Source organism: Microbispora sp. NPDC049633, assembly GCF_040675265.1.
GTDB classification, from domain to species: Bacteria; Actinomycetota; Actinomycetes; order Streptosporangiales; family Streptosporangiaceae; genus Microbispora; species Microbispora maris.
Genome location: NZ_JBFAOO010000008.1, coordinates 1 through 56,355 on the forward strand (window position 1 = coordinate 1; position 56,355 = coordinate 56,355).

At 72.3% G+C, this 56,355-nt stretch carries 57 protein-coding genes (1 of these 57 only partly in view); 26 read left to right on the plus strand and 31 right to left on the minus strand.

All coding sequences use genetic code 11. The annotated features are described in order from the left end of the window. On the minus strand, positions 1-400 hold a 400-nt coding region (locus tag AB0J39_RS03850), incomplete at its 3' end, for a nucleoside deaminase (RefSeq protein WP_363461512.1). Between the two features lie 43 nt (positions 401-443). On the opposite strand from AB0J39_RS03850, the gene AB0J39_RS03855 reads away from it, so the two are divergent. Beyond that, positions 444-1,199 carry a DNA-formamidopyrimidine glycosylase family protein gene (locus tag AB0J39_RS03855; RefSeq protein WP_363461514.1) on the plus strand — a complete coding sequence of 252 codons (756 nt, stop codon included), beginning with the start codon at positions 444-446 and terminating at the stop codon, positions 1,197-1,199. A gap of 38 nt (positions 1,200-1,237) precedes the next feature. After that, complete coding sequence (locus AB0J39_RS03860) at positions 1,238-2,305, plus strand: spore photoproduct lyase family protein (RefSeq protein WP_363461516.1); 1,068 nt, start codon at positions 1,238-1,240, stop codon at positions 2,303-2,305. On the opposite strand, the gene AB0J39_RS03865 is transcribed toward AB0J39_RS03860, so the two are convergent. Then, complete coding sequence (locus tag AB0J39_RS03865; RefSeq protein WP_363461518.1) at positions 2,293-2,865, minus strand: helix-turn-helix domain-containing protein; 573 nt, start codon at positions 2,863-2,865, stop codon at positions 2,293-2,295. The two genes, AB0J39_RS03860 and AB0J39_RS03865, sit on opposite strands and share 13 nt — an antisense overlap. 20 nt (positions 2,866-2,885) lie before the next feature. On the opposite strand from AB0J39_RS03865, the gene AB0J39_RS03870 reads away from it, so the two are divergent. After that, complete coding sequence (locus AB0J39_RS03870; protein WP_363461520.1) at positions 2,886-3,524, plus strand: hypothetical protein; 639 nt, start codon at positions 2,886-2,888, stop codon at positions 3,522-3,524. On the opposite strand, the gene AB0J39_RS03875 is transcribed toward AB0J39_RS03870, so the two are convergent. Beyond that, entirely contained in the window at positions 3,470-4,288 is an 819-nt protein-coding gene (locus AB0J39_RS03875) for a class I SAM-dependent methyltransferase (RefSeq protein WP_363461522.1), read from the minus strand. The genes AB0J39_RS03870 and AB0J39_RS03875 overlap by 55 nt on opposite strands. Before the next feature lie 75 nt (positions 4,289-4,363). On the opposite strand from AB0J39_RS03875, the gene AB0J39_RS03880 reads away from it, so the two are divergent. Continuing rightward, entirely contained in the window at positions 4,364-4,957 is a 594-nt protein-coding gene (locus tag AB0J39_RS03880) for a TetR family transcriptional regulator (RefSeq protein ID WP_363461524.1), read from the plus strand. Between the two features lie 231 nt (positions 4,958-5,188). Here the strand turns inward: AB0J39_RS03880 and AB0J39_RS03885 are convergent, their stop codons facing one another. Together AB0J39_RS03885 and AB0J39_RS03890 are read right to left on the minus strand one after the other, a co-directional pair. Continuing rightward, positions 5,189-5,806: an HAD-IA family hydrolase gene (locus AB0J39_RS03885; RefSeq protein ID WP_363461526.1), complete on the minus strand. Its 618-nt coding sequence runs from the start codon at positions 5,804-5,806 to the stop codon at positions 5,189-5,191. A 36-nt stretch (positions 5,807-5,842) separates the two neighbouring features. Further along, positions 5,843-6,796 (minus strand): Gfo/Idh/MocA family oxidoreductase, encoded by a 954-nt coding sequence (locus AB0J39_RS03890; protein WP_363461528.1) that lies wholly within the window; start codon positions 6,794-6,796, stop codon positions 5,843-5,845. Positions 6,797-6,979: 183 nt separating this feature from the next. On the opposite strand from AB0J39_RS03890, the gene AB0J39_RS03895 reads away from it, so the two are divergent. Further along, positions 6,980-7,549 (plus strand): Ohr family peroxiredoxin, encoded by a 570-nt coding sequence (locus AB0J39_RS03895; protein ID WP_363461530.1) that lies wholly within the window; start codon positions 6,980-6,982, stop codon positions 7,547-7,549. A gap of 112 nt (positions 7,550-7,661) precedes the next feature. Here the strand turns inward: AB0J39_RS03895 and AB0J39_RS03900 are convergent, their stop codons facing one another. Together AB0J39_RS03900 and AB0J39_RS03905 are read right to left on the minus strand one after the other, a co-directional pair. Continuing rightward, positions 7,662-8,420 carry a lytic polysaccharide monooxygenase gene (locus AB0J39_RS03900; RefSeq protein ID WP_363461532.1) on the minus strand — a complete coding sequence of 253 codons (759 nt, stop codon included), beginning with the start codon at positions 8,418-8,420 and terminating at the stop codon, positions 7,662-7,664. 164 nt (positions 8,421-8,584) lie between these two features. Continuing rightward, positions 8,585-9,025: a hypothetical protein gene (locus AB0J39_RS03905; protein ID WP_363461534.1), complete on the minus strand. Its 441-nt coding sequence runs from the start codon at positions 9,023-9,025 to the stop codon at positions 8,585-8,587. A 91-nt stretch (positions 9,026-9,116) separates the two neighbouring features. On the opposite strand from AB0J39_RS03905, the gene AB0J39_RS03910 reads away from it, so the two are divergent. The 8 genes from AB0J39_RS03910 to AB0J39_RS03945 all read left to right on the plus strand — a co-directional run bounded on the left by AB0J39_RS03910 (position 9,117) and on the right by AB0J39_RS03945 (position 17,089). After that, entirely contained in the window at positions 9,117-9,524 is a 408-nt protein-coding gene (locus tag AB0J39_RS03910; RefSeq protein WP_363461536.1) for a metalloregulator ArsR/SmtB family transcription factor, read from the plus strand. Next, positions 9,517-10,662 (plus strand): cation diffusion facilitator family transporter, encoded by a 1,146-nt coding sequence (locus tag AB0J39_RS03915; protein WP_363461538.1) that lies wholly within the window; start codon positions 9,517-9,519, stop codon positions 10,660-10,662. Before AB0J39_RS03910 ends, AB0J39_RS03915 begins: the two co-directional genes overlap by 8 nt. 133 nt (positions 10,663-10,795) lie before the next feature. Further along, positions 10,796-11,629: a glycosyltransferase gene (locus AB0J39_RS03920; protein ID WP_363461540.1), complete on the plus strand. Its 834-nt coding sequence runs from the start codon at positions 10,796-10,798 to the stop codon at positions 11,627-11,629. Next, complete coding sequence (locus tag AB0J39_RS03925; RefSeq protein WP_363461542.1) at positions 11,617-12,663, plus strand: glycosyltransferase family 9 protein; 1,047 nt, start codon at positions 11,617-11,619, stop codon at positions 12,661-12,663. Before AB0J39_RS03920 ends, AB0J39_RS03925 begins: the two co-directional genes overlap by 13 nt. A 63-nt stretch (positions 12,664-12,726) precedes the next feature. Continuing rightward, entirely contained in the window at positions 12,727-13,251 is a 525-nt protein-coding gene (locus AB0J39_RS03930; RefSeq protein WP_363461544.1) for a hypothetical protein, read from the plus strand. Between the two features lie 263 nt (positions 13,252-13,514). After that, positions 13,515-13,973 (plus strand): DUF6220 domain-containing protein, encoded by a 459-nt coding sequence (locus tag AB0J39_RS03935; protein WP_363461546.1) that lies wholly within the window; start codon positions 13,515-13,517, stop codon positions 13,971-13,973. Continuing rightward, on the plus strand, positions 13,970-16,075 hold the full coding sequence (locus AB0J39_RS03940) for a multicopper oxidase family protein (protein WP_363461548.1): 2,106 nt from the start codon (positions 13,970-13,972) through the stop codon (positions 16,073-16,075). The genes AB0J39_RS03935 and AB0J39_RS03940 overlap by 4 nt, the downstream gene beginning before the upstream one ends. 198 nt (positions 16,076-16,273) lie before the next feature. Next, on the plus strand, positions 16,274-17,089 hold the full coding sequence (locus AB0J39_RS03945) for a hypothetical protein (RefSeq protein ID WP_363461550.1): 816 nt from the start codon (positions 16,274-16,276) through the stop codon (positions 17,087-17,089). 89 nt (positions 17,090-17,178) lie between these two features. Here AB0J39_RS03945 and AB0J39_RS03950 read toward each other — a convergent pair whose 3' ends face one another. From AB0J39_RS03950 to AB0J39_RS04000, 11 genes are all read right to left on the minus strand, one after another. Next, entirely contained in the window at positions 17,179-18,033 is an 855-nt protein-coding gene (locus AB0J39_RS03950) for a GNAT family N-acetyltransferase (protein ID WP_363461552.1), read from the minus strand. A gap of 125 nt (positions 18,034-18,158) precedes the next feature. Further along, positions 18,159-19,016 (minus strand): carbohydrate ABC transporter permease, encoded by an 858-nt coding sequence (locus tag AB0J39_RS03955; protein ID WP_363461554.1) that lies wholly within the window; start codon positions 19,014-19,016, stop codon positions 18,159-18,161. Continuing rightward, positions 19,013-19,939, minus strand: coding sequence for a sugar ABC transporter permease (locus AB0J39_RS03960; protein WP_363461556.1), 927 nt, complete (start codon positions 19,937-19,939; stop codon positions 19,013-19,015). The genes AB0J39_RS03955 and AB0J39_RS03960 overlap by 4 nt, the downstream gene beginning before the upstream one ends. 7 nt (positions 19,940-19,946) lie before the next feature. After that, positions 19,947-21,233: an extracellular solute-binding protein gene (locus AB0J39_RS03965; protein ID WP_363461558.1), complete on the minus strand. Its 1,287-nt coding sequence runs from the start codon at positions 21,231-21,233 to the stop codon at positions 19,947-19,949. Positions 21,234-21,592: 359 nt separating this feature from the next. Beyond that, positions 21,593-22,150, minus strand: a complete 558-nt coding sequence (locus AB0J39_RS03970) for an ATP/GTP-binding protein (protein WP_363461560.1) — start codon at positions 22,148-22,150, stop codon at positions 21,593-21,595. A gap of 22 nt (positions 22,151-22,172) precedes the next feature. Then, positions 22,173-22,547: a DUF742 domain-containing protein gene (locus AB0J39_RS03975; RefSeq protein WP_346226345.1), complete on the minus strand. Its 375-nt coding sequence runs from the start codon at positions 22,545-22,547 to the stop codon at positions 22,173-22,175. Continuing rightward, positions 22,544-22,966 carry a roadblock/LC7 domain-containing protein gene (locus AB0J39_RS03980; RefSeq protein WP_363461562.1) on the minus strand — a complete coding sequence of 141 codons (423 nt, stop codon included), beginning with the start codon at positions 22,964-22,966 and terminating at the stop codon, positions 22,544-22,546. The genes AB0J39_RS03975 and AB0J39_RS03980 overlap by 4 nt, the downstream gene beginning before the upstream one ends. Next, the gene (locus tag AB0J39_RS03985) at positions 22,963-25,266 is read right to left on the minus strand and encodes a nitrate- and nitrite sensing domain-containing protein (protein WP_363461564.1); all 2,304 of its coding nucleotides are present in this window, start codon (positions 25,264-25,266) and stop codon (positions 22,963-22,965) included. Before AB0J39_RS03985 ends, AB0J39_RS03980 begins: the two co-directional genes overlap by 4 nt. Positions 25,267-25,469: 203 nt before the next feature. Further along, positions 25,470-27,035, minus strand: coding sequence for a prenyltransferase/squalene oxidase repeat-containing protein (locus AB0J39_RS03990; protein ID WP_363461566.1), 1,566 nt, complete (start codon positions 27,033-27,035; stop codon positions 25,470-25,472). Positions 27,036-27,037: 2 nt separating this feature from the next. Next, complete coding sequence (locus tag AB0J39_RS03995; RefSeq protein ID WP_363461568.1) at positions 27,038-27,934, minus strand: terpene synthase family protein; 897 nt, start codon at positions 27,932-27,934, stop codon at positions 27,038-27,040. Continuing rightward, the gene (locus tag AB0J39_RS04000) at positions 27,931-29,277 is read right to left on the minus strand and encodes a cytochrome P450 (protein ID WP_363461570.1); all 1,347 of its coding nucleotides are present in this window, start codon (positions 29,275-29,277) and stop codon (positions 27,931-27,933) included. The genes AB0J39_RS03995 and AB0J39_RS04000 overlap by 4 nt, the downstream gene beginning before the upstream one ends. A gap of 669 nt (positions 29,278-29,946) precedes the next feature. On the opposite strand from AB0J39_RS04000, the gene AB0J39_RS04005 reads away from it, so the two are divergent. Beyond that, entirely contained in the window at positions 29,947-31,062 is a 1,116-nt protein-coding gene (locus AB0J39_RS04005; RefSeq protein WP_363461572.1) for a cellulose binding domain-containing protein, read from the plus strand. A gap of 138 nt (positions 31,063-31,200) precedes the next feature. On the opposite strand, the gene AB0J39_RS04010 is transcribed toward AB0J39_RS04005, so the two are convergent. Then, the gene (locus AB0J39_RS04010; RefSeq protein WP_363461574.1) at positions 31,201-32,115 is read right to left on the minus strand and encodes an SDR family oxidoreductase; all 915 of its coding nucleotides are present in this window, start codon (positions 32,113-32,115) and stop codon (positions 31,201-31,203) included. A gap of 87 nt (positions 32,116-32,202) precedes the next feature. Here AB0J39_RS04010 and AB0J39_RS04015 point away from each other — a divergent pair, with 87 nt between their 5' ends. Together AB0J39_RS04015 and AB0J39_RS04020 are read left to right on the plus strand one after the other, a co-directional pair. Then, complete coding sequence (locus tag AB0J39_RS04015) at positions 32,203-32,445, plus strand: EF-hand domain-containing protein (RefSeq protein ID WP_363461576.1); 243 nt, start codon at positions 32,203-32,205, stop codon at positions 32,443-32,445. A gap of 116 nt (positions 32,446-32,561) precedes the next feature. Next, positions 32,562-33,680, plus strand: a complete 1,119-nt coding sequence (locus AB0J39_RS04020; RefSeq protein WP_363461578.1) for a helix-turn-helix domain-containing protein — start codon at positions 32,562-32,564, stop codon at positions 33,678-33,680. Between the two features lie 15 nt (positions 33,681-33,695). On the opposite strand, the gene AB0J39_RS04025 is transcribed toward AB0J39_RS04020, so the two are convergent. Further along, the gene (locus AB0J39_RS04025; protein ID WP_363461580.1) at positions 33,696-34,820 is read right to left on the minus strand and encodes an FAD-dependent oxidoreductase; all 1,125 of its coding nucleotides are present in this window, start codon (positions 34,818-34,820) and stop codon (positions 33,696-33,698) included. Positions 34,821-34,919: 99 nt separating this feature from the next. Between AB0J39_RS04025 and AB0J39_RS04030 the strand changes: the two genes are divergently transcribed. Next, positions 34,920-35,573, plus strand: a complete 654-nt coding sequence (locus tag AB0J39_RS04030) for a helix-turn-helix domain-containing protein (RefSeq protein ID WP_363461582.1) — start codon at positions 34,920-34,922, stop codon at positions 35,571-35,573. Between the two features lie 3 nt (positions 35,574-35,576). On the opposite strand, the gene AB0J39_RS04035 is transcribed toward AB0J39_RS04030, so the two are convergent. Next, positions 35,577-36,296, minus strand: coding sequence for a uridine kinase (locus AB0J39_RS04035; protein ID WP_363461584.1), 720 nt, complete (start codon positions 36,294-36,296; stop codon positions 35,577-35,579). Between the two features lie 90 nt (positions 36,297-36,386). On the opposite strand from AB0J39_RS04035, the gene AB0J39_RS04040 reads away from it, so the two are divergent. The 6 genes from AB0J39_RS04040 (at position 36,387) to AB0J39_RS04065 (ending at position 41,979) form a co-directional block, all read left to right on the plus strand. Beyond that, the gene (locus AB0J39_RS04040) at positions 36,387-37,553 is read left to right on the plus strand and encodes a homogentisate 1,2-dioxygenase domain-containing protein (protein ID WP_363461586.1); all 1,167 of its coding nucleotides are present in this window, start codon (positions 36,387-36,389) and stop codon (positions 37,551-37,553) included. Then, complete coding sequence (gene fahA, locus AB0J39_RS04045) at positions 37,550-38,641, plus strand: fumarylacetoacetase (RefSeq protein ID WP_363461664.1); 1,092 nt, start codon at positions 37,550-37,552, stop codon at positions 38,639-38,641. Before AB0J39_RS04040 ends, fahA begins: the two co-directional genes overlap by 4 nt. A gap of 38 nt (positions 38,642-38,679) precedes the next feature. Then, positions 38,680-39,876: an Ig-like domain-containing protein gene (locus AB0J39_RS04050; protein WP_363461588.1), complete on the plus strand. Its 1,197-nt coding sequence runs from the start codon at positions 38,680-38,682 to the stop codon at positions 39,874-39,876. Positions 39,877-39,922: 46 nt separating this feature from the next. Next, positions 39,923-40,357, plus strand: a complete 435-nt coding sequence (locus AB0J39_RS04055; protein WP_363461590.1) for a VOC family protein — start codon at positions 39,923-39,925, stop codon at positions 40,355-40,357. Between the two features lie 93 nt (positions 40,358-40,450). Further along, entirely contained in the window at positions 40,451-40,882 is a 432-nt protein-coding gene (locus AB0J39_RS04060; RefSeq protein ID WP_363461592.1) for an NfeD family protein, read from the plus strand. Positions 40,883-40,884: 2 nt separating this feature from the next. Next, positions 40,885-41,979, plus strand: a complete 1,095-nt coding sequence (locus tag AB0J39_RS04065) for an SPFH domain-containing protein (RefSeq protein WP_363461594.1) — start codon at positions 40,885-40,887, stop codon at positions 41,977-41,979. Between the two features lies 1 nt (position 41,980). On the opposite strand, the gene AB0J39_RS04070 is transcribed toward AB0J39_RS04065, so the two are convergent. Then, positions 41,981-43,360, minus strand: coding sequence for an FAD-dependent monooxygenase (locus AB0J39_RS04070; protein WP_363461596.1), 1,380 nt, complete (start codon positions 43,358-43,360; stop codon positions 41,981-41,983). Positions 43,361-43,607: 247 nt separating this feature from the next. Between AB0J39_RS04070 and AB0J39_RS04075 the strand changes: the two genes are divergently transcribed. Next, positions 43,608-45,062, plus strand: coding sequence for an MFS transporter (locus AB0J39_RS04075; protein ID WP_363461598.1), 1,455 nt, complete (start codon positions 43,608-43,610; stop codon positions 45,060-45,062). A 147-nt stretch (positions 45,063-45,209) separates the two neighbouring features. Beyond that, entirely contained in the window at positions 45,210-45,662 is a 453-nt protein-coding gene (locus AB0J39_RS04080) for a DoxX family protein (protein WP_363461600.1), read from the plus strand. 80 nt (positions 45,663-45,742) lie between these two features. Here AB0J39_RS04080 and AB0J39_RS04085 read toward each other — a convergent pair whose 3' ends face one another. The 9 genes from AB0J39_RS04085 to AB0J39_RS04125 all read right to left on the minus strand — a co-directional run bounded on the left by AB0J39_RS04085 (position 45,743) and on the right by AB0J39_RS04125 (position 55,773). Then, positions 45,743-47,347 carry a YfjP family GTPase gene (locus AB0J39_RS04085; RefSeq protein ID WP_363461602.1) on the minus strand — a complete coding sequence of 535 codons (1,605 nt, stop codon included), beginning with the start codon at positions 47,345-47,347 and terminating at the stop codon, positions 45,743-45,745. Then, positions 47,344-49,071: an ABC transporter gene (locus AB0J39_RS04090; protein WP_363461604.1), complete on the minus strand. Its 1,728-nt coding sequence runs from the start codon at positions 49,069-49,071 to the stop codon at positions 47,344-47,346. Before AB0J39_RS04090 ends, AB0J39_RS04085 begins: the two co-directional genes overlap by 4 nt. Before the next feature lie 112 nt (positions 49,072-49,183). Then, a complete protein-coding gene (locus AB0J39_RS04095) occupies positions 49,184-49,729 on the minus strand; it encodes a hypothetical protein (RefSeq protein ID WP_363461606.1) in 546 nt (181 codons plus the stop codon). Between the two features lie 6 nt (positions 49,730-49,735). Continuing rightward, positions 49,736-51,181, minus strand: coding sequence for a HAMP domain-containing sensor histidine kinase (locus AB0J39_RS04100; protein ID WP_363461608.1), 1,446 nt, complete (start codon positions 51,179-51,181; stop codon positions 49,736-49,738). A gap of 37 nt (positions 51,182-51,218) precedes the next feature. Further along, positions 51,219-51,908, minus strand: a complete 690-nt coding sequence (locus AB0J39_RS04105; RefSeq protein WP_363461610.1) for a response regulator transcription factor — start codon at positions 51,906-51,908, stop codon at positions 51,219-51,221. Next, positions 51,905-52,483, minus strand: a complete 579-nt coding sequence (locus AB0J39_RS04110) for a hypothetical protein (protein WP_363461612.1) — start codon at positions 52,481-52,483, stop codon at positions 51,905-51,907. Before AB0J39_RS04110 ends, AB0J39_RS04105 begins: the two co-directional genes overlap by 4 nt. 28 nt (positions 52,484-52,511) lie before the next feature. Continuing rightward, a complete protein-coding gene (locus AB0J39_RS04115) occupies positions 52,512-53,792 on the minus strand; it encodes an ABC transporter permease (RefSeq protein ID WP_363461614.1) in 1,281 nt (426 codons plus the stop codon). Beyond that, entirely contained in the window at positions 53,789-54,523 is a 735-nt protein-coding gene (locus AB0J39_RS04120) for an ABC transporter ATP-binding protein (RefSeq protein WP_363461616.1), read from the minus strand. Before AB0J39_RS04120 ends, AB0J39_RS04115 begins: the two co-directional genes overlap by 4 nt. Before the next feature lie 62 nt (positions 54,524-54,585). Then, positions 54,586-55,773: an HlyD family efflux transporter periplasmic adaptor subunit gene (locus AB0J39_RS04125; RefSeq protein ID WP_363461618.1), complete on the minus strand. Its 1,188-nt coding sequence runs from the start codon at positions 55,771-55,773 to the stop codon at positions 54,586-54,588. A 157-nt stretch (positions 55,774-55,930) separates the two neighbouring features. Between AB0J39_RS04125 and AB0J39_RS04130 the strand changes: the two genes are divergently transcribed. Further along, a protein-coding gene (locus AB0J39_RS04130; protein ID WP_363461620.1) for an efflux RND transporter periplasmic adaptor subunit crosses the window boundary here: on the plus strand, positions 55,931-56,355 show its 5' portion. It continues 1,486 nt past the right edge of the window; the window shows 425 of its 1,911 coding nt (coding positions 1-425); its start codon is at positions 55,931-55,933; its stop codon lies off the right edge, out of view.

The following is a 56,355-nucleotide window of genomic DNA, read 5'->3' on the forward strand; positions in this document are numbered from 1 at the left end:
AGGTCGCGCCCGGGAGCGTCCGCACCGGCGGGGGCGGCACGTCCCACTCGGCCAGCCACCGCGCGAGCTGCGCCGACGACGCGACGTAGACGATCCGCCCGAGTCCCACCCACCCGTGCGCCGCCGCGCACATCGGACAGTGCTCGCCGGAGGTGTAGACGGTGGCCTCCGCGCGCTCCTCCGGTGTCATGTTCGCCGCGGCCCAGCGCGCCAGCTCGAACTCGGGGTGCCGCGTGTGGTCGCCGCCCGCCACCCGGTTGCGGTCCTCGGCCAGCACCTCGCCGTCCCCGGAGACGAGCACCGAGCCGAACGGCTCGTCGTCCGCCTCCAGCGCCTCCCTCGCCAGCTCCACACAGCGGCGGAGGTGGCCCATCTCCTCAGGCGTCGGCTCGTAACTCATGATCCATACGGTAACTGTCGGCGGGACGGGTAGGGCGAGGGGCATGCCGGAGGGGCATCTGGTCCATCGCTACGCGGACGAGCAGCACGAGGTGCTCGCCGGCCGGATGGTCAGGGCTGCCAGCCCGCAGGGCAGGTTCGACGCCGGACCATACGACGGAAGGGTCGTCGAGGGCGTGGAGGCGCTCGGCAAGCACCTGCTCTACCGGCTGGAGGGCGCCCCGCCCATCCACGTACACCTCGGCATGCGGGGTCTCTTCCTGCGGTACGACGACCCGGCGGCCGAGCCCCGCAAGGGCACCCGGCTGCGCCTGGCCACCGGTGAGACGGCGTTCGACCTGATCGCGCCCGCCCGCTGCGAGCCGATGGACGAGCGGGCGCTGGCCGCGCTGCGGGCCGCGACCGGCCCCGACCCCCTGCGTGGTGACATCGACAGAAGCGAGGCCGTACGACGCCTGCTCGCGGCCCACGTCCCGGTCGGCGCGGCCGTGCTCGACCAGGGGGTGTGGTCGGGGATCGGCAACGCCTGGCGGGCGGAGCTGCTCTTCCTCACCGGCCTCGACCCCGGCGCCCGCGACATCGGCGCCGAGGCCGCCGGGCGGCTCTGGGACGCCGCCGTGCGATACCTCGCGCTGGGCCGCGACGCCGGGCAGGTGGTCAGCGACCCGGCCGCGCCGGACGAGCGGTGGGTCTACAAACGTGAGCGCTGCCGCCGCTGCGGGGCCGCCGTGCGGACCTGGACGCTGGCCTCGAGAACGGCGTACGCGTGCCCCGCCGACCAGCACCTCGATGCCCTCTGACCTGGGAAGTCATGCCGTTACCACGTTGTTATATCCAGGTGAACGAAGGCCAGAGACTGCTGGACATCCGCCGCATCTACGTCGAGCCCGCCGCCGCCGGACTGCCGCGCGGCAAGGAGATCCTGGAGCGGTTCCCCGAGGCCGAGCGCATCGAGATCGAGGCGCACCACCGCATCCCCGAGCTGTACGGGGACGAGACGAACGTGGCCCGCTGGGTCAGGATCAAGACCGAGGCGCTGGTCCTCGGCGTCAAGAAGTCGCTCACCGCGCGGCCCAACGGCCGGTCGAGCGACTTCATCGCGCCCTCCACCGCCAACGGCTGCGCGATGGCCTGCGCCTACTGCTACGTGCCGCGCCGCAAGGGTTACAGCAACCCGATCACCGTGTTCGCCAACATCGACAAGATCACTGGCTACCTCGCCAGGCACGCCGGGCGCCAGGGCGTCAAGCCCGAGCCGAACCAGGTCGACCCGCACGCCTGGGTCTACGACATCGGCGAGAACTCCGACTGCTCGGTGGACGCGACCGTCTCCGGCAACGTGCGCGACCTCGTCGACCTCTTCCGCGACCTGCCGAACGCCAAGGCGAGCTTCGCCACCAAGTACGTCAACCGCGACCTGCTCGACTGGGACCCACAGGGCCGTACGCGGGTCCGCTTCAGCCTGATGCCGGCCGCGGACGCCAAGCTGCTGGACATCCGCACCTCGCCCGTCGCCGACCGGATCGCGGCGATCGACGACTTCGTCGAGGCGGGATACGAGGTGCACGTCAACTTCAGCCCGGTCGTCGTCCGTGACGGCTGGCTGGAGGACTGGGCCGAGCTGCTCGGGCAGCTCGACGACGCGCTGAGCCCGGCCGCCCGCGCCCAGCTCGCCGCCGAGGTCATCTTCCTCACGCACAACGACCGGCTGCACGAGGTCAACCTCGGCTGGCATCCCAAGGCCGAGGAGGTGCTGTGGCGTCCCGACCTCCAGCAGCCGAAGCGCTCGCAGACGGGCGGCTGGAACGTCCGCTACAAGACCGGCCACAAGGGCCGCTACGTCACCGCGCTCACCGACCTGATCGCCGAGAAGATTCCGTACTGCACGGTCCGTTACGCCTTCTGACCGCCGTCCGGCAGCGCGAGAGCGCGTACGGCGAGCTCCACCCACCGCCTCCGGGCGCGCTCCGGCGTCCCCGGGCCCGGTGAGGTGGTCAGGAGCAGGGCGACGTCGTCGACCGTGACGTCCGGCCGCAGCGTGCGGTCCCGGCGGGCGGCGGCGACCAGGATCTCCAGCGAGTGGACGGCGCGCTCCTGGATCCCCCGCAGCGACTCGCCCGCCAGGCCCGCCACCGCCTCACGGAGCAGGCGTTCCTGTCCCATGTCCACCACCACCCGGTGCACCAGCCCGGCGATCTCGTCCAGGGCCCCGCTCCGGCCGTCGCCGGCCCTGCTCACGGCGGCGTCGAGGGTCGCGCCGATCATCGCGCCCAGCTCGGTCACGATGGCGTCGACCAGGTCGTTCTTGGTGGGGAAGTGCCGATAGAGCGTGCCCACCGCCACCCCGGCCGCCGCCGCGATGTCGTCCATCCCGGCCTCCGGCCCGTGCGTCGTGATGAGCTCACGCGCCGCGCGGACGATGGCGGCCCGGTTGCGCACCGCGTCCGCGCGCGGCCCCTTGGTCACTCGCTCCACATCCTCTTGCGATGAACCTGAACCATCGGTTCATAATCGGGCTCTCGGGCCGCACGGAGGACGGCTTCGAGATCCAGTTCGGCGTCAACCATCTGGGGCACTTCGCCCTCACCGGGCTGGTGCTGGACCTGCTGCTGACCGTGCCCGGGTCCCGCGTGGTGACGGTCAGCAGCATCGGCCACCGGTTCGGCCGCATCGACACCGACCATCCCGACTCGGGCGCGGGCGCCTACGCCCGGTCGAAGCTGGCCAACCTGCTGTTCACCTATGAACTACACCGGCGGCTGCGCGCGGCCGGAGCGTCCACCGCGGCGCTGGCGGCGCATCCGGGCGGCGCCGCGACGGAGGTGTTCCGCTACTCCTCGCCATGGTTCCGGGTGCCGAACCCGCTGATCGCCCGGTTGTTCGGGCGAACCGCGGCCATGGGCGCGCTGCCCACCCTGCGCGCGGCGACCGATCATGAGGCCGCCGGCGGCGACTACTACGGCCCGGGCGGCCTGTTCGAGATCCGCGGACATCCCGTACGGGTCAGGGCGACGGCCCGCGCCCAACGACAGCGGCCTGGGCAAGCGCCTGTGGGAGGTCTCCCAGCGGCTCACCTCCGTGGCCTATCCCGTCTGAGCACCGCGGTCACCACCACCGTGACGTAGGACATCGTGAAGCCGCCGCCCATCGCGTCGATGGCGTCCCCGACGCCCGCCAGCACCTCCGCGAGCGTGTCCGGTGGAACCCGGGTGAGGACGCCGGACGTGGGCATCTGGTCCAGCCACTCGTCGCGGGTGTAGTAGCGCTGCCAGCCGTACCGCCACTCCTCCGGGTCGCCGAACGCGCCCGCGTCCCTGATCCCGTCGGCGGCCTTGGCCAGCAGCGGCCGGTATCCGTCGAGGGCCGATCCCGCCGGGCGGTCCTGCGCGGGAAAGCCGGGCATCACCCGCCGGTAGACCGCGGCATGGGTCTCCGCCACGGCGGGCGGGGGCTCGAACACGTGCCAGAACGCCGCCAGCCGCCCGCCGGGACGCAGCACCTCGGCGGCCTTGGCCGCTCCGGCGACCGGATCGACCCAGTGCCAGGCCGTCCCGGCGACGACCGCGTCGAACGCACGGCCGACGGGATCCCACGCTTCGAAGGTCGACACCTCGACCTGGGTCCCGTCGCGGCGCGCGAAGTCCGCCATGCGGGCGTCGGGTTCGACGCCGAGCACCGTGCAGCCCGCCGCCCGGAACTGCCGGGCCGCGATGCCGGTGCCGCAGCCGACGTCGAGGACGTCGCGGCCGGGGCTCGTGGCGACGATCCGCTCCACCATCGCGCCGGGATAGGGCGGCCGGGTGCGGTCGTACCGCTCGGCGTCCACGCCGAACGACTCCGCTATCCCTCGCGCCTTGTGGGGTTCGTTCTCGAAAGGGTTGGTGGGCATGCGCCCACTATGAGTGGGCACACGCCCACTCGTCAAACGGGATAAAGTCGGCGGACGGACGGGAGGAACGGAACGGTGCCGACGGGGGTTGCCCTCCACAACGCGCGGGAGCAGTTGTTCGCCGCCGCGGAGCGCGTCCTGCTCAGGGACGGGCCGAGCGGGCTGACCAGCCGGGCGGTGACCACCGAGGCGGGCTGCGCAAAGGGCGTGCTGCACCGGCACTTCGCCGACTTCGACGCCTTCCTCGCCGAGCTCGTGCTCGACGGCATCGCGAGGATCGACGCCCAGGCCGCCGCCCTGCGCCGGTCCGCCGGGACCGGCACCGTCGCCGGCAACCTCACCGGCGTGCTCACCGAGCTCTTCGGGTCGGTCGCCGTGGCGGTCGTCGGTCTGATCATCTCCAGGGACGGCCTGCGCGCCCGGCTGCGCCAGGCCAGGCCGGGGCCCGGCATCCCGCTCCTGACGGAGGCCGCGGCCATGCTCGCGGCCTACCTCGCCGCCGAACGCGACCTGGGCCGCATCGCGGCGGACGCCGACGTCGACACGCTCGCTCCCACACTGCTCGGAGCCTCACACCTGCTGTTCGCCGACCGTGACGGCGGCCCGCCGCGGGCCGACGCCGTCCACAAGATGGTGACCACGGTCGTCTCCGGCGTCGTACGCGACTGACCGGCGAGCACCGGAAGCGGGGCGACGCGCATGGTCATCTGCCGCGTGAGACGCTCTTCGCGCGGGGCACGGAGGACTTCGGGATCGGCGGCCGGATCGAGGACCCGCGGGCCGTCTCGGGCGCCGAGGGCGTGCGCAAGCCCGGCCGGGAGCCCATGGCCGATCACACCGGCGCCGACGTGACCGAGGCGATCGGCATCCTGCTGTCCGGCGCGCGGCGGCGGTGACGGGTCAGCCGAGCAGCGGCGCGAGCGCCGTCTCCAGTCCGGGCACGCCGGTGAAGAGGGCGGTCGTCATGCCGAGCGCCCTGGCCGCCTCGACGTTCTCCGCCCGGTCGTCGACGAACAGGCACCGCCCGGCCGGGACGCCCGCGCGCTCGGCGGCGATCTCGTAGATGCGGGGGTCGGGCTTGGCCACCCCGGCCCGGGCGCTGCCGACCACCTCGTCGGCGAAGTGGGCCAGCCCCAGCCGGGCGAGGTCGTCCTCCAGGCTCAGCGTCGCGTTGGTCACCAGCACGACGGGCACGTGCGCCTGGGCCCGGCGCAGCAGACCGAGCACGTCCTCGTCCACCCGGGTGGGCGCCTCGACGAACGCCGTGACCAGCGCGCGGGCCTGCTCTCGCGGCGTCTGGAGGGCCAGAGCGGCCTCGGCCGCCTCCGTCCACTGCTCGACGGTGATCTGGCCCAGCAGCGCCGGCCGGACCGCCTCGGGCGCGAAGAAGACCTTCATGGTGGTCCCCTCGCCCAGGCCGGCGGCACGCTCCAGCTCGGTCAGCTCGGTGTGGTCGAAGAAACGGATGACGCCGTCGAGGTCGCACAGCACCGCGTCGTACGGCCGGGGGTTCGCCATCGCCCATGCATACCACGCGTGACGTCGCCAGGCGGGTCAGCGCAGCATGTCGAGGGCGCGGGCGGTGCCGAGGGAGTCGTCGGCCGCCGTGTGCCGTGGCTCGGCCTCTCCGCGCAGCACCTCGTGGATGTGCCGGATGCCCCAGGAGAACGCGGTCCCCTCGCCCGGCTCGTGCCGTTCGGCCAGGCGTCCCGCACGCCACACTTCGAGCCCGTCGTGCGGCTCCGGGTGGAACGGGTTGGTCAGCCGGATCTCCCCGCCGGTCCCGACCACGCGGGTGTACGTCGTGAACGGCAGGTCGAAGCCGCAGCTCATCATCAGGCGGCCGGTGCCGAACTCCAGGACCCCGGCGGTCTCGATGTCCACGCCCGCCTCGCCCTTGACGACGACGGCGTGGCCGGCGACGGCCTCGTCGCCGAACAGCAGCTGCGCGAGCCGTACCGGGTAGCAGCCCACGTCGTAGAGGGCGCCGCCGCCGAGGGCTGCGTCGAGCCGGATGTTCTCGGTGCCCTCCATGGTGAAGTGGAAGGTCGACCAGATCTCCCGCAGGTCGCCGATCGCGCCCTCGGCGAGCAGGTCGCGCAGCCGCGCCGTCTGGGGGTGGAAGGGGAAGACGAACGCCTCCCAGAGCGGCCGGGCCGACCGGCGTGCCACCTCGACGACGTCGCCGGCCTCCGCGGCGGTGAGGCACAGCGGCTTCTCGCACAGGACCGCCTTGCCCGCCTCCAGGGCGGCGATCGTCCACCGCGCGTGCAGGGCGTTCGGCAGCGGGACGTAGACCGCGTCGATGCTCGGGTCCTCGATGACGGCCTCGTAGCCGCGTACGGCCCGGTCGACGCCGTTCCGCGCGGCGAACTCCTCGGCGCGGGACAGGTCGCGGCCCGCCACCACGGCGGCGGTACCCCCGCCGGCCTCACGCAACGCGGGCAGGAACGCCCGCGCGGCGATGCCCGCCGTACCGAGGACACCCCATCGGACAGCCCCACTCATACCGAACCCACCCCTCGCCGCCATGACAGAGATTTCACCGTTTGCTGGGGAATGCCTGCCGGGACCGTAGCACAGGGACACTGATGGGAACTTTTGCCTCCGGAGTCCGGTATCGGGCCGCTCAGGGGGTACGTGACCGCCGATCCCGACCGGGACGCGAGGCGAGCGGACGAGGGATGCGCTATGAGCGAGGAAATACGGCGATTCACCCATATGCCGAGCGACCGGGCGCCCGGACCCGACTACTCGGGGCCGGGAGTCGAGGCGGAGCTGACCGGGGAGTTACCCGGGGACCACTCCACGGAACGGCCCGGACGGCAGGCGGCCCGCGAGGGCGGCGAATCCTACGACGACCTGTACACGGCCCGGGCCTCGTCCGCCCTCGGCAAGGTGGCGTCGGACGACGGCATGCTCGACGTCCGCATCAAGGCGCCCGGGGAGCTCGGCGGGCCGGGCGGGGCGACCAACCCCGAGCAACTGCTCGCCGCGGCCTATGCCTCCTGCTTCCACAACTCGCTCACCCTGGTGGCCGGCCGGCAGGGCGTCCGGACCGCCGACGCCACCGTGGACACCGCCGTCACCCTGCGCAAGCGGGGCACCGCCGACGACTACACGATCACCACGGACCTGACCGTACGCCTGCCCGGGGTGGAGCCCGAGGCGGCCCGCAGGCTGGTGGAGCAGGCGCACGGCGAATGCCCGTACTCGCGGGCCTTCATGCAGGGCGCCGAGGTGCACCTGCACGTCGCCTGACCCGCGCCGCCCACGCCGGGCCGCCCAATCCAAGCCGTCCGGGTAGAAACGTCCCGGGCGGGGACGGGGAGCGGACCCGCGGCCGCGCACACCACGGGTCCGCCCGCTCATCTCAGATCCTCTGCCACAGCGCGGGGACGTTCGGCGGCTCCCAGCCCACGAGCGCCGTGTGGGCCTGCCTGCACTGGTACGTCACCCCGCCGTAGGTGACCCGGTCGCCCACCTTGTACGCCGTGCCGGCGGTCCAGGTGCCCCCGGGAACGGTCGGCGTGGGCGTGGGGGTACGCGTCGGCGTGGGAGACGGGCTCGGGGTACGCGTCGGCGTCGGGGAGGGAGTGGGCGTGGGGCTGGGCGTCCCGCCCCCGCCGACCTGCAAGTCGACGCAGGCGTAGAACGCGTTGGGGGTGTCGGCCACGTTCCAGATCGCGAGGACCTTCTGCCGGCCCGTCCGCCCGCTCAGGTTCACGGAGTGGCTGACGGTGGCGGGAGGCTGGCGTCCCTGGTCGTTGAACACGGCGACCCGCGTGCCTCCGATGTAGTACTCCCAGGTGCTGGTGGCGTGGCGGGCGGTCAGCGACCAGGTGAAGGTGACCGTGTTGCCGACGCTGGTGGCCGGCCACGGCCTGCTCTCGTCGTCGAGCTGGGCGAAGCGGGCGTTGCCGCCGCTGCAGCTGCGCAGCCCCTTCGGCCCTTCCACGCTCTGGGGCTCGTAGACGATCTCGCCGCAGTTGGGGACGCGGCCCTGGGCGCACATCGCCTGCCGGCTCGGGGGCGACGAGATGTAGCCGTGTGCCTGAGCCGGTGAGGCGACGAACACCGTGGCGCCGATGGCGACCGTCGCCGTCGCGAGGAAGGTCAGCGTTCTTCGCATGTGTGCTCCTCACTGCTGGGGGGTGGCGCCAATATAAAAGAAAGTTTCCTAACAGTGAAGGCCCAATGACTGTCCTTGTCAGGGCACCTGCCACGGGATCGTTCCAGCGTGGAGAGTCCGCCCGGCCCCCGCGCCCCTCAGGGAGCGGGGGCCGGACGGAGACCTCACGCCGTTCGCTCGTCCGGGGCGCCGACCTGAGCGAGCGACCAGCCGCTGACGTCTTCGAGGCGGATCCTCCAGGTCGCTCCGGGGCCGTCCGCAGAGCGGTCACCGGCGAAGGCGCCGACGAGGTGGAGGTAGTCCGGGAGGTCCTGCTCGGAGCCGGAGTCGAAGTCGCCGGCGAGCGCGGCGGCACGGTGGCGCTCGCGATGCTCCTTCGCGCTCTCGGCGATGCGCATGAAGAAGCCTTCGGGGCCGCTGCCCGCGGGTACCTCCCCGGCGTGTGACCGGCGGATCTGCTCGACCACCGCGGTGGCGTACTCCTCCGGGGAGACGAGATGGCCGGTGATGATCGTGCCGTTCACGGCGAGGGCGACGCCCATTCGCTCCTTCGCCATGGACACGGCGAAGACCAGGGCCCGCAGTACTGGATCGGTGGTGCTCATGCGCCGATCTTGTCATCCAGCGGACGACGGCCGTACGGGCCACCGAGTGGGAGGCGTTGACATGCGCCGGCCGTCGCCTACACTCTCACACGTGAACGATCGTTCAAGTGTTGTGGACCTCGTGACGGCCGACTCCTGTGCGCTGCCGGTAGTGGACGCCGGCCGGGTGGAGACCGTCAGGAGGGCTTTGCCGGCCGCGCAGACGGTGGAGGACCTGGCGCAGATCTTCGGGCTGCTGGCCGATCCCGGGCGGTTGCGGCTGATCGCGGCGTTGCTGGAAGGCGGCGAGATGTGCGTGTGCGACCTCGCCGCCGCGACCGGCCACAGCATGTCCGCCGCGTCCCACGCCCTGCGCCTGCTGCGTGTCCACAACGTGGTGAAGGTGCGGCGTGCGGGAAGGATGGCCTACTACCGCCTCGCGGACTCGCACGTGCGACTGCTGTTCGACCTGGCGATCACGCACATCGGACATGAGGAGAAGGACCGGGACGATGGCTGAGACCGGGAAGGACGCGGGCCGTGAGCACGCGCGCGAGCACGGTCATGGGCACGGTCGTGGGCACGGGCACGGGCACGGTCATGGGCATGGGCACGCGGTCAGCGCCGAGGCCGACCGGCGTCTGCTGACCGGCGCACTGGCGCTCATCGTCGGCTTCATGGCGGTCGAGGTCGTCATCGGCGTCATCGCCCACTCCCTTGCCCTGATCAGCGATGCCGGGCACATGCTCACCGACGCCATCGCCATCGCCTTCGCGATCGTGGCCATGCGGATCGCCGCCCGCCCGCCGCAGGGCGGCTTCACCTACGGCCTCAAACGCGCCGAGATCATCAGCGCCCAGATCAACGGGATCACGCTGCTGCTGCTCAGCGTCTACTTCGTCTACGAGGGCGTACGCAGGCTGATCGAGCCCCCCGAGGTCCACGGCGCCTACGTGGTCGCCACCGGCGTCGCCGGGATCGCGGTGAACGTGGCCGCGACCTGGCTGCTGAGCAGGGCCAACCGCGCCAGCCTGAACGTCGAGGGCGCCTTCCAGCACATCCTCAACGACCTGTTCGCCTTCATCGCCACCACCGCCGCCGGCGCGGTGATCTGGGCGACAGGCTGGGGCCGGGCCGACGCCCTGGCCGCGCTGGTCGTGGCCGCCCTGATGCTCAAGGCCGGCTGGGGCCTGGTGCGCGACTCCGGCCGGGTCTTCATGGAGGCGGCTCCCGCCGGGATGAACCCCGCCGAGATCGGCCGCAAGGCCGCCGCCCTGGAACATGTCGTCGAGGTGCACGACCTGCACATCTGGGAGGTCACCAGCGGCTATCCGGCCATGTCCGCGCACATCCTGGTCGCCCCGGGCGCCGACTGCCACTCCGTACGGCAGGCGGCGCAGCGGATGGTCCACGACGAGTACGGCATCGCCCACACCACCCTGCAGGTCGACCACGCCCCGCCGGAGCTCCTCGCGATCGGCGAGCCGTCTCCCGAAGCCGCCGAACCTCACTGTGCCGACGCGCACGGCCCCGCGCACACGAACGGGCGGTGGCGGGCCACCGAGGAAACGGCGGCGGAGCGGCGCGAGGCCGGTTGCGCCGGCCGCCGGTACATCAGGTTCCCCAGCCCCGGACGTCTGTCCAACCGCCGATCCTGACCGTCGCCCCTCCCGCCGTCGTCGGACGGCCGGACACGGACGGGCTCGGCCTGCCCGGCACGCTGACGGGCACGGCCGGCGTGGGCGGCTGAGGGCTCTGTTTGCCGTATCGCCTCAGGGGTATCACGCGCGCATGTTCGCCCCGTCCGACCTGGATGTACTCGTGCCCACGAAGGACCGCCCGGGCGCGCTGGGCGTGACGTTGGCGGGCCTCGCGGCGCAGACCGTGGCCGGGTTCCGCGTCGTGGTCTCCGATCAATCGGACGCGCCGGTCGCCGACGACCCGCTGGTGGCGGCGCAGCTGCGGATCCTCCACCACCGCGACAGGCCGGTGGCCGTCCACCATCACGCGCCCCCACGCGGCATGGCGGAACAACGCGCGTTCCTGCTCGACCGGGCCGAGCGGCGGCTGGCGCTCTACATCGACGACGACGTCTGGCTGGAGCCGGAGGCGATCGAGGTCCTGCTGACCGCGATGAGCGACCTGCGCTGCGGTTTCGTCGGCTACGCCCTGCACGGCCTGTCCTACCGCGACGACGTACGCCCCGCCGAGCTGGCGCCGTACGAGGAGTGGACGGACGGCGTGCGGCCCGAACGGGTGCGCCGGGAGTCGCCGGCCTGGCGGCGCCACACTCTGCACAACGCCTCGAACCCGCTGCACCTCGCGCGCGAACACCTGGGCACCCCGGGTCCCGGGGAGTGGCGGCCGTACAAGGTGGCCTGGATCGGCGGCTGCGTGCTGTACGACCGGGAACGGCTGCTGGAGTGCGGCGGCTTCGACTTCTGGCGGTCGGTGCCGCCCCGGCACGCGGGTGAGGACGTCGCGGCGCAGCTGCGCGTCATGGAGAGGTACGGCGGCGCGGGCCTGCTGCCGAGCCGGGCCTACCACCTGGAGCTGCCCACGACGGTCACCGACCGCAGCGCCGAGTGCTACGACTACGTGTTCGAGCCGGCATGGGCGCCCTGATCGAGGGGGTGCGCCGCATCGCGGTGCTGCGGGCCAACGCCCTGGGCGACCTGGTCCTCGCCATGCCCGCCCTGGAGGCGCTCCGCCGGGCCTACCCGCAGGCCCGGCTGACCCTCCTCGGCATCTCCTGGCACGCCGGGTTCCTGGACGGCAGGCCGGGCCCGGTCGACGACGTCGTCGCCCTGCCGCCGATCTCCGGGGTCTCGTCGGCGGAGAGCGGGCACGAGGCGCCGGAGAGCCTGTTCGAGGAGCTGCGCGAGCACCGGTTCGACCTCGCCGTGCAGATCCACGGCGGCGGGCGCAACTCCAATCCCTTCGTCAGGGCGATCGGCGCCCGCGTGACGGCCGGCCTGTGCGCACCGGACGCCGTACGGCTCGACCTGTGCGTGCCGTACGTCTACTACCAGCACGAGACGTTGCGCTATCTGGAGGTCGCCGCGCTGGTCGGCGGGACGGCCGAGATCTACGAGCCCAGGATCGCCGTGACCGGCGCCGACCGCGCCGAACTCGCCCGCGTGTACGGCGAGCCGCCCCCCGGCCTGGTCGCGCTGCATCCGGGGGCGAGCGACCCCCGGCGGCGCTGGCCTGCGCGTGCCTTCGCGGAGGCGGCCGACCGGCTCGGCCGCCCGGTCGTGATCACCGGTGTCGAGCAGGAACGGGGGGTCGTCGAGGAGGTCGCGGCGGCGATGCGGCGGCCCGCCCTCACGGCGGTCGGCACGCTGAGCGTCGGCGGCCTCGCCGCGCTGTACGAGCGGTGCGACCTGGTCGTCTCCAACGACACCGGCCCCCGCCACCTCGCCGCGGCGGTCGGGACGGCCACCGTCGGCATCTACTGGTCCGGCAATCTCATCAACGCGGGGCCCCTCACCCGTGCCCTCCACCGGCCGCTGATCTCCTGGACCGCGCGGTGCCCGGTCTGCGGCGTCAGCGGGCACGATCCCCGCGCGGGGCGGTGCCCGCACGACGAGTCGTGGGTGGCCGAGGTCCCGGTCGACGACGTGGTCGAACAGGCCGGGCATCTGCTCGGAAGCTGATCGTCCGGGCAGACCAGCGGACGACAAGGATCCTCCAAGTCGGGGACCCTAGGGTCGGCGGACATGAGCAAGAACCTCGTCATCGGCGGCCTGCTGGCCGCCGCCTTCGCCATGGGCCTGCCGACCGCTTCCGCCCACGCCGCCACGAGCCCCACCAGCACGGCTCAGATCAGCACGGCTCAGATCACCGCTGCTCAGAGCACCGCGAACCGGACCGCGGCGGCGCCGCCGATCCACTGGGGTCCGGTGCGGTCCGGGTCCGGCCACCACGGCTATGCCAAGGCCGACGTGTGGACCACCCGTTTCACGGCGGAGACGTTCGTCGTCTCGGGCACGCTGTACGACCGCGACACGCACAGCGGGCACTGCGCCTACGTCCGGGCCCGCTTCCACTACGCCGGCGGCGGCACCGGGTGGGCCCTGCCGAAGACGACCTGCGCGTCCCGCGCGTCCTTCCGGCTGTCGTCCGACGGCCGGATCAAGCGTGTGGACGTCAAGGTCTGCGTGCTCGACCGGGCGCGCCGTACGACCCTGAAGTGCTACGCCGACGCCATCACCCCGGCCATCATCGCGAACTGGCCACAGTGACCGTACTCCCCTCGCGGTAGCGGCGTACGGCGCTGATCCCACGGCGGTAGGCCCGACAGCCTCCGGGCGTGCGACGACGCGGACGGGCCCCGGCGGCCACCATCGAGACACCGCCAGGGGACGGACGGCACGCGGGCCCGCGTACTCCCCCAGCGGTAGCCGGCGCGTCTCTCGACGAGGGACGCGCCGCCGGCCCACGTGGGACACGATCCCCGTGATCCCCGTGATCCCCCGCAATCCGCTGACCGAAGGGAGCAAAGAGCGTGCGCAAGGTCTACGCCGCCATAGCGGGACTGCTGCTCGCCGCGGCCGCCGTGCAGATGTACCTCGCGGCCGTCGGCGCGTTCGACAAGCCGCGGGACGACTCCTCGTTCGTCCTGCACAGCATGAACGGCATGATGGTCATCCCCGTGCTGTCGCTGATGGCGGCCGCCGCCGCGGCGGCCGCCAAGGCGCCGGGCCGCCAGATCGGGCTGACCGTCCTGCCCCTCGGCCTGGTCGTCGTGCAGGTGCTGATCGTGGAGGTCGGCGGGCTGTTCGACGACAGCACCGGCAACACCACGCCCCTTTCCCTGGCGATCCTCGGCCTGCACGCCGTCAACGGCATGGCGGTCATCGGCGCCTGCGAGCTCGTGTTCCGCCGGGCGCGGCAGTTCGCCTGGCCCAAGCCGGGGCCACGGTCGCAGGACACCGCGGAGGGCCGTCCGGTTCCCGCCTCATGACGACCGACCGGCTCATGGCGCTCGACCTGCTCGTCTCGGTCCTGACCGCGGCGGCGTGGGTGGGCGCGGGCGTGGCCGCCGCGGCCCGCCGTACGAGGACGACCGCGGCCCTGTTCGCCGTGGCCCTGGTCGCGTCCCTGGCCCGGGTCTGGTCGGTCCTCGCGCTGGCCGGCGCCGGCTGGTGGTTCGTGCAGGAGAAGGTCACCCTCGCCCTACCGCTTCTCTTCGCGACGGCGGCCGTCGCCACCGCGCTCGCCGGGCCGCGCGTCCTGCGCGCCGCCCGGCGACCGGGCGCGGACCCGCACGCCGTGCGGACGCCGGCGGTGGTGGTCCCGCTGCTCGGCGCCGGATACGCGGCGGCGGCCGGGCTCGTGCAGACCTTCCTGATCGGATATCCGGCGGACCCCGGCACCGCTCTCCTCCTCCTGGCCGTCGTCGCCGGGGCCGTCCTGGTGACCTGGAGGGCGTCCGGCGGGATCGTCCCCGGCCTGCGGACGGCGACGGCGGCGACCGCCGTGGCCGCCGCGCTCGGGACGGCACTCATGTTCGTCCCGGCCACGGAGGGGACCGCCGCGGCGCGAACCCCCACGGAGGGGACGTCTTCGGCGGGAGCCGGTGCGGAGGGAGCCGGTGCGGCGGGGGCCGCCGGCTCCGCCGCCGAGCCGGACTCCGCTCACGGGGACCACTCGGCATCCGGGGACCACTCCGCCTCCGGGGACCACTCCGCCTCGGGGGCGCCGGCCTCCGTCGCGGGAGGGCCGGTTCGCCCGGTGACGGCCCTGCGCGGCCCGGCCGTGCCACCGCCGGGCAGCGCCGTGCGCCGGTTCACGCTGACGGCGCGTACGGCGACCGTCACACTGTCGTCGGGCCGGAAGGTGGCCGCGTGGACCTTCGACGGCCGGATCCCCGGGCCGCCGATCACCGCCGTCCAGGGCGACCTCGTCGAGGTGCGGCTGCGCAACGCGGACATCACGTCGGGGGTGACCCTGCACTGGCACGGCTACGACGTGCCTTCGGGCGAGGACGGCGTGCCCGGCCTCACCCAGGAGGCCGTGCCGCCCGGCGGGGAGTTCGTCTACCGCTTCGTCGCGGCCCAGGCGGGGACGTACTGGTACCACACGCACGAGGTGTCCGACCTCGGCGTACGGATGGGGCTCTACGGCACGCTCGTCGTCACGCCGAAGGGGGCCGCCGCCACCGGGGTGGACCTCACGCTGCCCGTGCACACCTTCGCCGGCACGACGGTGACGGGCGACCACGACCAGCCCCTGGTCCGGCAGGCCGCGCCCGGCACTCCCGTACGGCTGCGCCTGATCAACACCGACAACACGCCGCACCGGTTCACCCTGGCGGGCACGCCCTACCGGCTGGTGGCCGTGGACGGGACGAATCTCACCGGGCCGGGCACGCTCGACCGGGCCGGCCTGCGGCTCGCCGCCGGCGGCCGCTACGACCTCGCGTTCACGATGCCCGCCGGCCCCGTCGTCCTGCGCACCGACGACCGCTCCGACGCCGTGCGGCTCACTCCCGGACCGCCCGGCACGGGCACCGGCGAGGGCGCGGGCACGGGCACGGGCACGGGCGACGGAGCCGTGGACGGGAGCCGCACGGAGGACTGGCCGGAGCTCGACCTCACCCGGTACGGCGCTCCCGCTCCCACGCCGTACACGCGACGGAGCCGCTTCGACCGTGACTTCACGCTCGTCCTCGACCGGGGACTCGCGCTCGCCGGGGGAAAGCCGGCCTACGCGCACACGGTGAACGGCCTCGCCTTCCCCGACATCCCCACGGAGGTGGTCAGGGAGGGGGACCTGGTCCGGCTCACCGTGGTCAACCGCGGCCGGGACACCCATCCCTGGCACCTCCACGGCCATCGGGTGCTCGTGCTCTCGCGTGACGGCCGCTCCCCCACCGGCAGCCCGCTGTGGCTCGACACCTTCGACGTACGGCCGGGCGAGGTGTGGGAGGTGGCCTTCCGCGCCACCAATCCCGGGCTGTGGATGAACCACTGCCACAACCTCAGCCACGCCGACCTGGGGATGATGCTGCACCTGGCCTACGAGGGGGTGACCACGCCCTTCCACGGCGCGCACGGCGGATGAGGCCGGCGGCCGGAAGCGCGTGCGCGAGGTCGAGGACCGTGAATCACCCCCCTTTTCCCTGGTGTGTCGGGTAAAAATTCCGGGCGCGAATTCGACCGAGGTGTAAACGCAGGGTAATCAGATCAGAACTTCGGGTGAGCATCACTGGCCCGGGTCCCCCCGGCCGGGCGTGGGCGATGCCGACCGAAGGGAGAGATCGTGAAAGTCGCCGGAAGCATCGTTCCCGCGCTGGCGGCGTGGGCCGCCACGGGGTGGATCGTCGCAGGCCACCCCGCACCGGCGGTCGCGGGTCCGGCCAGCTCCGCCGGGGCGGACCGGGCAGGCACGGCCGCCGTCGCGGACCGGGCAGGTTCGGCCGCCGTGGCGGACCAGGCCGTTACGGCCGCCGCGGCCCGGGCCGTCTCGGGCGCCGGAGGCCGCCACGCGCCGGGGATCGCGACCCGCCCGGCATCGGATGTTCCGGGACGTCCCGTTCCGGGCCTCCCGGCGGTCCGGCCGCCCGGTCCCGGTGAACCCTCCACGTCGGGACCGTTCGGGCAGATCGTGCGCGAAAGCGGACGGGGGCCCGGTGTCGTGTGCACCTACCGGCTCCGGGGCGTGCACCGGGGAGGATTCCTCAACGTCCGCGAGGGCGCCGGCATACGCCACGCCCCCGTCGCCAAACTTCGACCGGCCGACGGAGGCTTCTCGGGTTCCTGCACCGCCACCGGCGGCTGGATCGCGGTGAAGACCGCCGGCGGGGCGTCGGGCTTCGCCGCCGCCCGCTACCTCCACAGGCTCGACCTCGGCGGGCGGCCCTCGCTTTCGTGCGTCTACCGCCTCCGGCACGTGCGCAAGGGCAGCTTCCTCAACGTCCGGGAGGGCGCCGGCGTCCACCACGCTCCCGTGGGCAGGCTGCGACCGGCCGGCGGGAACATCGCCGGAGCCTGCGACGCCACCCGCGGCTGGGTGGCCGTCGACAGCACCGCCGGCATTCCCGGATGGGCCTCCGCCCACTACCTGCGGAGGCTGTGACCCGGACCGGCGGGCTCCGTCCCGCCGCATCCCCCCGGCCGCCGTCCTCGTCCCCGGTGTCCCCCTGGCCGGGGACGGGGGCCGCCGGTCTAACCGAGGTCGGGATGCGGGATGTAGCAGTCGAGCCGCATGAAGTCCTCGCTGGTCATCAGCGTGTCCATGTCGCCGATGCGCCAGCCCGCCTCCAACAGCAGAGGCAGCAGCGGATGCGTGCCGGGCACCGCCAGATGCACCCGCGCGGCCCCGGGACGAGCGTTCGCCGCCTCCAGCACGATGTCGGCGCAGTCCTGGGGGGTCGCGCCCCCGGCGGGCCCGATGACGACCGTGTCTCCGGTCACCCTGGCGAACGCGTAGCCCGGCCCGCTGACATGCAGGGTCACGCCGGGCAGCCCGGCGTACCAGGTCAGCGTCGCGGACCGGTCCCCTCCGGAGACGTGGGCGTCCATGGCCGCCGCCGCACGGACCTCCGCCTCCCCGGGCCCGTTCTCCCCCGGCCCGTTCTCCCCCGGCGCCGCCGGTCCGCTTCCTCGCGAGGCGGGCCGGCCACCGAGCGGCCCCCGCGTGAGGTACAGCAGCGGACAGCGCGGGCGCATCCCGTTCCTGACATACAGGGCGAAGGCCCTCTTGTCGTCGGACGCGAAGGTGACCCTGGGCGTGTCGCGCGGCAGCAGGCGGGACAGGATCGCGCGGCCCAGTCCCGACGACTGGTGGTCCGGGAGGACGAACAGGTCGCCGAGGTGCGTGACCGTCCCCCGGCGCAACGCGCCGCCGAAACCCGCGATCGTGCCGTCCACCTCGCCGACGAGCACCGCGCCGAACTCGCGTTCGGCGTCCACGAAGTCCGGCCGCTCCGGCCACGTGCCCAGGAGGCCGTAGTGGTCGGCGACGGCGCGAAGACCGGGCATGTCGGCGTCGGCCGCGGCACGGACGATCGGATCCGCCATCGGTGCTCCCCTCTGCGCGTTCTCCCCTCGTTCCGTTCACCTTAGGGCGCGTTCGTCCTCCCGATCGCCGCCGGGGCGTCCGCGCGGGACGTGCCCCGGGCGGAACGGGGAAGAACGCGTGGGGATCAGCCCTTGACGGCCCCCGCGGTCAGGCCGCTGACGAGCTGGCGCTCGGCCACGGCGTAGAAGCCGAGGGCCGGCAGCATCGCGACCACGATGTAGGCCATGACCCGCGCGATGTCCGTCGCGTACTGCCCCTGGAACTGCTGGACGCCCAGCGGGATGGTGAAAAGACTGTCGTCGCTGAACACCACGAGCGGCAGCATGAACTGGTTCCAGCTGTTGACGACCGCCAGCACGGAGACCGTGGCGATCGCGGGCCGGGCCATCGGCAGCAGGATCCGCCAGAAGAAGCCGAACGACGAGCACCCGTCGAGGATCGCCGCCTCCTCGATCTCCCCCGGGATGGCCCGGAAGAAGCCGCGCAGGATGATGATCGTCATCGGCATGCCGAAGGCCGCCTGCGGGAGGATCACGCCGAGCGGGTTGTCGAGCAGCCCGAACATCCGCAGCAGCACGAACAGCGGCAGGATCGCCACCGCGAACGGGAACATGAGCCCGGCGGCGAACATCGTGAACAGCGCTTCGCGCCCCCGGAAGGCGAACCGCGCGAACACGAAGGCCGCCATCGCGGACACCGCGACGACCACGAGCGTGGTCAGCACCGCGATGTACGTGCTGTTCCAGAGCATTTGCCAGAACGACGCGGAAGCGAGCACGCTCGTGTAGTTCTCCGGCACCCAGGGGTCGGGCAGGCCCAGCGGGTTGCTCGACAGCTGCCGGGTGGTCTTGAAGCCGCCGAGCACGCCGTACAGCAGCGGGATGCCGACGAACAACGCCGTGATCACGACGATCGCGTGCAGGGACAGGCTGCGCAGCGGACCGCCCGACGTCGGAGACTGCTTGTGACGTTTCGCGCTCATCGCTGGTCCCTCAGCACGGTGCTCGCTCCTTCGAGGTCGCGGCGCATGACGTATCTCTGGTAGAAGAGCGCGAACACGAGGCTGATGAAGAACATCACCACGCTGATCGCACTCGCGTAGCCGACCTGGAAGCGTTTGAAGCCGAACTGGAACATCGTGACGGCCATCGTCTCGGAGGAGTGCGACGGGCCTCCGCCGGTGATGATCCAGACCAGGTCGAACAGCTGGATCGCACCGATGACCGACAGGAACACACTGATGCGGATCGTCGGGCCGAGCAGCGGCAGCGTGACGTAGCGGAAGGTCTTCCAGCCCGTCGCGCCGTCGATCTGGGCGGCCTCGGTGAGCTCCCGCGGGATGCCCTGGCGCCCGGCGATGTACAGGATCATGTGGAAGCCGAAGTACTTCCAGGTCATGACGATGAACACCGACATCATGACCGTCGAGGGGTCGGCGAACCAGTCGAGCGGGTCGACACCGAACCAGCCGAGGATGTAGTTGGCCAGGCCGTCGGTGGGCGACAGGATCATCATGAACAGGACCGCGGTGATCGCCTCGGACAGGACGTACGGGGCGAAGAACAGCAGGCGGAAGAACGCCCGGCCGCGGATCTTCTGGTTCAGCAGCATGGCGATGCCCAGCGAGAGGGGCAGCTGGATCGCCACCGACAGGATGATCAGCAGCAGACCGCGCCACAGGTCACCCAGGAAGACCTCGTCCGCCAGCACGCGGGTGAAGTTGGCCAGGCCGATGAAGTCCGTCGGCAGCCCGCGCATGCCGTTCCACTTGAACACGCTCGCGTAGAAGGCGAGCAGGATCGGCGCCACGACGAGCCCGAAGAAGAGCACGAGGGCGGGGAGCAGGAACAGGAGGATCGTGGTGAACCCCCGGAGCCTGAGGCTCCGGGGTCTCGTCGTCTTCACGCGACAGTTACTCCGACTTCGCGGTTTCCGTGATGGCCTGCGCCACCTGCTCGGGCGTCTTGGTCCCGGCGATCAGCTGGGCCACGGAGTCGTTGACCTCCTGGCCGACGGCCGGCGGGTACGCCTGGTCGAGGTAGAGCTGGAACCCGGTGGCTCCGGCGAGGTTCTTCGCCACCACGCTCAGGTTCGGGTCAGTGACCGCGTCCTCCTCGCCCTTCAGCACCGGGAGCACGCCGCCGGTCCCGACGGCCTTGCGGTGCTCGGTGCTCTCGGTGAGGAACTTCAGGAACTCGATCGCCTCCGGCGGAGCCTCGGAGCCGATCGCGAAGCCGCCGCCGCCGCCGAAGGCGTCGGTGACCGCGCCCTTGCCGCCGTCCACGGCCGGGAAGGGGAAGAAGCCGAGGTCGTCGCCCAGGCCCTTGCCGGCGTCGTTCTGGACCGCGGGCGCCCACTGGCCCATCAGCTCCATCGCGGCCTTGCCGTCACCCATGGTCGCGGCCTGGCCGCCCGGGTCGCCGTACGTCGCGCCGAGGTAGCCCTTCTGGAACGGCTGGAGATCGGCCAGCTCCTTCAGCTTCTGCCCCGCCTGCACGAAGGCCGGACCGGTGAAGTCCTTGCTCTCGCCCGCCTGCTTGAGGGCGTCGAGGCCGCCGATGCGCATGGAGAGGTACGCCCAGTAGTAGTGGCCGGGCCACTTGTCCTTGCCGGCGAGGGCGATCGGGGTGACTCCCGCCGCCTTCAGCTTCTTGACGTCGTCGACGAACTCCGACCAGGTCGCCGGGGGCTCGGCGATCCCGGCCTTCTTGAACAGCGCCTTGTTGTACCAGAAGCCCACCATGCCGATGTCGTCGGGGATGGCGTACGTCTTGCCCTCGACCTGGTAGGCCGACAGCGCGGCGTCGGTGAAGGTGCCGATCCAGTCACCGGTGTCGGCGCTCAGGTCCTTGACCAGGCCCGCGTCGACCTGCTGGCCGAGCACGCCGCCGCCCCAGGTCTGGAAGATGTCCGGCGCCTTGCCGGACTGCGTGAGCGTCGTCAGCTTCGCCTTGAACGCCTCGTTCTCGTAGGGAACGCTCTTGATGGTGATGTTCGGGTGCTTGGCCTGGAAGTCCTTGATCGCCTGAGCGCCGTAGCTCTTCAGGGGGTCCGTGGTCCAGATGTTCCAGAACTCGACGGTCACCTTGCCGCCGGCTGAGCTCTTGCTCTCGCCGGCGTCGTTCCCGGTACTACCACATCCCCCGAGGACCAGTGCCGACGCCGCTAAGAGCGCCACACCTCGCCGACTCAACTTCACGGTGGTTTCCCTTCTGGATTCCGACCGAAACTTTCGGCTTTCGTCCGATAGTTTCGCGATGTGGCGTACGTTACAGTGGGGTAAGGCTCATATCAACGGCTGTTGTCCACCTGTTACGCATGGTCGACGGCGAAGGACGAAGCGATCGGCCTACGATGCCCAAAAGGGATGAATAGGTAGCAATCAGGCAGTATTAACGGACAGCCGAAACCGTAGCGGCGCCCGGCAGGGGAAGGGCCGGCACGCGGAGGCGTGTACGAAAACACCGCTCGCCACGAAACGTAAACTCGCGCACAGCAGACATAAGCCACGCACGCAGAGGAACCCGACGCTGCCGGGTGCGGATACGACGAAAAACGTCAGCGGGCGGTGGCGGTGGGACGCTTTCCGTAGGCGTGCTTGACGAGCTCGATCAGGACTTCCTTGCCCGATTCCCGCTTGCGCGCGTCGCACAGCATGATCGGGACGTCCTGGCCGAGGTTGAGGGCGAGCTTGACCTCGTCCAGGTCGAAGACCGGAGCGCCCTCGAAGCAGTTGACCGCGACGACGAAGGGCGTGCCGCGGCGCTCGAAGTAGTCGACGGAGGGGAAGCAGTCGGCGAGCCTGCGGGTGTCCGCCAGCACGACCGCGCCGAGCGCCCCCCGGGCGAGCTCGTCCCAGACGAACCAGAAGCGCTCCTGGCCGGGGGTGCCGAAGAGATAGAGGACGAAGTCCTGCCCGATGCTGATCCGGCCGAAGTCCATGGCCACCGTGGTGGTGGTCTTCGCCTCGACCCCGGACAGGTCGTCCACGCCGACGCTGCGGTCGGTCAGCGTCTCCTCCGTGCGCAGCGGCCGGATCTCCGACACCGCGCCGACCATCGTCGTCTTGCCCACCCCGAAACCCCCGGCGATCAGCAACTTGATCGCCGTGGGCATCTTCGGGGGAGCCTGCGGCGAATCAGAGCGCCCGAAGGCCATCGAGCACCGCCTTGTACATTCGCTCGTCGAGCACGTCCGTCTCCGGTTGGGGCTGCTGCACGGCCACGAAACCCCGGTCGAACAGGTCTCCGAGGAGGACCCGGACGATCCCGGCCGGCAGGTCCAGATGGGCCGCGATCTCCGCGACCGACAGCGGCCTGCGGCACAGCCGCACGATCGCCTGGTGCTCGGGGTCCAGCCCGACCTCCGTCCCCGTGGTGGGCCGGATCGTCACCGCCAGCGAGATGAGGTCGAAGCGGTCCTGGGCCTCCGTACGGCCGCGTGCGATCACATACGGCCGGATGGTCGGCGCGTCGAGTAGGCGCTCCTCGTCCGGGAACCCTCCGGCGTTCACAGGTGGACCTCGCTCCCCGTCGTGGTGCGGGCGGGCGAGGTGAGGTACTGCCCGACGCGCGCGACGAGCATGGCCATCTCGTAGGCCACGAGGCCGACGTCGGCGTCTCCCGTGCAGAGCACGGCCAGGCAGGCGCCCTTGCCCGCCACGGTCACGAGCAGGTAGGCCGACTTCATCTCCACGATGGTCTGCCGGACGGGCCCGCCCTGGAAGCGCTCGCCGACACCGCGTGCGAGGCTCTGCAGGCCGGAGGCGACGGCGGACAGGTGTTCGGCGTCCTCCACGCCCAGACCTTGCGAGCCCGCCAGCAGCAGGCCGTCGGTGGACAGCACGATGCCGTGCTCCACCTCGCGGATCCGTGCGACGAGGTCGTCGAGCAGCCACGCGAGGTCCGCGGAGGGCCCGGTCTTCTGCGTCACAGGTTGTCCTCCTCTTCGCCGAGCAGCTTCGCGGCTTCGGATCTGCCGCGCCTCGTTCCCGACTGGAACGAGCCCATGATCTTGCGGATGTCCTCGGGCGAACGGTCCTCGTCGTCCGCCGTGGCCTCGCGCCTCGGCTCCTCGGCGAGCGCGGGAGCGAGGTTCGCCTGCGGCACCCGGAACGGCAGCCCCGACGGGGTGAACCCGCCCGTGGACGCGAGCCTGTCCGGCTCGGCACCGCCGGAGGGTGGGGCGCTCGGCACGGGCCTGGGCGGCTCGGGAGCCCTGGGCACGGGAACCACCTCCTGCACTGGTTCGGGAACCGCGTCGGGCACGCCCACCAGCGCGATCTTCCGAGCAGCGGGCTCCCGCCGTCCGAGACCGAGACCGGGACCGGTCTCCTCCTCCGGCGCGACGTTCTCGCCCTCGATGACGAGGTCGCGCGGCAGCAGCACGACCGCGGTCGTGCCGCCGTAAGGCGACGCCTTGAGCGACACCTTGATGCCGTGCCGTTCGGCCAGACGGCTGACGACGTACAGTCCGAGCCTGGCGGTGCTCGACAGGTTGAACTCGGGCGGGTCGGCGATCCGCTGGTTGGTCGCCTCCAGGTCCTCGGCGCTCATCCCGAGGCCGCGGTCCTCGATCTCGATCGCGTACCCGCTGGCCACCGCCTGGCCGCCCACCTGCACCATCGTGTACGGCGGGGAGAACGACACCGCGTTCTCGATCAGCTCGGCGAGCAGGTGGATGACGTCGCCCACCGCGCGGCCGATGAGCGCGGTCTCCCCCATCGGCATGACGGTGACGCGGGTGTAGTCCTCGACCTCCGCCAGCGCGCCGCGTACGACGTCGACCATCGGCACCGAGCGCCGCCACGCGCGGGCGGGGGACGCCCCGGACAGGACGATGAGGTTCTCCGCGTTGCGCCGCATGCGGGTGGCGAGGTGGTCGATGCGGAACAGGTCCTTCAGCTCGGCCGGGTCCGACTCGCGCCGCTCCATCACGTCGAGCAGCGTGAGCTGACGGTGCACGAGCGACTGCGTCCGCCGGGCGAGGCTGAGCAGGATGTCGCGGATGCTCTGCCGGAGCTGGGCCTCCTCGACGGCGGTGCGGATCGCGGTCTCCTGCACGGTGTTGAACGCCGCGCCCACCTGGCCGATGACGTCGGGCCCGAAGTCGAGCGGCGGCGCCTCCGCCTTGACGTCGACCTTCTCACCCTGGGCGAGGCGGGAGACCACTCCGGGCAGCCGCTCGTTGGCCAGTTCGAGCGCGGCCTCGCGCAGCTTCTCCAGCTGGCGCACCAGCGCCCGGGCCGTGGTGACCGACAAGATGATCGACGCGATGACCGCGATGAGCCCGAGCACGCCGGCCAGCAGGAGGCGGGCGACGACCGCGACGGCGACCGGGGTGGTCCGTTCGACCAGGCGGTCACCGGCGTCCAGGATCGTCTTCTGGAGCTGCGCCAGGGCGGGTTCGGTCGCGGTTCTCCACTGCTCCGCGCCGATCGGCGGCAGGCCGCCCGGGCGCGTGCTCTCCATGACGGTCTCTTCGAGCGCCCGCAGGCGGGTGAAGGTCTGGCTCCGCTCCAGGCGGCCGAAGACGGCACGGTCTTCGTCGGGCAGCGCCTGCACGGCCTCGCTGTGGTGGAAGCGCTGCGCGCCGACGATCTGGGAGAAGCGCGCGCGTTCCTGAGTCGTCAGCCGTCCCGCCGACAGCGCGCCGGCGAGCAGGGCGTCCTCCTCCGACAGCAGCTCCCTCGCCTGGCTCAGCTCGATGAGCGCCCGCGTGTCCTCGGCGACGGCGTCGTCGTCCAGCGTGGCGAGGGCGTCGTACGTGCGGTAGACGGAGTCGATGACGGTGGTGTAGCTGTCGAACGCCTTGACGCGGTCCGTCTGCCCGCCGTCCACGAGGCCGCGGTTCTTACGCAGTCCGTCCAGCTGACGGATCATCTCGTCGATGCGCCGCCGGAGCACGTCGTCGGCGGCGAACTGCACGTCACCGCCCTTGGAGAGGCGACGGAAATCGGCGGCCGCGGCGTCGGTGCGGGCGCGCTGGGCCGCCATGGCGGCGCGGTCGGCGGACGAGTTCTGGGCCAGGAGCACAGCTGTGAGCCGCCGCTCCTGCTGCAGCTCCACCAGGAGCGTCTCGCTGGGCTGCGCGATCCCCTTGTCGTACACCGCGACCCAGACGAGGTTGAGCCCCTCCCGTAGCGTCACCCACGCGGCGAACGCCCAGAGCGCGACAAGGGACACCAGCAGCGCCGCCACCTTGGTCCGCACCCTGGAATTGCGGAAGCGCATGAGACCACCTTGCGAAATCGGCGATACGCGAGGTTCTCGCGACGATTAACACTCGCACGACGTCATGGGCCGCAAGCGCTGCTCACCCCACACCCGCGCTATAACTCGGACACCTTAGCAAAGGCCCCGAAAAGCCCTCAAGTCGAGAATAAAGCGGCGTAAATGTCCGCTTTTCCGAATTCGACGGATTTTCCGTGCCGAGATCATACTTGACCGACGGGCCTCACACCAAGTGATCTGGACTGTGCGAGGTGGCTCGCGGCGAGGACGGCCGCACGGACGACCGCCAGGGGCCGGTAGAGATCCTTGTCGTGCCACAGCGGCGGCCCTTCGGCGACGTCACCGGACCTCAGCAGGTAGTCGTACCCACGCGCCGCCGCGTCCCGCACCCGTTCCCCGCTCCCGGCGAACAGCAGGAGCTGCAGGGCGTAGGCCGTCTCCTCCGCCGTGCCGGACCACCTGCCCCAGGATCCGTTCTCGCGCTGGGTGTCCAGCACCCAGTCCACCGCGGCGCGCACCGCCGGCGCCGCGCCGGGGCCGGCGAACTCGTGCAGCGCGAGGGAGCACGACACGGTCGCGTAGTACGGCGAGGCATGCCAGCGGTCGGCCCAGCTCCCGTCCTCCCGCTGTCGTTCGCGCAGCCAGGCCGACAGCTTGCCCATCGCCGGGGCGTACCGCGCCGCCTCCGCCGGCCGTACCCTCGCGTACTGGCCGAAGGCGTCCAGCACGTGGGCGTTCACGCTGACCGAGGAGCCCCCCTCCCCTTGCCAGGTGCAGAAATGCGTCGGCGTCTCGAAGGCCCACAGGCTGTCCGGCTCGTACGGCATGCCGAGCAGCGCCAGAGCGTACAGCGCGACGGACGTGGTGTCGGCGTCGGGCGGCAGGCCCTCTCCCGCGGGAGTGCCCACGGGACCGATGGCCGCCCGCAGGTCCGCCAGCATCTCGGGAGGGACCTCGAACGGGATTCCGGCGCGGGCCAGCCAGCTCAGCACCCACCCGCGCTCGAACACGGTGATCGGCAGGCCCACCGGCACCGGCCCGCCGTGCCTGCGCACGATGGCCTCCAGGTGCCAGCGGACCGGATGCGCGGGCTCGCTCGGACCCCTGTCTCCCAGCCACGCCGCGCTCGCCGCCGGCGAGGCGCCGACCGTGCCGATCTCGGTCACGGGGACCACGGCCGCCCCGATGGCCGCGTCACCGGCGATCTCCAGCGCGTGCAGGAGCTTCTGCGGGATCTCCGCCTCCGACGCCAGCCAGGCGCGGACCGCCTCCAGGGGCGCCGCGCTCATCCCCACGGGCAGCGTCAGTGGATCGCTCATCCCGTTCTCCGCAAGGTGCTCGTTGATGAGCGTGACCAGGGACGGAATGATCAGTTCGATCGCCGGCATGTCGGGCAGCGACAGCCGGGCGTCGCTCAGACACCGCGACAGGCGCCGCAGCCCGCGCGCCGCCGCCTGCCGCAGCGTCTCCACACCCACGCCGGGGTCGTCGCCCCGGCGCAGCACGGACAGGAGGGCCTCGGTCGCGCTGAGGCCGGGCACCAGCCCGTAGCCGTCCGGGGCTCCCCAGCCGCCGTCGCTCCGCTGGCTGTCGAGCAGCCAGCGCACGCGCTCGCCGTGTCCGGTGAGCCAGGGGGCCAGGGTCACCAGGCGCCCGGTCTCGTAGACCGACGGGGACACCTGTCCCCAGGGCATCGACATCAGCCCGAGCACCAGGTCCTGCGCCTCACGGGGGACGTCGGCCGCCACCTGCGGGGCAAGGTCGTTCACGCTCACAGTTCGCCCCAGTAGTCCGCCAGCCCGTAGAAACCCGTGCTGTAGCCGATCTGTCGTTCGAGGTAGGCCGACTCGTCCGGGCGGACCGACCGCAGCGGCCCGAGCACGGCGTGGCATTCGGCGGTGAGGGCCGCGACGCGCGCGAGCACCTCGTCCCGGGGCACGCCCAGCAGAAGAGCGTTCAGGTCCCCCCAGCCGACGTCCCGCTCGTACGTCGCGACGTCGTTGAGCAGGCGCAGCACGCGCTGGACGATGCCGCTCGCCCGGAGCAGCCCGTCCAGGTGGGGGACGAGGAGCGGATCTCCGGCGTGGATCCAGTGCCCGACGTTGACCAGGGTCGAGCCGAAGTTGTCGGCGTTGCCGAGATACTCCTCGAACGTCGGCAGCGCGGCCTCACCGCCCTGTTTCCACTCCCACTCGCGGGCCATCGCGCCGAGCATCCGTTCGAGCTCGGCTCGCCAGGCCTCGTGGAGGCCCGGGAACAGCGGGGACGCGGAGAGGTCGTCGCGGATGGCGGACAGGAACCGGGTGAGCGGCGTGCCCGGGACCGGCTCGCGGCCGTACGCCACCGCGAGGCACCCCCGCACGATCTCGTCGATTTCTCCGTGCGAGGTGGCCTCATGGTCGATCAGCCAGTCGACCGCGAAGATCCACAAGGACGTGCGGTTGGCGATCCTGAGCTGCTCCGCGGTCGCCCACGGGGAGCCGAACGCGTTGGCGAGGGACACCGTGGCGAACAGCGTCGCGTCGAACGGCTTGGCGGCGAACAGCTCGGGGAAGGCCGCCGCGCACTCCTGCAGGTCTCGCTGGCAGCGCGCCGCGAGAGCGCTGGTCCTGCCACTTGCGGCCGCTGCCGCCAGGTGCGCGACGTCGCGGCTTCGTGCCGAGGTCATGCCGCGGCGCCCCCGCCGACGGGGACCAGGCGCACCTCGACGAGCTCCTTGGGGCGCAACGACGCGGCGGGGAACGGTGTGAGCGGACGGGGAGCACGCACCTGCGGGCGGAAGCGGGCCAGGAGGCCCGCCACCATCAGCGGCGCCTCCGCGTAGAAGAGATGCCGGCCGATGCAGACGTGGGGACCGCCACCGAACGGGAAGTAGGCGTACCGGTGACGGCGCTCCTGGGCGCCCTCGGCGAACCGCTCCGGATCGAACTCCTCGGGGCGGTCCCAGAACTCCTCGAGACGATGGGTGACGAAGGGGCTGATCAGCAACGTGGCGCCGGCCTCGATCGGCACGTCGCCGAGCAGGCCCGGCTTCGCCGCCATGCGCGGCAGGATCCAGCCCGGCGGGTAGAGCCGCAGCAGTTCGTCGAACACCGCCCTCATGTACGTGAGCCGGGGCAGGCACGCGGCGTCCACCGGCCCGCGCCCGACCACGGTCTCCACCTCCTCGTACAGCCGGGCGGCGACCTCGGGATGGTCGTGGAGGACCGGCCACAGCCAGGTCAGCGACACCGCCGTCGTCTCCACCGACGCGCCGTAGATGCTGACGAGGTCGTCCCTGATCCGCCGTTCCGCCTCAGGGCCGTCCTCGTGCCGGCGGGCGCGGGCGAGCGCCGAGATGATGTCGTTCCCGTCGCCCGGCTCCCGCAGAGACTGCCTGACCAGCGGCATCAGGACCTCGTCGATCGTCTTGACCGCTCGTCTGAAGGCCCGGTCGCCCGGCATGGGAACCCATTCCGGCGCGAACGGCAGCAGCAGCCGCGAGGCGAAGGAGGTGGCCGCGATCCCGTACGCGGGGCCGAGTCGTTCCGCGTCGGCGACCGAGATCTTGCTGCCGAACAGGACGCGTATGACGGTCTTGCTCACGAGGCGGCCCATCTCCGCGCAGATGTCGATCCACCGTCCCGCCCGCGCGTACGGCTCAAGCGCCGTGATGCCCTCGTCGATCGCCTCGGCCATGCCCTGGGTCAGGCTCGCGACGTATCTGGCGGTGAAGAGGGGCTGCATGACCCGCCGGGCGGACTCCCAGTCCGGCCCGTCGCTGATGATGCTCCTGCCGGCCAGTCGCTCCACCGGCTTCCAGAGCATGCCCTCGCGCGGATGGTTGTCCCAGTCACGGCGCAGTACGTGCTGCACGTGGTCCGGGTGACTCACCAGGTAGGGACGGAACGGCCCGAGGCTCAATCGGACGACCTGGCCGTTCGTCTGCCTGGCGAAGCTCCCGAGCGCATGCACCGGGTCGCGCAGCAGAGGACGGAGAGTGCGGCGCAACGGCAGGGCGGGGGGCCTCACGGGCCGACGGATGTTGATCGCCTCGGAGGTCACGGCCGTCTCTCTCTCGCAATACGCGTGTGGCCGGACGCCCCTCGCCTGGGCCTCGTCCAGCGGCCACACCGGACATCACTGGCGGAGTATCACATGATCCGGTCGAAATGATCAAGATTCCGGCCTAGTGATACTTTTGTAGGCATTAGTCACCAGTTGAGTCGTGGGTGGCTTTTGTTGCCTCCAGCGAACCGAGTGCCGCATTGTGACCAGCGCAAACAGAAGAGGCCGGGCCTTCACGGCCCGGCCCCTTCATGACGCGTCGTCAGGAGTGGCTGGTCACCAGCAGCGCGATGCCCACGAGGATGACGATGGGGATCAGCCACACCACGACCTCGCCGAGGAACTCCTTGTACATGGGGACCGAATCCTCTCGGTGACGTGCGGAAAGTTACCCCGAGCATATTCGCTCGCGCCGGGCACGGGAACACGGCACCGTTCCCCGGCGGCGCGGGGCGGGGATTCCCGCGCCGGGCGGGACCCGTGTGCCGGAAGCGACCCTCACCGAGATCGCAAATTCATCGAGTGAAACGTACATGCATCCCCGCTGGTCAGGGCTTATGCCCCGCGCCGGCTCTGGGCCGGGCGGCGGGCCGCTCTCTACCATCGCGCCGGACAGGACGAGGGAGAGACGCGATGTCGAAGAGAAGTGTGGTGACGGCGGCCCTGCTCCTGGTGCTCGGGCTGCTCGTCGCCCGGCCCGCCGAGGCGGCCACGGTGCGGATCATGCCCCTGGGCGACTCGATCACCGGATCGCCCGGCTGCTGGCGGGCCCTGCTGTGGAACAAGCTGCAGAGCGGCGGCTTCACCGACGTCGACATGGTGGGGACGCTGCCCGCCCAGGGATGCGGGGTGCCGTACGACGGCGACAACGAAGGCCACGGCGGCTTCCTCGTCACGAACGTCGCCGACCAGAACCAGCTTCCGGGCTGGCTCTCGGCGACCCGTCCCGACATCGTGATGATGCACTTCGGCACCAACGACGTGTGGAGCAACAGGCCCACCGCCACGATCCTCGCGGCGTACGGCAAGCTCGTGGACCAGATGCGGGCGAGCAACCCGAACATGAGGATCCTCGTCGCCCAGATCATCCCGATGAACCCGAGCACCTGCCCCGAATGCGCCCAGCGGGCCGTCGCCCTGAACAGCGCGATTCCGGGCTGGGCCGCCTCGAAGACCACCGCGGCCTCGCCGATCGTGGTCGTCGACCAGTGGACCGGCTTCAGCACGAGCGCGGACACCTACGACGGCGTCCACCCCAACGCGAGCGGCGACCAGAAGATGGCGGACAAGTGGTATCCCGCCCTGTCGGCGCTGCTCGGCGGCGCGCAGCCGTCCCCGAGCCCCGGGTCCCCCAGCCCCAGCCCCAGCCCCAGCCCCAAGGTGAGTCCCAGTGTGAGTCCCGGTGTGAGCCCGTCGGCGTCGCCCTCGGCGCGGCCCAGCCCCTCCGGCTGCGCCGCGAGCTACAAGATCACCAACCAGTGGGGCGGCGGCTTCCAGGGCGAGGTAACGGTCAAGAACACGGGCACCGCTCCCGTCAGCGGCTGGACCGTGACCTGGACCTTCGCCGACGGGCAGCAGGTCACCCAGGCGTGGGGCGGCAAGGCCACGCAGAGCGGGGCGAGCGTGACTGTGAAGAACGAGAGCTGGAACGGCTCCCTCGGTGCCGGCGCGAGCACGACCTTCGGCTTCATCGCCTCATGGAACGCCGCCAACTCCACACTGGTGCCGGGCTGCGTGGCGTCCCTCTGACCTCGGCCGGGCGGGCCGCTCCCGGCCGGGGTGGAGGGACCTGAGCCGCCGAAGTGCTCGGATCAATCGGCGAGGGCGCCGCGACCGCGCGGGCCGTCCCCGTCCGCCCCGGCCGCCCGGCGGCGGCGGGGCGCCGTGTCAGCGGTAACCGGTGACGTCGGCGGGGAGGCCGCGGTCCTGGACCTCGACCATGTATCGCCAGCAGTCCGGGCGGCTGCCGTCCACGTCGGTGAAGCCGTACACCTGCGCCAGTTGGCCGCTGGACAGCGACTGCCCGTTCCAGCGGCTCGCCTCCGGGTCGGCGGCCAGGGCCGCCACCGCGCGGCCCACGAAGGCCGGGGTCTCGGAGATCGCGAAGTGCGGCTGCTGGGCCAGCGCGTCGCGCCAGTTGGCCTCCGTCACCCCGTAGTGCTCCAGCATGAGCTCCGAACGCAGCCAGCCCGGCGTGAGCGAGACCGCGGTCGCACCGTGCGGCGCCAGCTCCTTCGCCTGGCCGAACGCCATGCGGTTCACGGACGTCTTCGCGAGGTCGTAGAAGAACGAGACGCGGTAGTTGGCGGCGTTGTACTCCGCCGTGCCGTCGGTGACCTCGACCACCAGGCCGCCCGGCTTGCGGATCAGCAGCGGCAGCGCGTAGTGGCTGGTGATGATGTGCGTGTCGATCGCCAGCCGCAGGATGCGCAGGCCGTCGTCGAGCGAGTGCTCCCAGAGCCGGTCCTTCCAGCTGAACAGCAGCTCGCCGCCCCAGATGTCGTTGACCAGCACGTCGAGCCCGCCCTGCTCGGCGTCGATCCGCTCGACGAGGGCCCGCACCTGCTCGCGGTCCAGGTGGTCGACCGGCACCGCGATGCCCCGCCCGCCGGCGGCGGTGACCAGCTCGGCCGTCTCCTCGATCGTCTCCGGCCGGTTCATCTCCGAGCGCCGCTCACGGGTGGTGCGGCCGGTCACGTAGACAGTCGCCCCCGCGGCGCCCAGCTCGACCGCGATGCCCCGGCCCGCGCCTCTGGTCGCCCCCGCGACCAGTGCGACCTTCCCCTCAAGGCTTCTCGTCATGACCGCCATGCTGGCAGACGCCACCGACAGAAACGGCTCCCGCCGCTTGGCCGCGTTCTCTGGGGGCAGCGCGTGCTTTCAGCTAGTGTGCTGATCGCGATCCCGGAGGAGGACGGCATGAGCGAATATGCGGCGACTTTTCAACTTATCGACGCCGATGGGGATGGACGAATCTCCGCCGAGGAGCTCGTACGCCTGATGGAGGTGCTCGGCCGGCCGCTCACGCCGGAAGGCGCGCAAAGCGCGATCGACAAGGTCGACGCCGACCGCGACGGCCTGATCGACCTGGAGGAGTTCGGCGCCTGGCTGAGCGGCCACAGCGGGCACTGAGCGGCGCTGAGCGGCAGTTAGCAGGCACTGAGCGGGGCGTTGAGCGGACGCTGAAGGGCGACGACGAGTTCTGGGACGCGGTGCCCGCGGGCGTCGCGAGACTGCTGCGTCCCCGGATGGGCGACGTCGCGGACCGGATGATCGCGGAGATCCAGCGGCGGGTGCCCGAATACGCCCGCCCGGCGGACGAGGTCTACATCAAGGTCCTGCGGCTGTCGGTCAACCAGGCGCTGCGGGGGTTCCTCGAACGCATCGAGAACCCGCGGGCGCCGTGGGACCCCGAGGTCTTCCGGACGATCGGCAGGGGCGAGGCCGCCGAGGGGCGCGACCTGGAGCCCTTCCAGACCGCGATGCGGCTGGGCGCGCGGGTGGCGTGGCGGAGGCTCACCGAGCAGTCCGAGCAGCTGGGCCTCGACCCGCGGACGCTGTACGACCTGGGCGAGGCCATCTTCGTCTACCTCGACCAGCTCGCCGACGCCGCGGCGGAGGGCTTCGCCGAGGCGCGGGCGCACGCCGCCGGCGAGATGGAGCGCCGCCGCCGGAGGCTGCTCGATTTGCTGCTGACCCGGCCCGCGGCCCCGGCGGAGGCCGTCGCCGACCTGGCCAGGGCGGCCGGCTGGCGGCTCCCCCGCACGGTCGCGGGAGTGGCCCTGGAGGAACCCGACGGCGGCCCTCCCCTGCCGGTGCTGCCGCCGGACGTGCTGGCCGGGCTCGACCGCGACTGCCCGTGTCTCGTGGTGCCGGATCCCGGCGGCCCGGGACGCGTGCAGGCGCTGGAGAGCGCCCTGCGCGGCCGGCGGGCCGCGATAGGCCCCGCGGTGCCGATCGCCGCCGCCGCGAACTCGCTCGGCTGGGCGAGGGAGGCCCTCGACCTCGGCGCCCGGGGCGTCCTCCCCCGGCAGGGCCTGCTGCGCTGCGCCGGCCACATGGCGACGCTGGTCGTCTTCAAGGACGAGGATCTCGTGGCCGCGCTGGCGGAGGTGCGCCTCGCGCCCCTCGCCCACCTGCGCCAGACCCAGCAGGACCGCCTGGCCGAGACCCTGCTCGCCTGGCTGCGCCACGGCCGGGGCGTCGCCGAGGTCGCCGCGGCGCTCCACGTCCACCCGCAGACCGTGCGCTACCGGCTGCGCCAGATCGAGCAGCTGTACGGCGACGCGCTCGCCGACCCCGACGTCCGGTTCGAGCTGGAGATCGTCCTGCGCGCCCGGCAGGCCCGGCAGACCCCGCCCGGCTAGCTCAGCTAGCCCTCTCTACGGCATGGTGCCGCCGCTGGTGCGCAGGCCCCGGGCCGCCTGCCGCTCGTGCAGGCCGAACCGCGCGTCCGGCTCCCGCCGGCCGTCGAGGATCTCCGCGGCATAGCCGGCGAGGGCCGGGGCGTGCTTGAAGCCGTGCCCGGACTCGCCGCCGAGCAGCCAGACGCCGTCCTCGATCTCCGCGATGATCCACTCGGCGTCCCCGGTCAGCGCGTACTGGCAGACCTGGCTGAACACCACCGGCGCTCCCACCAGCGAGGGGAACCGCCTGGCCAGGTAGGAGCGCGCCTGCTCCTCGGTGTGCCGCAGCACCCGCCTGCCGCCGGTCTCCGGGTCGTACGGCTCGCCCTCGGCGTCACCGGTGATCTTCATGCCCATGCCGTCGAGGTCGCCGTGCCCGTACGCCGCCAGGTCGTAGTCGCAGAAGGCGGGCAGCGGCGGCGTGGTCCAGTCTCTGGGCACGCCGAAGTGGAAGGTGTCCTGCCGCGTCACCTGGACGTGTCCCGCCTCGTGCGGGAACAGCCACGGCAGCCACGCACCGCACGCCCACACCACCCGGTCCGCCGTCAGCACCTCGCCGTCCGCGACGACCCCCGCTTTCCGCGCGTACGGCACGGCCCGGGCGCGGACCTGCCGGACACCGGCGGCGCCGGTCAGGCGCGCGGTCACCTGCGTCGCCCGCCGGGCCCGCAGCAGTCCGGCGTTCGGCTCCCACAGCACGAAGGCGAGGTCGTCGACCCGCAGGCCGGGGAACCGCCGTGCCGCCTCGTCCGGATCGAGCAGCTCGCGAGGGATGTCCAGCCGCTCCAGGACCCCGGCGCTGCGCGTCTCCCAGCCGTCGGGGTCACGGGCGAACCACATCAGACCGGACTCGACGTACAGGTCCTCGCCGGTCCTCTCCTCCAGTCGCCGCCAGGCGTCGCGCGCTTGCCAGGCCAACCGGGGGTACCAGTCGTCCGAGCCGTGCGCGCAGCGCAGCAGGCGGGTCTCCCCGGCGCTGGCCTGGCGCACGTGCCCCGGCGCGTACTGCTCGACGAGCGTCACCCGCCAGCCCTCGTCGGCCAGCCGCAGCGCCAGCGACGCTCCCCAGATCCCCGCCCCCACCACGATCGCCGACTTCATCCACGCTCCCTGATCCCGCCCGGAAAACCCACCTCGCACGTAGGCTACGTAACTCGCGGGTTTGGGCCACAGGTGGCCGAGGCGGCGATAATCGGGGACATGATGGCGGCCGAGTCGGCGCAGACGCTCGAACGTGGCTTACGGCTGTTGCGGCTGCTCGCCGACGCGAACCGGGGCCGTACGCCGACCGAGCTCGCCCAGGAGCTGGGCCTGAGCCGGCCGATCGTCTACCGGCTCCTGACGACCCTGCAGGCCGAGGGCTTCGCCCGGCGGGACGCGCAGGGCCGCGTGCATCTCGGTTTCGGGGTGCTCGTGCTGGCCCAGGCCGTGCATCCCCTCCTGCGGGCGGCGGCGCTGCCGGCGCTGCGCGCGCTCGCGGAGCAGGCGGGGGCGACCGCGCACCTGACCGTGGCCGAGGGCGACGAGGGCCTGGCCGTCGCGGTGGTCGAGCCGTCCTGGACCGACCTCCACGTCGCCTACCGCGAGGGCTCGCGTCATCCGCTGACGCGCGGCGCGGCCGGGCTGGCGCTGCTCGCGCTGCGCCGGGGCCGCAAGGATCCGGCGGTGCACACGAGCAGGGGACACCTCCAGGAGGGCGCGCAGGGCATCGCCGCGCCGGTTCCCGGGCCGCCGTGGCTGGAGGCGTCCGTCGGCGTGGTCAGCTTCGCCGACCTCGACGCGGACAAGGTGGGCCCGCTGGTCCTGGAGGCCGCCGAGCGGCTCGCGACCGCCCTGTCCGAACCCCCGCGCTGACGGTCACCACTTCAGCAGCCGCGGCTCGGTGAACACCGTGTTGTCCACGATGACGTCGGCCCGCGCCAGCGGATCGGCCTCCGCGATGTAGAGGCGCTCGGCGGGCAGATAACGGTGCAGGTGCAGCGCCTCGGCCTCGGACCCGGCCCAGTCCTGGTCGCGTTCCGCCCCGCGCCGCACCGAGGTCTCCGGCGTCACCTCCATCCAGACGCGCAGGTCCCAGTACGCGTCGATCTCCGGGCGGAACGCGAACACCCCGTCGACGATCGTGATCGCGCCGGGCGCGGCGGTCGTCCGCACCGACGAGTGGTCCACCTGGGTGAGCGGGTCGATGGAGCACAGCGCGACGTCCCCCGAGCCGCCCTGCCCCGCCGGTTCGAGCAGCAGGGCGATCGCCGCGTCGTAGTCGTAGGCGTTCCGGTAGTACCCCTCGCCCGACTCCCGGTCGTACAGGTGCCGGTCACGCCACGGCCGCTTGAAGTCGTCGAGGCTCGCCCGCAGCACGGGGCGTCCCGCTCGGGCGAGGTGCTCGGCGAGCTCGTGCCCGAAGCTCGTCTTCCCTGCCGCCGTGAACCCGTCCACGCCGACGCGCAGGCGGCCCGTCCCGAGAGCGAGCACGCGTTCCGCCACCCGCCGGACCAACGCCGTCCGCGCGGGGGATCCGGGCGCCGGCGTGGGCTGCCGCCAGGTCGAGACGGACAGGTGGATCTCCGCTGTGGTCATGACGCACAGCTTGACATTCCCGGCGGCATGGCGAATCGTCATACATATATAGGACACTGCCGTCCGATTAACGGACATATAGGAGGTGTCATGCCGTACTACCGCATGGTCGGGGAGGTGCCGCGCAAGCGCCACGTGCAGTTCCGCGCTCCCGACGGCGGGCTGTACAAGGAGGAGCTCATGGGAGAGGAGGGCTTCTCCTCCGACTCCTCGCTGCTCTATCACCGCCACGCGCCCACGGCCATCGTCAAGGCGGAGGCCGTGGACGCGGGAGCGTCCGGTCTCACGCCCAACATGCCGCTCTCCCCGCGCCATTTCCGCACCCGGGACCTGAGGCCGGAGGGCGACCTCGTCTCCGGGCGGATGCTGCTGGCGGGCAACTCCGACGTCCGCATCTCGTACGCCGCGACGGACGCGCCCAGCGAGCTGTACCGCGACTCGATGGGCGACGAGTGCGTCTACATCGCGAGCGGCCGGGCCCGCTTCGAGTCGGCGTACGGCGCGCTGGACGTGGCCGAGGGCGACTACGTGGTGATCCCGACCGGGACGATTCACCGATGGGTGCCCGAGGGCCCGGTGACCGCGCTGGTGGTCGAGGCGGCCGGGCACATCAGGCCGCCGAAGCGCTACCTGTCGCAGTACGGCCAGTTCCTGGAGCACGCGCCGTACTGCGAGCGGGACCTGCGCGCGCCGGCCGAGCCGCTGCTCGTGGACGGCGAGGAGGTCCCGGTCCTGGTCAGGACGCGGGGCGGGCTGACCCGGCTGACCTACGCCCACCATCCGTTCGACGTCGTGGGCTGGGACGGCTGCCTCTACCCCTACGCGTTCAACATCCAGGACTTCGAGCCGATCGTGAAGCGCACCCACGCGCCGCCGCCGGTCCACCAGACGTTCGAGGGCCCGGGCTTCGTCGTCTGCTCGTTCTGCCCCCGGCCGCTGGACTTCCACCCGGAGGCCGTGCCGATCCCGTACAACCACCACAACGTGGACTCCGACGAGTTCATGTTCTACGTGGGCGGCGACTACACCGCCAGAAAGGGATCGGGGATCGACGTCGGCTCGATCTCGCTGCACCCGGCCGGCTTCACGCACGGCCCGCAGCCGGGCGCGGTGGAGGCCGCCGTCGAGGCCGTAAGGAAGGGCCACACCGAGACGACCGAGATGGCCGTCATGATCGACACGTTCCGCCCGCTCGACCTCGGCCCGGCCGCCCTCGCGTGCGAGGACACCGACTACGCGTGGACGTGGGCGCGATGAGCTTCGGGCTCGACAACCTGCCGTACGGCGTGTTCTCCCGGCCCGGGGAGCCGCGCAGGGTCGGCGTACGGGTCGGGGACCACGTCCTCGACCTGGCGGCCGCCCTCGGCGGGGACGTCTACGCGGCGCCCAGCCTCAACCCGCTGCTGGCCCTGGGCCGTACGGCCTGGCAGGAGACGCGGGCGCGGGCCCGCGAGGCGGCGGCCACCGGCGACCACCTGGTCCCGCTGACGGAGGTGACCCTGCACCTGCCGGTCGAGGTGGCCGACTACGTGGACTTCTACGCGTCGCTCGAGCACGCGTCGAACCTCGGGCGGATCTTCCGCCCGGACGACGAGCCGCTCAAGCCCAACTGGCGGCAGCTGCCCGTCGGCTACCACGGGCGGGCGGGCACCGTCGTCGTCTCGGGGACGCCGATCAGGCGGCCGTGCGGGCAGCGGCCCTCGTTCGGGCCGTCGCAGAGGCTCGACATCGAGGCGGAGGTCGGCTTCGTCGTCGGGGTGCCGACGCGGCTCGGCGAGCGCGCCGGCGCGTTCGAGGACCACGTCTTCGGGGTCGCGCTCGTCAACGACTGGAGCGCCCGCGACATCCAGGCGTGGGAGTACGTCCCGCTCGGGCCGTTCCTCGGCAAGTCGTTCGCCACCTCGATGTCGGCGTGGATCACGCCGCTCGACGCCTTGGAGGAGGCCAGAGTCGAGGGCCGGTCGCAGGAACCGGAGCCGCCTGCCTATCTCCGCAGGCAGACGCCCTGGGGGCTCGACCTCACGCTGCACGTCGAGCTGAACGGCGAGACGATCTCGACGCCGTCGTTCCGCGACATGTACTGGACGCCCGACCAGATGCTCGCCCACATGACCGTCAACGGCGCCCGTCTGCGCACCGGCGACCTGTTCGCGAGCGGCACGGTCTCGTCCCCCGGGCAGTCCGGCTCGCTCATCGAGCTGACCTGGAACGGCGCGTATCCGGTCAAACTACCCGGTGAGACCCGGACCTTCCTGGAGGACGGCGACACCGTCACGATCACCGCGTGGACCTCGCACGGGATCAGCCTCGGCGAGGTCTCGGGGAGGATCCTTCCGGCGACTTAGCGTGTTCTTGTCGTCACCCATCGCTATGTTGGGTGCCCGTGAAGCCACGCATCCCGCCTCCCGCCGCCCGCGCCCTGCTCGCGGTGCCGCTCGTGGTCGCCCCGGCGCTCCTGGCGGGCTGCGCCGTACGCGTGCCGCCCGCGCCGCGCATCGTGATCGCCCCGGCCCCCGGCGCGGCGGCGGTCCCGCCTGAGGCAGGCCTGGTCGTCAGCGCGAAGGGCGGCAGGCTGACCAGCGTGCTGGCGTTCGCGGGGCGCGATCCCGTGCCCGGCACGTTCGACCCGGCCCGCACCGTCTGGCGGTCGTCGTGGACGTTGCGTCCCGGCACGCAGTATGTCGTCAACGCCGTCGCGACCGGGCCCCAGGGCGTCACCGCCCAGGTCGCGGGCCGGTTCCGCACGCTCACCCCGCGCCGCGAGCTCGCCGTCGCCTCGATCGTCCCCTCCGACGGCGAGACCGTCGGGGTCGGCATGCCGATCATCGTGACGTTCACCGGGCCGGTCGAGAACCGGGCGGCGGTCGAGCGGGCGCTGGAGGTCCGGGGCCCCGCCGAGGGCGCCTGGCACTGGGTGAGCTCCACCCAGGTCGTCTACCGGCCCCGGACGATGTGGCCGTCCGGCGGCGACGTGCGCCTGACCGCCCATCTCGCCGGCGTCCGCGCCGCCCCCGGCACGTACGGCACCGCCGACCGGAGCGTGGCCTTCACCGTGGGACGGGCCATGGTCAGCACGGTGGACACCCGCACCCACGAGATGGTGGTGCGGCAGGACGGCAGGGTGACCCGGCGCGTGCCGATCAGCGCCGGCATGGCGACCACGAGGGAGTACACGACCACGAGCGGGATCCACCTGACGATGGACAAGGGCAACCCCGTCCGCATGGTGTCCCCGGGCCGCCGCAAGGGCGACCCCGGCTTCTACGACAAGCTCATCGACTACGCCGTACGGATCTCCAACAGCGGCGAGTACGTCCACGCGCTGGACAACGTGTGGGCGCAGGGCCGGGTCAACGTCAGCCACGGCTGTCTGAACGCCCACCCCGACCAGGCGCGCTGGTTCTACGAGCACGCGCTGCGCGGCGACCCCGTCATCGTCACGGGCACGACCCGCGAGCTGGAGTGGAACAACGGCTGGGGCTTCTGGCAGCTCTCCTGGCCCCGGTGGCTGGCGGGCAGCGCCCTGCGGCACGACGGCGCGCGGGCCCCTTCCGCGGCGACCCCTTCCGCGGCCTCCTGACAGACGCGGCCGCACTCGAGTCAGCGGTCTGCATTACCGTCGAGTCATGGCAGCAGTGACGATCGACCTGACTCTCTATTGTGAGAACGCGCGGCTCCTCGCCGAGTTCTGGAAGACGGCGCTCGGCTACGTCGACGAGATCCCGGCCTCCCGGTACGGCACCGCCGAGGAGTCGTTCGCGCGGCTCGACCTGCCCACCGGCGGCGCCGACGACGACGGGGCCCTGCTCTGCGACCCCGAGGGGATCGGTCCCCGGCTCTCCATCTTCCGGGTCCCCGAGCGCGGGACGGCGGACAACCGGCTCCACATCGACGTGCGCGTGCCCGGTGAGGGCTCGGCCGCCGACCGGTGGGAGCGGATCAGGGCGGAGGCCGCCCGGCTGGTGCGCGCGGGCGGCACGATCCTGGAGGCCTTCGACGACCACATCCTGATGGCCGACCCGGAGGGCAACGAGTTCCGCGTCACCGCGGCCCCGGCGTAAGGACCTCGCACCCTGGGATAGCGCGGCCGTACGCGTTAGGTTTGAGGAGGAACCGGACCCGAGCGGTGTTCGTTCATTGCTATGGAGGCGGCAATGGACTCCTGGATCGTATGGCTCATCTTGGCAGCGGTGCTGGGCGTCGCGGAGATCTTCACGCTGACCGCGGCGTTGGGACTGCTGTCCGTCGCGGCCCTGCTCACGACCGTGGCAGCGGTCGTCGGACTGCCGCCGGCGATCCAGCTCGCCGTGTTCGTCGTCGCTTCCGCCGCCGGCCTCGCCGGGGTGCGCCCGATCGCGCTCCGGCACCTCAAGCAGCCGCCGCCGAAGCGCTTCGGCGTGCCCGCGCTCATCGGCAAGTCCGCGTACGTGACCAAGGAGGTCACGGGCAGGGACGGCCGGGTGCGCATCGGCGGGGAGGAGTGGTCGGCCCGTGCGTACGACGAGACGCTCGTGATCCCGCCAGGGGCCACGGTCGACGTCATAGAGATCGAGGGCGCCACCGCCCTCGTCTATCCCCGGGAGTGATCATGGACGGAGCATTGATCGCCGGACTCGTCATCGCGTTCGTCGCGATTCTGACGGTGCTGCGGGCGGTCCGGATCGTGCCCCAGGCCAGAGCCGGCAACGTCGAGCGCCTGGGCAGGTACTACCGCACGCTGGGGCCCGGCCTGAACTTCGTCATCCCGTACATCGACCGGGTCCGCCCGCTGCTGGACCTGCGCGAGCAGGTGGTGTCGTTCAAGCCCCAGCCGGTCATCACCGAGGACAACCTCGTCGTGGACATCGACACCGTGCTGTATTTCCAGGTCACCGATCCCCGGGCCGCGGAGTACGAGATCGCCAACTTCATCCAGGGCGTCGAGCAGCTCACCGTGACGACGCTGCGCAACGTGGTCGGCGGCATGGACCTGGAGAAGACGCTCACCTCGCGTGACATGATCAACAGCCAGCTGCGCGGCGTGCTCGACGAGGCCACCGGAAAGTGGGGCATCCGGGTCAACCGGGTCGAGATCAAGGCGATCGACCCGCCGAAGACCATCAAGGACGCCATGGAGAAGCAGATGCGCGCCGAGCGGGACAAGCGCGCGGCGATCCTCACGGCGGAGGGCCAGCGGCAGTCGCAGATCCTCACGGCCGAGGGCGAGAAGCAGAGCGCGATCCTGCGCGCCGAGGGTGAGCGCACCTCGCAGATCCTCAAGGCCCAGGGTCAGTCGCAGGCGATCGACGAGGTGTTCCAGGCCGTCCACCGCAACGACCCCGACCCCAAGCTGCTCGCCTACCAGTACCTCCAGGTGCTGCCGCAGCTCGCCCAGGGCCAGGGCAACACGATGTGGGTGATCCCGAGCGAGGTCACCTCGGCGCTCAACACGTTGTCGAGGGCGTTCACCGAGTCGCTGCCCGCGAGCCGGGCCACCGTGACCGACGGCAGGGAGCACGAGCGCCGGACGGTGGGCGACGAGGCCGTCGCCGAGGCCGAGCGGGCCGCCGCCGAGGCCAGGGCGGCGGTCGAGGACAGCGAGCTGGGACCGCGCCAGATCGAGTCCCGCCGCGCCGATCTCGGCGCGGACGGCGTCCCGAACCCCGACCCCGCCCACGCCGTACGCCCGGACGAGCGCCCGTAGCTCACACCATGGCCAGGTAGGCGGCGAGCTCGTCCGCTGAGGAGGTGGAGATCCCGACGTACCCGTCCGGCCGGACGAGGGTGTACCGCTCGCCGCCGTACGGCTCGGCGACCTCGTACGCGCGCACCTCGGGGCCGGCGGGGACGTGCGGGGCGAGACCGGCGGACAGCAGGGTGAAGTGCGGGCCCCGCAGCAGGTCGAACACGCGGGCCCGCGTCCCGTCCGCCAGCGGGAGCGGTCCGTCGGGCATCCGGTCGCCGCCGCGCCGGGCGAGCGAGCCGCCCCGGTAGCTCAGCGAGAGCTGGTAGGTCTCCTCGTCGCGTTTGTAGGACTTCTTGCCGGCGAGGTCCGCGCTGAGTCCGAGCACCCGGGCGGCGACGGGCCTGCGTTCCTCCTCGTAGGTGTCCAGCAGCGTCTCCGGCGCGCCGGAGAGCACGCGGGCGAGCTTCCAGCCCAGGTTGTAGGCGTCCTGGACACCGGTGTTGAGCCCCTGCCCGCCCGCCGGCGGATGCACGTGGACGGCGTCCCCGGCCAGGAGGACACGGCCGGAGCGGTAGCGGTCGGCGAGGCGGATGTTGACCCGGTAGAGGGAGGACCACAGCAGCTCGGTCAGGCGCACCCGGCGCAGCATCGACCGCTCCGCGAACACGCGCTGATAGCCGGGCAGCGTCTGCTCGGGGGTCTCGCCCGGCTTGAGCGTGGCGAGGATCTGGAAGGTGTCGGTGCCGGCCATCGGGTAGAGCGCCACCGTTCCCTTGCCCGGACGCACCCAGACGTGGATGTGGTCCCGGTCGAGCCCCTCGGCCCGTACGTCGCCCAGGGCCATCCGCTGCTCCTCGCGGGTCTCGCCGGCGAAGCCGATGCCGAGGGCCTTGCGCACGGGGCTTCTGCCGCCGTCCGCCGCGACGAGGTAACGCGCCCGCACGGTCTCGCCCGTGCCGAGCCCGGCGGTCACCCCGTCCGCGTCCTGCTCGAAGCCGGTCAGTGCGGCGCCCTGCTCCACCTTCCCGCCCAGCTCGGTCAGGCGCTCGCGCAGCACCGCCTCGGTGCGCCACTGCGGATGCATCAGCACCGTGGGGTACGGCACCGCGTCCGTGGCCTCGGCGGGCCTGTGCATGCGGGCCTGCCAGACCGGCACCCTGCCCATCCGGACCCGCAGCGGCGGGTAGGGCGTGGCCGCCGCCAGGATCGGGCCGATCACGCCGAGGTCGTCGAAGACCTCCAGTGTGCGCGGCTGCAGGCCCTTGCCCTTGGAGCCGGCCGCGGGCTCGGGCGCCTGCTCGACGATCCGGCAGGCGACGCCCCGCCGGGCCAGGTCCACGGCGAGGGTGAGCCCGGTCGGGCCGGCTCCGGCGATCAGTACGTCGGTGGTCTCGTGCATGCCCCGACCATGCCGGGCCGCTCTGCCGAACCGCTGTCACGCGCCTGCCATGCCCTGCCGCCGCGTCGCCCCCCGAATCCCCGTGGCGACTGTCATCGCTGTAAGTGAGGAGTGAGTTGACGGGTACCCGATCAGGGGGACTGTTGCTGCCGGACACGTGAGGTGGAGGCTTTGACCGGGTGCGAGGACATCTCCGTGGAGGGTGAGCGACTCCCCGCCGCTTCGCCGAGGCGAGGTGCGCGTACCGGTGCCTGACCGGTCGAGCAGCGGGATCCCGGCGAATGGGACGCCCGGCAGGCACGGGCGGCAGGTCGCCGACCCCCGCCGCTGGAAGGCGCTGACCGTCTGCCTGATCGCCGGTTTCGTCACCTGGCTGGACATCAGCATCGTCAACGTGGCGTTGCCCTCCATCCGCATCGCGCTGAATGCCCCGCCGAGCGACCTGCAGTGGGTGGTGTCGGGATACGCGTTCGCCTTCGGGCTGCTGCTGGTGCCTGCCGGGCGATTCGGTGACACGCACGGCCGGCGCAACGTGTTCCTCTTCGGCGCGGCCCTGTTCACCCTGGCCAGCGCCGCCGCCGGGGCCGCCCCCGAATCGAGCTGGCTGATCGTGGCGCGGATCGTACAGGGGGCGGCCGCGGGAGTGATCGCTCCGCAGGTCACCGGTCTGATCCAGCAGCTTTTCCACGATGCGGAGCGGGGCCGGGCGTTCGGCCTGCTGGGTGCCACGATGAGCATCTCAACCGCGGTCGGCCCGCTGCTCGGTGGCCTGCTCATCAGGTTCAGCGGTGAGCGTGAGGGGTGGCGCCACGTCCTGCACGTCAGCATACCGATCAGCCTTATCGCCATGATTCTGGCGTACCGGTACATCCCCGGGCGGCCGGCCGGGAAGCGGTGGCGGCGGGAAAGCATGGACCCTGTGGGAGTGCTGCTCCTGGCCGCCGGCGTCCTGCTGCTGATCCTCCCGCTTGTGGAGGGGCGTGCATGGCCGGGACCGAGCAAATGGCTGCTGATACTGACCGGGGCCGTCGTGCTCACCGGCTTCGTGGGCTGGGAGCACTGGTACGGGAAGCGCCACGACCCGATAGTCGATCTTTCTTTGTTCCGCCGAGGCTCATATGCCCTCGGAACCCTGCTCGCGCTGCTCTACTTCGGCGGATTCACCGCGATCTTCTTCATCATCACCCAGTACCTGCAGGAGGGCCTGCACTACTCCGCGCTGCGAGCGGGCTTGGTGAGCGCGGCATTCGCGCTGGGATCGGCACTCAGCGCCGCGTTCGGTGGCCGGGTCGTCGTCCGGTTCGGCCGCCCGCTGGTCGTGTTCGGGCTGGTGCTGGTCACGCTCGGATTGGCCGCCACCGAACCCGCCATGCGGCTGGTCTCCGGCCAGAACGCGGCCTGGGCGATCGCGGCGCCGTTGTTCGTCGCCGGGGTGGGCAACGGCCTGATCGTCTCGCCCAACCAGACGCTGACCTTGTCGGCTGTGCCTGTCGCCGAGGCCGGGGTTGCCGCCGGCATGTTGCAGATGGGACAGCGCATCGGCGCCTCCATCGGTATCGCGGCGGTGGGCTCGGCTCATGGCATCTATGCGGCGTCGTTTCAGCAAGCACTGCTGATCAACATCATGTTCGTGCTGGCCGCCCTGGCCGCCGGGATCGCCGACGTGTTCGTCGAGCGCCGCGCTGACCGGCGGCCCGAATGAAGGATTCGGGCAGGACAGCACAGGACACCCAAACGGATCATTGACCGGACAGGGATTGTATGCCCACCCGACTGGACCCTAGCGTCACAAATATGTCGTCTCGTCGCTCTGTAGGCCACCGTGGACGTACATGGGAGTAGCCCCACAGTGAACGAACGGCCGACTCTCATCGAGAAGGCGCAGCCGATCGCACTGCTGCTCGCCCGCGTCGGGCTGGGCACCATCTTCATCGCGAACGGATGGGAGAAGTTCGCGATGTCGGGCATCAGCGGCACCACCGCATTCTTCAAATCGGTGGGCGTGCCGCTCCCCGCGGTGTCGGCCGTGGTGATCGCGACCCTCGAACTGGCCGGAGGCGTGGCACTGGTGCTCGGGCTGCTGCTGCCCGTGGTCGGCACGCTGCTCACACTCGACATGCTGGGAGCGATCGTCTTCGTTCACGGCAGCAAGGGCTTCTTCATCGCCGACGACGGCGTCGAGTTCGTCCTGGGCCTCGCGGCGGCCAGCCTCGCCATCGCCTTCAGCGGAGGAGGCGCCCTCGCCGCCGACAACCTGTGGCGAGGACGCAGGACGAAGGCCTTGGAACACAAGTCGCGATGACGCCCGCATGGTCGGACAACAGCGCCGGGCCGCCCTGCCCAACCGCTGTCACGCGCCTGCCGTCTCGCGGCAGGCCGGGGTCACGAGGCGGCGAGCGACAGTCGGTCGGCGAATCTGGCGTAGCGGTCGAGTTCGTCCCTGGTGGGCGCGACGATCAGCTCGCCGGCCACCCGTTCGATGCCGTCACGCAACGCCTTGGCGGCTCTGCGCGCCCTGCGCCGCCCGCCGATCCAGGCGAACACCCGGCACAGCAGCGCGATCAGCACTCCCGCCAGCGCGCCGCCCAGCAGGAGCACGGTCGGCCACGGCGCCCGGCCGAGCGTGGGGGTGGGGAGCTCTGGCAGCATGAGGTAGTTCAGCGCGAAGCGCACGAGCAGCCAGATCGCGCCCGCGGCCATCGCGGCGACCGTCAGCCACTGCGCCGTTCCCGCCACGCGCCACCATCGGGGGGCTTTGGCGACGCCGCCCGACGTGGCCGCGGCCACGGTGCGGTCCAGGGCATCGGTCAGCTCCTCCGACCGCGACCGCGCCGCGTGCCGTACGGCCGTCGCCCACGGCTCGGGCACCGCCTGCGACGCGGCGGCCCCGACGTCCCGCAGGGCGGTGTCCACGGCCGAGACCTCGACGGCGGTGGCGGCGGGCAGGGAGGAGCGGGCCGCCCCGGTCAGATGCAGACGGCGCAGCGGATCGGGCCTCAGCTTGCGCAGCCAGCGCGTGACCGGCCAGCCCGTCGCGGCGACCGAGCGGTGCCGGTGCGACTTCGCGACCGCCTCGACCGCGACCGGCGCTCCGGCCGCCTGCGCCAGCGCCCGCGTCAGAGTTCTGCCGACGGCGACCTCCGGCACCGCCACGGCGCCCGGCTCCGGTTCCCGCGCGGCCGGGGGCCGGGTGGCCGCCCAGAGCCCGGCGGCGGCCGAGGCCACGTCGGCGGCGAGCCGCGACGACCAGGCGCGGCGGCGGGAGATCTCGCGGTCGAGCAGCGCCCGCAGTTCGGGGACGCCCTCGCCGGTGCGCGCGGAGACGCCCAGCACCGCGACCCCCTCCAGCCCGTCCGCCGCCAGCAGTCCGCGCAGGTCGTCGAGACAGCGCTTGACCGAGCGTTCGGGCAGCCGGTCCACCTGGTTGAGCACGACGACCATGACGTCCCGGTGCCGCGCGAGTGGACGCAGGTAGCGCTCGTGCACGGCCGCGTCGGCGTACTTCTGCGGGTCGAGCACCCAGACCAGCAGGTCCACCACGCCGACCAGGCGGTCGACCTCCCTGCGGTGGGCCAGCTCGATGGAGTCGTGGTCGGGCAGGTCCAGCAGGATCAGCCCCGACGCGTCGCCCTCGACGGTGTGGCGCAGGGGGACGTCGAGCCAGTCGAGCAGCGGTCCCGCGCCGCCGCTGCCCCACAGGGCTGCCTGCGCCTTGGCCGTCGTCGGCCGGGTCACCCCCACCGTCGCCAATTCGGTCCCGGACAGGGCGTTGAACAGCGACGACTTGCCGCTTCCCGTCGCCCCGGCGAGGGCGACCGCGGTGTGGTCCACCGACAGGCCTCGCCGTACTCCGGCCCGGGCGACGACGGCGCGCGCGTGGTCCACGGCCTCCTGGCCGAGCCGGCCCTCCGCCAGGCCGGCGGCCTCCGCGAGCGCCTCCAGGCGGTCGTCCAGCGACACCTCCGCCTTCCTGCGCGGGAGCTTCACAGGACGCCCCTCTCCTGTACGGCCTTCGCCGCCTCCCGCAGCCGGGCGGACGTCTCCGGCGCCGGGCCCAGCCCCTCCACCAGGGAGGTGAAGCGGGCGCGTTCCTCGTCGAACAGCGCGCGGACGCGCCGCCGCAGGTCCTCACGGGCCTCCTGCGTCAGCGTGCGTACCGCCTGGTCGCCGAAGACGGCTTCGAGCAGCTTCTGGCTGAGCACGCCGGTGCCGCCGGCGATGCCCAGCTCGATGCCGGTGATCCCGCCGGTCGTGGAGAAAACGGCCAGCATGATCAGCACGCCGAGGCTGTTCACGCCGAACGACGCCGCCCTGGCGAGCGTGCGCCGGTCGGCGCCCTCGGAGCGGACGAGGTCGAGCACGTGCCCCTGCCAGGCGCGTACGGCCTCGCCGGCCCGGCGGGGCAGATCCGGCGAGGCGCGCCCGAGCCGCCCGGAGACGGTGACACCGGACTTGTCCAGCAGGTCGCGCCCGGCCGGCAGGGCCAGCCACGCCTCGACGGCCCGTTCCGCCGCTCCGTCGGCGGTGGCGCGGATCAGCGACTCCACCCCGCTCTCCAGCGCCACGCGCAGCTCCCTGTCCGGCGCCGGGCGGCCCCGGAACGCGGCGGCGAGACGGTCGCGCAGCCAGCCGATCCGCGACTCCAGCGAGCGCATCAGGTCGCCGGTGCCGACGAAGTCCTGCCAGCGGGCCAGCACCTCGCCGCGCAGCAGCCTGCCGTCGCGCATCCCGTCGTCGAAGGCCGACATCGCCACGTCGTACGCCCTGCTCGCGATGTCGCGCAGCTCGGCGATGCCCGCCCGCTGACGCTCCACCCGGTCGGCCAGGTCGGGCACCCGGGTGCCCAGGCTGTCCAGAGCCCCGGTCAGGGTCCGCCGTACGACCTCCGCCCGGGCCTTGGCGTCCACCGACAGGTCGGCGAGCCAGGTCGCGATCGGCTGCACGACGTCGGCGGGCAGCCGGGCCCGCTCCGACGGCAGCTCCAGCTCCGGGACGGTGAACAAGGGGGTGCCGCCCAGGCCGTTGTCCCGCAGCAGCCGGGTCAGGTCGGCGGCCACGGGTGCGCACGCCTCGGCCGGGACCCGCTGGAGGATCACCGCGAGCGCCGTGCTCCGCTCCCTGGCCAGGCGCAGGAAGCTCCACGGCACCTCGTCGGCGTACCGCGCGGCGGTCGTGACGAACAACCACAGGTCGGCCGCGGCGAGCAGTTGCGCCGCCAGCTCGCGGTTGGCCGTGACGATCGAGTCGATGTCGGGGGCGTCGAGCAGCGCCAGCCCGGGAGGCAGGCCCTCCACGGGGGCGATCCGCAGGGTGCCCGGCTCGCCGCGCCCCCCGCCGGCCGCTCCTCCCGTCACCCTGGCCAGCCCGGGCAGGACCGTGGTGGAGGTGAACCAGGTGGCGTCGGCGGGGTTGCACACCAGAGTCGGGGCGAGCGTGGTGGGCCGCAGCACCCCGGGCTCGGTCACGGTCACCCCGGCCAGCGAGTTGACCAGGGTGGACTTGCCCGCCCCGGTGGAGCCGCCGACCACGGCGAGCAGCGGCGCGTCGATCGCCGCCAGACGAGGCAGCAGATAGTCGTCGAGCTGCCCGCGCAGCTCCACCAGGACGCGCCGGTCGGCCGCGGCGTCCCCGATCTCCAGGGGGAACAGGTCCTGATCGAGGTGACGCCGCAGGCTCTCCAGGGCGGCCCGTAGCCTGTCGTTCCCCGCCATACTCCCGACCTTCCCCGAGGAGGGCCCGCGAATCAGCCGCCGGAGCGGGCCGCCACCGGGCTCGGTCGCCCGGCTACGGCAGCGGCGACGGCCGGGACAGGTCGTCTCCGCCTCAGGCTTCGGGCGCGGACGCGGCGGCGGGCGTGGGCGCCGGCAGCAGGACCTGGCACTTGTCGTACGCCTTGGCGACCTTCGGGTCCGCCGTGGCCAGGCCGCGCACGCGCCCGCCGGCGGGCAGCTCGGCGCCGTTGTCCTTCATGCAGGTGCGGAACGCCTGCATGGCCTGCGGGTCGGCGCCGTTTCCGCCGCCGAACCCGCCCCGCCCGCCTTGCGGCATCAGGGAGCGGCACGCCTCGAACGCCTTGCTCGTCGCCGGGTCCATCGACCGGAACCCGCCGAAGCCCCCGCCGGGCCTGCCGCTCGGCCTGCCACTGGGCCTGCCACTGGGCCGCGCGCTCGGCATGCCCGAGGGACGCCCGCTGGGGAGCGTGAGGCCGTGCTCGCGCAGGCACGCGGTGAACGCCGCCCGGGGATCGGCGGACGTGCTGGTCGAGGCGGTCGAGGTGGTCGAGGCGGCGGTGTCGTCGGCGCCGCCGCAGCCGGCGACCGTGACCGTCAGCGCCGCCGCGGCGACCACGATGGACAGGTGTCGTCGCAAAGGGGATCACCCTAGCCTTTCTTCTGGCGGGCACGCGGGGAGGCGGACGCGGAACACCGCGCCGCGGCCGGGCTCGCTGTCGGCCGTGATGGTGCCGCCGTGGGCCTGGACGAGGGCGGCGGCGATGGACAGCCCGAGTCCCGTGCCGCCGGAATCCGACCGGCTGCGCGCGGGATCGGCGCGGTAGAACCTCTCGAAGACGCGCTCGGCGTCGCCGGGGGCCAGGCCGGGGCCCTCGTCGGCCACCTCGATCAGCGCCTGCGATCCGGGCACGAGGCCCACGCCCACCCGGAACGCGGTGCCCGCGGGAGTGTGCCGCAGGGCGTTGCCGACGAGGTTGCCGACGACCTGGCGCAGCCGCGCCTCGTCGCCAAGCACCCGGACCGGCTCCTCCGAGTCGTCCAGCCGCAGCAGGTCGATCTCCCGGTCCGGCGCGAGCGTCTGCGCGTCGAGCACCGCCCCCGCCGCGAGGCTGAGCACGTCGACCGGGCGGCGTTCGAGAGGGCGCTGCTGATCGAGCCGGGCGAGCAGCAGCAGGTCGTCCACGAGCAGGCCCATGCGTACGGCCTGGTCCTCGATGCGGCGCAGCAGCAGGACGGGGTCCTGCGAACTCTGCTGGCGATACAGCTCGGCGAAACCGCGGATCGAGGTGAGCGGGGTGCGCAGCTCGTGGGAGGCGTCGGCCATGAACCGGCGCATCCGCTCCTGCGACGCCTCCCGCTCGCGGAACGCCGTCTCGATCTGGGTGAGCATGCCGTTGATGGACCGGCCGAGACGGCCCATCTCCGTGCGCCGGTGCCGGAGCGGGACGCGCCGCGACAGGTCGCCGGCCGCGATCGCCTCCGCCGTCCTCTCGATCTCCCCCAGCGGGCGCAGGCTGCGCCGTACGAGCCAGTAACAGGCGACGCCGAGCGCGACGAGCACGGCGAGGCCGACCCCGACGACGATCACCGCCAGCTGGGAGACCGTGCCGTCGATGTCGGCCAGGCTGATGGCGGCGACGCGGAAACGGGCGCCGTCCTCCTCGCGTACGGCGATCGCCCGCCACAGCACCCCCGATGGGGACTCCACCGTGAACAGCCACCGCTCCCGGTCCTGGCGGGGCCTGGGCAGCGCGGGCGGCGGGTCGGCGTTCGGCGGCTCCTGGACGGTGCGGACCACGGTGCCGTACCGGTCGAGCACGACGATGTAGAACGACCCGAACTGCCTCGGCGGCCGGGACACGGCGTTGGCGGCCTGGGCGGGAGGCGGCTCGGCCGGGCGCCGGCCGACGGCCGTGAGCTGCGCGTCGACCCGCTGCACCAGGTAACCCCGCAGGAGCTGGACGGCGAAGCCGCCGGTCAGCGCGATCGCGAGCGTCACGAGCAGCAGCGTCCCCGCGACGAGCCGCAGCCAGAGCGGGGTCCGCGCGGCCCGCCGCCGCAGCTCCCCGACGCTCAGTGAACGCGGCACCCGGCGGACGCGAGCCGGGCCGCCGGAACGGAGCAGGTCAGTGACGCGGCGCACGGAGGACATAGCCGACGCCGCGGAGCGTGTGGATCAGCTTGGGCTCGGTGGTGTCGACCTTGCGCCGGAGATAGGAGACGTACGACTCGACCACGTTGTGGTCGCCGCCGAAGTCGTAGTGCCAGACGTGGTCGAGGATCTGCGCCTTCGACAGCACCCGGCCCTGGTTGGCCATGAAGTAGTGCAGCAGCTTGAACTCGGTGGGCGACAGCCGTACGAGGGCGCCGCCGCGCCAGACCTGGTGGGAGTCCTCTTCGAGCTCCAGGTCGGCGACGCGCAGCCGGGCGGGGGCGGCGTCGCCGCCGCGCGTGCGGCGCAGCACGGCCCGGATGCGTGCGAGCACCTCCTCCAGGCTGAACGGCTTGGTGACGTAGTCGTCGCCGTAGCCCAGCCCGGCGATCTTGTCCTCGGTGGCGTCCCTGGCGGTGAGGAACAGCACCGGGACCCGCCGCCCGGACGCGTGCAGCCGGTCGGAGACGGCGAAGCCGTCCAGGTCCGGCAGCATGACGTCGAGCACGATCAGGTCGGGGCGCACCTTGCCGGCGATCTGGACCGCCTCCCGGCCGGTGGCCGCGGTGATCACCTCGAACCCGGCGTACCGCAGGCTCGCCGACAGCAGTTCCCTGATGTCGGGCTCGTCGTCGACGACCAGCAGCCGACCCTCCGGGGTCATGATCCCGCCCTCCGGCCCATGGGCGAGCCCTGAGTGACCGACGTCGCCGCCACCTGGCCCTGGGCGTCGGCGGCGCCCGCGACGGTGACGAAGCTGCCCGGCTTGAGGTCGGAGACCTTCCCCGCCCGGCTGACCTGGACCCTGGTGTCGCCCGACGTGGTCACCGTGACCACGCCGCCGTTCGCGGTCTGGACGTAGATCTTGTCGCCGTCGACGAGCTTGACCGTGCCGAAGGTCATCCCACCGGACCCTGCCCCTGCCCTTGTATCGGCGCCCCCGCCGCCGAAGCCGCCGCCCGCGCCTCGTGCGTACCCACCGCCCGCGGGGGCCTGACCGGCGCCGGAGTACGCCCCCGGGCCGGCCGCGCGGGACGGGACCTGGCCCGGTGTGGAGCCGCCCAGGAGCTTCTGCACCTGGATGCCGAGGAGCAGCCCGGCCACGAGCAGGACGCCCCCGGCCAGGGCGAGCGTCAGCTTCGACCCGCCCGCCCGCGCGGGACGCGCCGTCAGCACCTCCTGGAGGTCGTCGTCGAACGGCGAGGTCTCCAGAAGCTCCTCGGTGTCGTTCCTGCTCACATGAATCTCCCTTCCACGGGTCCGGCCGTCACTCGAAGCGCAGGGCTTCGATCGGCCGCAGCCCGGCGGCGCGGTTGGCGGGATAGCTGCCGAAGAACAGGCCGATCACGACCGAGACGCCGAGCGCCAGCGCGATCGACGTGGGGACGATCACCGGCTGCACACCCGCGATCGTGAACTGGGCGCCGATCACGGCGATCAGCACACCCAGCAGGCCGCCGACGAGGCTGAGCATCGTCGCCTCGGCGAGGAACTGGCCGAGGATCGCGCCCTTGGGCGCGCCGATCGCCTTGCGGATGCCGATCTCCCTGGTCCGCTCGGTGACCGTGACGAGCATGATGTTGGTTATGCCGATGCCGCCGACGAGCAGGCTGATCGCGGCCACCGCGCCGAGCAGGACCGTGAACGTCCCGGTCGCCGCACTGACCGTCTCCTGCAGGGTCGCCTGGTTGAGGATGCGGTAGTCGGCGCTCGCCGAACCGGTGATTCCGTGCCGCTGGTCGAGCACCTCGGTGACCTCGCTCTGCGCGGCGTCGACCGCCTCGGCGCTCTTGGCCTGCACGAGGATCTGCCCCAGCGGCCCGAACCCGGTCAGGCTCTGCTGTACGGCGGGCAGCGGGGCGATCGCCACGTCGTCGGCGTCCTGGAACCCGGACGAGCCGGCCTCCTTCAGCACGCCGACGACGGTGAACGGAACGCCCGACACCGTGATCTGTTCGCCGAGGGGGTCGACCGTGCCGAACAGGTTCTCGGCCACCGTCTGCCCGATGACCACGACCTTGCGCGCGGCGAGCACGTCGTCGTTGTAGAAGTAGGAGCCTTTGACCACCGGCTTGTTGGACGCCTCGAAGTAGCTCGGGTAGGTGCCCACGAGCTGGCCTATCGAGTGGCTCGCCCCTTCGTACGCGGCGCTCAGGGACTGCGCCGTCACGACCGGCGAGACGCTCTTGACCGAGGGGGCGTTCGCCGGGTCGGCCAGCGCCCGCGCGTCGTCGACGGTGAGGTCCTTGGCCTGGGTGCGCGGACCGGTGTTCTGCCGCCCGGCCTGGCCGCCGCCTCCCCCGCCGGCGCCGCGGGCGAAACCGCCGGGGCCGCCCCCGCCCCCCGAGGTGGAGGGCGTGATGGTCAGCGAGTTGGCCCCGAGCCGCTGGATGTTCTGCTGGATCTGCCGGGACGACCCCTCGCCGATCGCGACCAGCAGGATCACCGCGGCGACACCGATCAGGATGCCGAGCATGGTGAGCGCGCTGCGCATCCTGTTCGCGGCCAGGCCGCGCAGCGCGAACCGCAGGACCTCCGCGGCGTTCACGACGCCACCTCCGCGAGCCGCGGGGGCGGGCCGCCGACCGGCGTGGTGCGCACGTCCTCCACGATCCGGCCGTCCATGAGGCGGACGACCCGTTTGGCGTGCGCGGCGACCTCCTCCTCGTGCGTGATGACGACCAGGGTCCGGCCGCTCGCGTTGAGACGGTCGAAGATGTTCATGACGTCCTCGCTGGACTTGCTGTCGAGAGCGCCCGTGGGCTCGTCGGCCAGCAGCAGAGTCGGCGCGGTGACCAGCGCGCGGGCCACCGCCACCCGTTGCTGCTGGCCGCCGGACAGCTCGTTGGGCTGGTGGTGGACGCGCTCGGCGAGCCCGACCCGGTCGAGCGCGGCCAGCGCCCTGCGGCGCCGCTCCGCGGCCCTGACCCCGCCGTACGCCAGGGGGAGCTCGACGTTGGCGAGCGCGCTCATCCGGGGGATGAGGTTGAAGGACTGGAACACGAAGCCGAGCTTGCGGTTGCGGACGATCGCGAGTCGCCGCTCGTCGAGCCCGCCGACGTCGGTGCCGTCGAGGTGGTAGGTGCCGCCGGAGGGGACGTCGAGGCAGCCGATGATGTTCATCAGCGTGGACTTGCCGGAGCCGGAGGCGCCCATGATCGCGACGTAGTCGCCGCGCTCCACTCTGAGCGACACGCCGCGCAGCGCGCGCACCGCGGTCTCGCCCTCGCCGTACACCTTGGTGACGTGGCCCAAGTCGAGCACAGGAGGGTCGAGCACAGGGGGGTCGAGCACAGGGGGGCCGGGCACAGGGGGGCCGGGCACCGGCGGCGGGCCGGCCCTCATCGGTTGCCTCCGCCGCCACCGCCACCGCCACCGCCGCCACCGCCACCGCCGCCGCCGAAGCCGCGGCCGAAACCGCCTCCGCCGCCGGGGAACTGGATGCCGCCGCCTCCGCCGGTCGTCGACGCCTGGGGCCGCACCACCTGGTCGCCCTCCTGGAGCCCCGACTTGATCTCGGTGGTGGTGTCGCCCTTGATACCGACCTCCACCCGCTTCACGACCTGTCCGCCGTTCTCCAGCACCGTCACGGTGGTCTGCCCGCCCGCCGTGATGACCGCCGAGGACGCCACCGTGAGCACGTCGGCCGCCTCGCCGACGGTCACCCGTGCCGTTGCCGTCTGCCCGAGCCGTACGGTGGAGGGCACGTCGGTCAGCGAGATCGTCACCGCGTACTGGACGACGTTGTTGCTGGTCTGCGGCTGCGGGTCGACGACCGTCACCTTGCCGGCGGCGGTGACCCCGGCAAGGGCGTCGAAGCTCACCGTCGCCGCCTGGCCGACCTTGATCCTGCCGACGTCGGCCTCGGTGAAGTTCCCCACGATCCGCAGGCGGGCGGGGTCGGCGATCTCGATGAAACCGCCGGAGCCGGCGGACGCGGAGGAGCCCGCGGACCCTGCGGACCCTGCGGACCCTGTGGACCCGCTCTGCGACTGCGCCTGACCGCCCTGTGAGGACCCGCCCGACGAGCCGCCGACGGCCCCGTTGACCGCCGTGACGACCCCCGCGAACGGCGCCTTGATCACCGTGCCCGCCAGCGCCCGTTTCGCCGACCGATAGGCGTTCCTCGCGTTGATGTACTGCGAGTAGCCCGAGGCCGTCGAGGTGTCCGCCTCCTCGGCGGCGTCCAGACTCGCCCGGGCCGCCTCCAGGCTCTCCCGGGCGGCCGTGTCGTCGATGCGCGCGAGCACCTGTCCCTTCTTGACCCGGTCGCCGGTCTCGACCAGTACGGCCTCCACGGTGCCGTTCGCGGCGAAACCGAGGGCGCGCGTCCGGGCGCTCTCGACGGAACCGGAGGCCGAGACCGAGGCGAGCACGGTCCCCCGGGTCACCCGGGTCGTCAGCGGCGCGGCGCCGTCTCCGGAGGTGTCACCCCCCACGGACGCCCAGGCCGCCGCGATCCCGCCGAGCAGCAGTACCACCAGGACGCCGTTGATGATCAGCGTCCTGCGCTTCGTCGACAGCTTCACGACGTCGAACCATGGCAAACTCCGCTGCGGGCAACCTCGGCCGATGCTGAGGGTTTGCTGACAGTCCGCGTCCGGGTCCGCGTTCGAGTCCGCATCCACAGACAACTCTCAGGTACGGCCAAGCCACCGGTCACGTGGCGTCAGCAGGATGGCCGCCATGAGATCGAGCACTCCACTCCGTGCCGGAGGGCTCGCGCTGGCGGGGATCGTCATCGCGAGCGTCGCCGTGATCTCCGCCAGTGGCGGCGACACCTCCGTGGCCGACCGGATCGCGCTCGCCTCGGTCAGGCGGGGCACGGTCACGTCGTACGTCTCCGCCGCCGGCAACACGGTCGACACCGGCGTGCGCGATCTGGAGTTCGGAGCGGAGGGCACGGTCGAGAAGGTCTACGTCAAGGTGGGCGAGAAGGTCCGCCGGGGCAAGGTCCTCGCCCGCGTCGACGACACCGTCGCCAGGGAGAACTACGAGGCCGCCAAAGCCGCCCTCGCCGCCGCCCAGGAGACCCTCGACGACATCAAGACCGGCACCGCCACCGCCGGGACGTCCGGCGGCGGGACCGGAGCGGGGGCGGGCGGCGCGGC

Excerpts from the sequence above, each read along its gene's own strand:
- AB0J39_RS03855 (WP_363461514.1), top strand. The coding sequence starts at position 444 with ATGCCGGAGGGGCATCTGGTCCATCGCTACGCGGACGAGCAGCACGAG.
- AB0J39_RS03870 (WP_363461520.1), top strand. The coding sequence starts at position 2,886 with ATGAACCTGAACCATCGGTTCATAATCGGGCTCTCGGGCCGCACGGAG.
- AB0J39_RS03875 (WP_363461522.1), bottom strand. The coding sequence starts at position 4,288 with ATGCCCACCAACCCTTTCGAGAACGAACCCCACAAGGCGCGAGGGATA.
- AB0J39_RS03885 (WP_363461526.1), bottom strand. The coding sequence starts at position 5,806 with ATGGCGAACCCCCGGCCGTACGACGCGGTGCTGTGCGACCTCGACGGC.
- AB0J39_RS03890 (WP_363461528.1), bottom strand. The coding sequence starts at position 6,796 with ATGAGTGGGGCTGTCCGATGGGGTGTCCTCGGTACGGCGGGCATCGCC.
- AB0J39_RS03895 (WP_363461530.1), top strand. The coding sequence starts at position 6,980 with ATGAGCGAGGAAATACGGCGATTCACCCATATGCCGAGCGACCGGGCG.
- AB0J39_RS03900 (WP_363461532.1), bottom strand. The coding sequence starts at position 8,420 with ATGCGAAGAACGCTGACCTTCCTCGCGACGGCGACGGTCGCCATCGGC.
- AB0J39_RS03905 (WP_363461534.1), bottom strand. The coding sequence starts at position 9,025 with ATGAGCACCACCGATCCAGTACTGCGGGCCCTGGTCTTCGCCGTGTCC.
- AB0J39_RS03915 (WP_363461538.1), top strand. The coding sequence starts at position 9,517 with ATGGCTGAGACCGGGAAGGACGCGGGCCGTGAGCACGCGCGCGAGCAC.
- AB0J39_RS03920 (WP_363461540.1), top strand. The coding sequence starts at position 10,796 with ATGTTCGCCCCGTCCGACCTGGATGTACTCGTGCCCACGAAGGACCGC.
- AB0J39_RS03925 (WP_363461542.1), top strand. The coding sequence starts at position 11,617 with ATGGGCGCCCTGATCGAGGGGGTGCGCCGCATCGCGGTGCTGCGGGCC.
- AB0J39_RS03930 (WP_363461544.1), top strand. The coding sequence starts at position 12,727 with ATGAGCAAGAACCTCGTCATCGGCGGCCTGCTGGCCGCCGCCTTCGCC.
- AB0J39_RS03940 (WP_363461548.1), top strand. The coding sequence starts at position 13,970 with ATGACGACCGACCGGCTCATGGCGCTCGACCTGCTCGTCTCGGTCCTG.
- AB0J39_RS03950 (WP_363461552.1), bottom strand. The coding sequence starts at position 18,033 with ATGGCGGATCCGATCGTCCGTGCCGCGGCCGACGCCGACATGCCCGGT.
- AB0J39_RS03955 (WP_363461554.1), bottom strand. The coding sequence starts at position 19,016 with ATGAGCGCGAAACGTCACAAGCAGTCTCCGACGTCGGGCGGTCCGCTG.
- AB0J39_RS03970 (WP_363461560.1), bottom strand. The coding sequence starts at position 22,150 with ATGCCCACGGCGATCAAGTTGCTGATCGCCGGGGGTTTCGGGGTGGGC.
- AB0J39_RS03985 (WP_363461564.1), bottom strand. The coding sequence starts at position 25,266 with ATGCGCTTCCGCAATTCCAGGGTGCGGACCAAGGTGGCGGCGCTGCTG.
- AB0J39_RS03995 (WP_363461568.1), bottom strand. The coding sequence starts at position 27,934 with ATGACCTCGGCACGAAGCCGCGACGTCGCGCACCTGGCGGCAGCGGCC.
- AB0J39_RS04005 (WP_363461572.1), top strand. The coding sequence starts at position 29,947 with ATGTCGAAGAGAAGTGTGGTGACGGCGGCCCTGCTCCTGGTGCTCGGG.
- AB0J39_RS04010 (WP_363461574.1), bottom strand. The coding sequence starts at position 32,115 with ATGACGAGAAGCCTTGAGGGGAAGGTCGCACTGGTCGCGGGGGCGACC.
- AB0J39_RS04020 (WP_363461578.1), top strand. The coding sequence starts at position 32,562 with ATGGGCGACGTCGCGGACCGGATGATCGCGGAGATCCAGCGGCGGGTG.
- AB0J39_RS04025 (WP_363461580.1), bottom strand. The coding sequence starts at position 34,820 with ATGAAGTCGGCGATCGTGGTGGGGGCGGGGATCTGGGGAGCGTCGCTG.
- AB0J39_RS04030 (WP_363461582.1), top strand. The coding sequence starts at position 34,920 with ATGATGGCGGCCGAGTCGGCGCAGACGCTCGAACGTGGCTTACGGCTG.
- AB0J39_RS04035 (WP_363461584.1), bottom strand. The coding sequence starts at position 36,296 with ATGACCACAGCGGAGATCCACCTGTCCGTCTCGACCTGGCGGCAGCCC.
- AB0J39_RS04040 (WP_363461586.1), top strand. The coding sequence starts at position 36,387 with ATGCCGTACTACCGCATGGTCGGGGAGGTGCCGCGCAAGCGCCACGTG.
- fahA (WP_363461664.1), top strand. The coding sequence starts at position 37,550 with ATGAGCTTCGGGCTCGACAACCTGCCGTACGGCGTGTTCTCCCGGCCC.
- AB0J39_RS04055 (WP_363461590.1), top strand. The coding sequence starts at position 39,923 with ATGGCAGCAGTGACGATCGACCTGACTCTCTATTGTGAGAACGCGCGG.
- AB0J39_RS04060 (WP_363461592.1), top strand. The coding sequence starts at position 40,451 with ATGGACTCCTGGATCGTATGGCTCATCTTGGCAGCGGTGCTGGGCGTC.
- AB0J39_RS04065 (WP_363461594.1), top strand. The coding sequence starts at position 40,885 with ATGGACGGAGCATTGATCGCCGGACTCGTCATCGCGTTCGTCGCGATT.
- AB0J39_RS04070 (WP_363461596.1), bottom strand. The coding sequence starts at position 43,360 with ATGCACGAGACCACCGACGTACTGATCGCCGGAGCCGGCCCGACCGGG.
- AB0J39_RS04090 (WP_363461604.1), bottom strand. The coding sequence starts at position 49,071 with ATGGCGGGGAACGACAGGCTACGGGCCGCCCTGGAGAGCCTGCGGCGT.
- AB0J39_RS04105 (WP_363461610.1), bottom strand. The coding sequence starts at position 51,908 with ATGACCCCGGAGGGTCGGCTGCTGGTCGTCGACGACGAGCCCGACATC.